The organism is Helicobacter pylori SA221C, assembly GCF_000476855.1.
GTDB classification, from domain to species: Bacteria; Campylobacterota; Campylobacteria; order Campylobacterales; family Helicobacteraceae; genus Helicobacter; species Helicobacter pylori_DK.
The window spans coordinates 1-52,519 of the sequence record NZ_CBPT010000011.1 but is presented as its reverse complement, the minus strand read 5'-3'; the positions used below and the strand labels follow the sequence as shown (position 1 = coordinate 52,519).

Sequence of the window (52,519 nt, the reverse complement as noted above, 5' to 3'; positions counted from 1 at the left end):
GGGTTTGTAAAATTGGGGGTAAATCAAACCCCTTGCGCTATCATCGCAGACGCCACTTTTCTAAAACCAGCGATATTAGCCCCTAAAACAAAATTAGTAGGGTCTTTAAACTCTTTAGCGGTTTGAGAAACATTCTTATAAATCTCTTTCATAATATGGTGTAATTTCGCATCCACCACTTCAAAACCCCAAGGGTGCATGCTCGCATTTTGCGCCATTTCCAAGCCGCTCACGCTCACCCCCCCAGCATTAGCCGCCTTGCCTATACCATAAGAAATCTTAGCCTGCAAAAACAATTCAACCGCTTCATTGCTTGAGGGCATGTTCGCCCCTTCAGCCACGCATTTGCACCCGTTAGAAAGGAGGGTTTTAGCGTCTAAAACGCTCAATTCATTCTCAGTCGCACTAGGAAAAGCCGCAAAACAAGGCACATGCCATATGGCATTCCCTCCTTTGGGGTAATTTTCTGTTGGGGTGTATTTCGCACTCTTTTTTTCTAAAGCGTATTCTTTGATCCTCCCACGACGCGCTTCTTTAATTTCTTTTAAAAGCTCTAAATCAATGCCGTCTTTATCATAAATCATGCCATTAGAATCGCTCGCCGTTACCGGTTTGGCTCCTATTTGAAGCAATTTTTCAATGGTATAAATAGCGACATTCCCGCTCCCAGAAACGCTACAAACCTTACCCTCTAAAGAGCTGTTCCTTTCTTGCAACATTTCTTCAGCAAAATACACGCACCCATAGCCGGTAGCTTCTTTTCTGCACAAGCTCCCCCCATAAGTGAGTCCTTTACCGGTCAATACGCCCTCAAAACGATTGACTAATTTTTTGTATTGCCCAAACAGATAGCCAATCTCTCTTTCGCCCACTCCAATATCCCCAGCTGGCACATCAGTTGTGGCTCCAATATGGCGGTATAATTCATTCATGAACGCCTGGCAAAAACGCATGATCTCATGCTCGCTCTTCCCTTTAGGGTCAAAATCGCTCCCCCCCTTAGCGCCCCCCATAGCCAAAGTGGTGAGCGAATTTTTCAACACTTGCTCAAAGCCTAAAAACTTGATCACGCTTTCATTCACGCTAGGGTGGAATCTCAAGCCCCCCTTATAAGGACCAATAGCCGAATTGAATTCAACCCTACACCCCCGATTGACTTGGATTTGATGGTTATCATCTAGCCAACACACCCTAAAAAAAATCTCCCTTTCAGGCTCAATCAAACGCTCTAAAATCGCATGCTTTTCATAGCTTTTATCGCTGTCTAAAAGGGGTTTTAAAGAAGTGATAGCCTCATAGACAGCTTGATGGAACTCTTTTTGATAAGGGTATTTTTTCTGTAAAGATTGGAGAATTTTTTCAACATACATGGGCGACATCCTTTATTGTTTTAAGTGTTTTTATTGTAACACTAAAAGGGTAATTAAGTTTTAACCTTATTTTAAAAAACTTTTTAAAACGCCCACAAACCCTCTATCAAAGCCGCTCAAATCCTTGTAAAACTCTGCATCATAACCGCAAAATTCCAAGCATTCTTTCAAACTTTTTAACTGGTCATACCCCATTTCGCAAACCAAAAAAGGGATTTTTAATCCAGCGGCTAAAAAAATGATTTCTTTTAAGATTTCATCGCCTTTAACCCCCCCAAAAAGGGCTTCGTGCGGTTCTTTGAGGACGGATTTTTCCAAAGGATAACCTCTAGCGATATAGGGCGGGTTAGAGACAAGCATTTCTATCGTTGGCATATGATCCCAAAGACGCGTTTGTTTTAAAAAAACACGCTCTTTTAAATTAAAGCGTTCAATGTTTTTTAACGCCACTTCTAAAGCTTTGGGTGAAATATCGCTCGCATAAATAGAGAGATTAGGGTTTTCTAAAGCCAAACTAATGGACACGCATCCGCTCCCTATGCCGATTTCGCCTATTTCTTTTAAATGGTATTGAGAAATAATATCAAGGGCTTTTTGGACCAAAATCTCGGTTTCAGGCCGTGGGATTAAAACATGCTCATTCACGAAAAAAGAGCGTCCGTAAAAATCACAGCTTTCTAATAAATACTCTATGGGGCAGTCATTCAAGCGTTTTTCTATCAATTCAAAAAAACGTGCCTCTTCTTCGTGGTTTAACTCTAAATAAGCATGCGTGTGCAAAAAAACCCTTTCTTTTTGCAAGACAAAGCCTAATAAAATTTCAGACTCTAAGCCCCCCCTAAAACCTTTTTGCGATAATTCTTTTTTGGCTTTGTTTAGGGCTTGTGAAAGGGTCATTCAATTTCATAATCTAAAGCTTTCAAGCGCTCTAATAGGGGCGGGTGCGTGAAATGCAAGAAAACATAAAAAGGGTGCGAATAAGGGAACGCTTTATTTTCACTCACAATAGACACTAACGCTTTGGCTAAAACCTCTTTAGAGCTTAAACTCGCCCCAAACTTGTCCGCATTGTATTCGTTCTTTCGGCTAAAAAACCCGATCAAAGGCATAGCGTAAAAAGAAAACACCGGCAAAAACAAGAGTAAAATCGCAATCAAACTCGCTGGCGTTTGCGAGACATTAAAGCCTTCAAAAACGATCGGTGGCAAATGAGCGATCAAAGCAAAAACAAGAGCGAGCAAGCCTCCCATAATCCCTAAACTTTTCAACAAATCCTTATTTTTAAAATGCCCTAATTCATGCCCTAAAATGGCTAAAAGCCCTTCTGTCCCAACTTTAGAGATCAAAGTGTCAAACAACACCACCCGCTTGTTTTTGCCCAAGCCTCCAAAATACGCGTTCAAACGCCCATCCCTCTTGCTAGCGTCCATCACAAAAATGCCTTCAGATTTAAAACCCACCTTATCCATCATGCCCTCAATTTGACTCTCCAAATCCCTATTGTTCAAGGGGGTGAATTGGTTGAAAAGCTGAGCGATTTTAGGGTAAAAAAGATTAGCCAAGATCATAAAAACAAACACGACAAAAAACGAGCTAATCTCCCAATGTTCCACATGTTCAATGATCATAATAAGAGTGTAAATCAACAACAACCCCACGCTTAAAGTGAGCGATAACCCTTTGAAAAAATCCTTAAAAAACAACGACAAGCTCACCTTAGAAAAGCCAAACTCCTTATCCAAATGCATGGTGGTGTAGTAGCTAATGGGTAAGGATAAAACGCTTTGAATCGCTAAAAACAACAAGGCAAACACCAAGTAGCCTAGCGTTTCAGGAAGGTTTAAATAATGCGTGAGATCTTCTAAATGCGTCAAACCAAAAAAGACCCAACCAGCAAAGATGATCCCGTCTAAAATTTGAGAAATAATGGATAATTGCATTTTCCTAATGGCATAATTTCCCGCTTCTTCATAATCCTTTTGTGGGAGTAAAACGGGCTTCTCGCAGAGCTTTTGGCGGATAAATTTCAATTGCAAAATATCGCCTACAATGTAAGGAGTCGTAAAAAAGAGCAAATAAAAAATACAAATTATCATATCTATCCATATGTCAAGCATATTCCAAACTCCTTTCTCCATTAAATTTACCAATAAAAGTGTAGGAATTATAACAATTTTTCAAAAATTTACCATAAAATTAAATAAATATGGTAGAAAAAAGAGGCTGTTTTTGAGCGTTTTTAATCCAATCATAAAAAAGCCGTGTTATCCAACCCGCTATCAATAAAAAGGTCCGTCATGCCCTATTCTTTTAAAAAGCGTTTTTTAATCGTTTATACCCTTTCTACCTTGCTTTTAGTGGGGGTTTTGTTAGCGTTATTTTTCTTTTATGCGAAAAATAACCTCTTAGAAAACACCCAAATACGCATGCAATACACCGCTGATGCGATCGCTAAAAGCCTTTTAGAATTAAATAATGCCTCTTCTTTAGAGCCTTTAAAAATCTTAGAAGAACGATTCAAAAACACCCCCTTTGTCTTATTAGATGAAGACAACAAAGTCAAGTTTTCTAATATCGGGGCGTTTGTGGCCTCTTTTAAAAATGACGCCTTAATTAAAACCCCTTATTTTGCGCTTAAAAAACAGGGCTTTTACCTCACAGACAGCGCCCCAACTAACCGCTTAGGGGTTTCTAAAATCATTATCGCAGAAGAAGAAATTCAAAAAAATTTTATCCCCCTTTATAAAATGATAAGCTATGCGTTTTTGGGCGCGAGTTTGTTTGTTGCTCTAATAGCTGGGTGGCTTTATAAGATCCAATCAAACTAAGTAAAAATTACTTTTCCACCAACACAGGCTTATTTTTAAAGCTTTTAGTTGCATTTTCAAGCTGTTTTAGAGCCTCTTCTTTCGTTTTATAAGGGCCAATCAAATAATGCGTGAGGGAGTCTTTTTTCTTTATTTGGTAGGGGAAAGTTTTGAGCGTTTGCAAAAAATCCTTACTGGGCGCGTTCAAAAAAGCCCCAATTTGCAAATAATACCCTTTAGGGATACTCGCATCTTTTAAGCTGGGTTTTACTAAGCTTTTTTTATTTTCATTTTTAGATGGCTCTTTTGTTAAAGGTTGGGATTGCTTAGTGGCAACCTCTTGCTTATGGGCTTTTTTGATTTTTCTTTTCACCTTTTTGCCCTCTATATAAAAATCATATAAATCATGGATTCTTTGTTTCACATAAGCTTCATAGCAATTCCTATAAATCGGGCTATTTTCAATAGAAGCTTTGGGGCTTATTAGCATAACCAACGCCACGCATTCTTCATGGGCGACTTTGAGCCATTCTTCTTCGCTTTGCTCTAGGATTTCTTTGATTTTAGGGAACTCATACTGCGTGCCTTTCCCCATATTTTCTAACATTTCTATAAGTTCTTCATGGACTTGATTGAGCCTTAATTGGATAGGGGGTAAATTTTTGGGCGTATTTTGAACGCTTTTAGGATCGGCTTTTTTATCCTCTAAACCAACAGCGTTTCTTAAAAAGAGGAAAACCAACAACAGAGTCATTTTTAATATACTTTTTTGCATTTACCACTCCCATGTCAAGCTTTCTGTCTTGTTGCTTTATGGTAATCAAAAATACCAAATACCGCCATAAGAATGGTTTAAAACATGGGGTTTTAGTTACTTTATTTTATAGTAAAAGCCATTACCTTAAGGGGATAGGGGTATTTTGCGATAATTTAATAGCTTTGATATAATAACTTTTAAAAACCATGAAAGGCTTACTATGCAATCTTTAAGTTTGTTAAACCAATTGGGCACTAAAATTGATGAATTGATTGAAAAAATCCAAAAACAAGAAGAAGAGTTGAACGCTTTACGCCAAGCAAACACCACCCTGAATGCGCAAAATGAAGAAAAAGACATTCAAATCGCTATTTTATACGATGAATTGAGCGCTAAAGATAAGGGTATTCAAGGTCTTTATGACAAAATCTCTGATTTATTGTCATAAACCATTAAAAACATGTCTTTAGAAAACGATAGCTTAGAAATCACTTATTTAGGCAAACGCTATAAAATCTCTCTCAATAACACCTTTAGCGATGAGATGAAACGCACCCTAAAGGAGCGTTTCCATAACCAAGAATTAAACGCTTTAGAGCTTTTAAAGGACTATTTGCATGAAAGTTGCCAGAACGAGTATTTGCATAATGAACTCAAAAAGCTTTTAGAAAAAATCTCATCATGTTCTATCACTTAATCGCTCCTTTAAAAAATAAAACCCCCCCTTTAACTTACTTTTCTAAAGAGCAACACCTTAAAGGGGCGTTAGTCAATATCCCTTTAAGGAATAAAACGCTTTTGGGCGTCGTTCTTGAAGAAGTTTCAAAACCCTCTTTTGAATGCCTAGAATCAGAAAAAACCCCTTATTTTTTACTCCCCTTTCAAATAGAACTCGCTCTATTTATAGCTCAATATTACTCGGCCAATCTTTCTTCAGTCTTAAGCCTTTTTGCCCCTTTTAAAGAATGCGATTTAGTGGGGTTAGAAAAAATTGAGCCTACTCTTAATGCGTTGAGCCAAACGCAAACCAACGCTTTAGAAGAATTGCAAAAACATCCAGCAAGCTTGCTCTTTGGCGATACGGGTAGCGGGAAAACCGAGATTTATATGCATGCAATCGCTCAAATATTAGAGCAAAAAAAAAGCGCTTTATTGTTAGTGCCAGAAATCGCCCTCACCCCTCAAATGCAACAACGCCTTAAAAGGGTCTTTAAAGAAAATTTAGGCTTGTGGCATAGCAAACTCTCTCAAAATCAAAAAAAGCAATTTTTAGAAAAGCTTTATTCGCAAGAAATCAAATTAGTGGTAGGCACACGAAGCGCGTTGTTTTTACCCCTTAAGGAGTTGGGTTTGATCATTGTAGATGAAGAGCATGATTTTTCTTATAAATCCCATCAAAGCCCTATGTATAACGCTAGGGATTTATGCTTGTATTTATCCCATAAATTCCCTATTCAAGTGATCTTAGGCTCTGCTACGCCAAGTTTGAATAGTTACAAACGCTTTAAAGATAAGGCTTTAGTGCGCTTAAAGGGGCGCTACACCCCTACGCAAAAAAACATTATTTTTGAAAAAACGGAGCGTTTTATCACGCCCAAACTCCTAGAAGCGCTGCAACAAGTGATAGACAAAAACGAGCAAGCCATTATTTTTGTGCCTACAAGGGCTAATTTCAAAACTTTGCTGTGCCAAAATTGCTACAAAAGCGTTCAATGCCCTTTTTGCAGCGTGAATATGAGTTTGCATTTAAAGACCAACAAACTCATGTGCCATTATTGCCATTTTTCAAGCCCTATCCCTAAAATTTGCAACGCGTGTCAAAGCGAAGTTTTAGTGGGTAAAAGGATAGGCACCATGCAAGTGTTGAACGAGTTGGAAGGCCTTTTGAAAGGCGCTAAAATAGCGATTTTAGATAAAGATCACACCAGCACGCCAAAAAAACTCCACAATATTTTAAACGATTTCAACGCTCAAAAAACGAATATCCTAATTGGCACTCAAATGATAAGCAAAGGGCATGATTACGCTAAAGTGAGTTTGGCGGTTGTTTTAGGCATAGACAATATCATTAAATCTAATAGTTACAGGGCTTTAGAAGAGGGCGTGTCGTTGCTTTATCAAATCGCTGGGAGGAGCGCTAGGCAAATTTCTGGCCAAGTGTTCATTCAAAGCACCGAAACCGATCTATTAGAAAATTTTTTAGAAGATTATGAAGATTTTTTACAATACGAATTGCAAGAAAGGTGCGAACTCTACCCGCCTTTTTCAAGGCTGTGTTTGTTGGAGTTTAAGCATAAAAACGAAGAAAAAGCCCAACAATTGAGCCTAAAAGCCTCCCAAACCCTTTCTTTGTGTTTAGAAAAGGGCGTAACGCTCTCTAATTTCAAAGCCCCCATTGAAAAAATCGCCTCTTCTTACCGCTACCTGATTTTGTTGCGTTCCAAAAACCCTTTAAGCCTAATCAAAAGCGTGCATGCGTTTTTAAAAACCGCCCCTAGTATCCCTTGCAGCGTGAACATGGACCCTATAGATATTTTTTAAAAGCTTAAGTTTTCTATATTCTTTAAAAAACTTAAGGTTTATATATTATTTTAAAAAACTTAAGTTTTTCTGGCGGCTAACAGCGTGAAATTCACCCATTTAAACACCGCTTCCACATGCTTAAACCCCACACTTTCTAAAAGCGCGATATTTTCTTTTAAACTATAAGGCACAAGCACATTTTCTAACGCTTCCCTTTTGAAAGCGATTTCATTGTGGCTGTAGCCTTGATTTTGTTTATAAAGGTAGTATAGCTCTATCATTTGCTTGTCTAATATCCGATCCTCGCTCATGGTCTTTTCGCCCACCAATAAAACCCCATTCAACGCAAGGCTGTTATAAATCTTTTTAAGCAACACCTCTCTTTGCATGGGGCGGACAAATTGCAACACAAAAAGCAATGAAAACGCGCTCGCTTCTTTAAACTCAATCTCTAAAAAATCCATGCATTCAAAACGGACATTGTTAAAATCTTTTAATTTTTCTTGCGCTTTTTTGAGCATGGGCATGGAATTGTCAATCCCTACAAGCTCAATATCTTGTTGGATTTGCCGGTTAAGTGCGATAAAAAAGTTCCCGGTAGAACAGCCTAAATCATAAATCAAGGGCTTAGGCAAGGACTTAGGATAGATATTTTCTTTTAAATTTTGAGCGATAAAATACGCTCCCAAATCCAACATTTCATGGTAATAAGGGATGGAGCGCTCCAGCATGTCATCAAAAACATGGGCAACTTTCTCATCAAAACAAAAGCGTTTGTTTAGGGATTGACTAAACAGAGTGTCTTTCATTCAAAAAAGAAGCGTGGTTTAAAAACCTTTAAACCACAATAGCCGTAACGCTTAAGCTTTTTTATGCACCAACTCATTGATGTAGTAATCCACTGATCCTAAGCCTTCTTTTTTCGCCCATTCATAGCATTGAGAAACAAAATGCCAATTGATATGCCCATAGAATTTTTCCAAATACACAGGGCGCGCGTTTTTATGGTCAATGTAATAAGCATGCTCCCACACATCCACCACTAAAAGCGGCACTTTTTTATCCGTAACTGGGGTTTGAGCGTTGCTCGTTTGAATGATTTCAATTTTTTGAGTGTCTAAATTATACGCTGCCCAATTCCAACCAGAGCCAAACAAAGTGGTCGCACTCTTAATGAAGTCTTCTTTAAATTTTTCCAATGAGCCGAAATCTTTTTCTAAAGCCCCTTTTAACTCATCGCTTAGGGCAGTCGCTTTGGGGCTTAGGCAATCCCAATAAAAATCGTGGTTGTAAATTTGAGCGGCGTTATTAAACACGCCTCCGCTAGATTTTGTCAAAATAGCAAACAAAGAACTTTTCTCAAACTCCGTGCCTTTGATGAGATTGTTCAAATTATTCACATAAGCTTGATGGTGTTTTCCATGGTGGAAATCAAACGCTACAGGGCTTAAAAAATCTCCCATGCTGTCTTTAGCAAAAGGCAACTCTCGTAATGTAAACATGTTTTCTCCTTGTGATCAGATAGCCGTATTGTAATCATTTTTTAATACTTTTTGGTAAATCTTTTCTTAAAAATTAAATCGTTATGCAAATTTTGTAGATTTTAAGGGGTTTTTTAAAATGAAAACGACTTTTTAAACAAATTCTTTTTAAATTTGTTAAAAGTTAATCTTAATGGGCTACTATTCTAACGCAATATAGCAATTCAATTAGAAAGGATTTAACAATGCAAAAAGTTACTTTTAAAGAAGAAACATACCAATTAGAAGGGAAAACCTTAAAAGTGGGCGATAAAGCTCCTGATGTGAAATTGGTGAATGGCGATTTGCAAGAAGTCAGTTTATTGAAGTCAGGCGTGCGTTTTCAAGTCGTTAGCGCGCTTCCTAGTTTAACCGGATCGGTTTGTTTGCTCCAAGCCAAACACTTCAATGAGCAAGCCGGTAAACTGCCTTCTGTGAGTTTTAGCGTTATTTCTATGGACTTACCTTTTTCTCAAGGGCAAATTTGCGGCGCTGAAGGCATTAAGGACCTAAGAATCTTAAGCGATTTTAGGTATAAGGCTTTTGGGGAAAATTACGGCGTGCTGTTGGGCAAAGGCTCTTTTCAAGGCTTACTCGCTCGATCGGTGTTTGTTCTTGATGATAAGGGAGTGGTTATCTATAAAGAAATCGTTCAAAACATTTTAGAAGAGCCTAATTATGAAGCGCTTTTAAAAGTGTTGAAATAGGAAATCCTTAAAAGGAGGGGGCTACAATCTAGCAAGTCTCGATGCAAAAGTCTCACTTGTTAAAAAGTGTTGGCAACAAAGACTAAAAAATAAGAAGTTCTTTTTAATCCGTTTAAAAAAGTTTCACGCTGTTTTTAAGAGAAAAGATTAAAAAAGACTCTGTTTCCAATCAAACATTACCGCTTGATTTTAATCAAGCTTTTAATGGAATAAATCTTTCACAAAACCCATAAGGGTTTGATAGAAAAGGTTTTTAGAAGTCTTTTTTTAAGATTTCTTCCACTCTTAAAATGGTTACGAGTCTGTCGTTTTGTTTCCCAATGCCATAAGTTAAATTATTGTTATCGCTCAAAGTTTCTGGCACCGGATCAATATCCGTTTGCTTGATGCGAATGGCTTCGGTTAAGCGATCTATGAAAAACCCAGCGATCTGATCGTTATGTCGCACCACCAAATAACGAGTGTCTTTGTTTTGCTTTTCAGCTTTCAAGCCAAACTTTAAACGCAAGCTAATCAACGGAAAGACATTACCCCTTAAATTGAACACGCCAAGCACATAGTTTGGGGTTTCAGGGACTCGCGTGTAACCAATGGGTTTGACGATTTCTAAAATATTCAAAATAGGAATGGCGTATTCTTCATCGCCAATAATAAAGCCGATGAATTGCAAAATTTCTTCATTGTCTTCTTGTTTGGAACCTGCATTAGCTTCTTTTTGTCTTTCAAATAAATCTTTTAATTGGTTGCTCACGATTCGCCTCCTTCTAATTTAATACTGCGCTTCACCACGGTAGTTAAATACTCGCCGCTATAAGGTTTGGTGATGTATTCAGTCATGCCGGATTCAACGCCACGCATCCTATCGGTTTTAGTTACCCGACTGGTTACTGCGATCAAAGGCAGGTTTTTGAATTTATTGTATTTACGCACCTCAGAAGCGAAAGTGTAGCCATCCATTTTAGGCATTTCAATATCCACTAAAATAGCGTCTGGGATTTTATCGCCATTTTTAAGCATTTCTAAGCCCTCCAACCCATTAGTGGCCTCTAAAAGCGTGATGCCTAATGGTTTTAAACATTTGCGGATAATCGCTCTGTCCGTGCTGCTGTCATCAATCGCTAAGACAATATAATCGCTAGGAGAATTTTTGCTCTTGGTGTTTTCGGATTCATTCATCAAGGTAGTGATATTGACTTTGATGCTTTTTGCCATATCCATCATCGCTCCCACATCTACAATGAGAGTGATTTTCCCATCGCCTCTCACCGTAGCGCCAGCAATGCCTCTAGTGTTTTTAAGGTAGTAACCTAAAGATTTAATGACCACTTCTTCTTGACCGATCAAATAATCCACGATCACGCCAATTTTTTGATCAGCTAAGCCAATGATGACCACATACACATCTGAGTTGGATTCCAAAATAGCATCCACTTTAAAAATATCAGAAAGGCGCACCAAAGAAAGCACCTCATCTCTCAAGCGCAACACGCTCTTGCCATCAACGGTGTAGATTTCATCTTGGCTGATGCGCACGGTTTCTAAAACTGAAGAAAGCGGGATAGCGTAGTATTCTTCTTGAACGCCCACGAGTAAAGCTTGAATGATAGCCAAAGTGAGAGGGATTTTAAGCTTTTGAGTCGTGCCTACCCCCACTTCTGAATCAATTTCAATGATCCCATTGAGCTTTTCAATATTGGTTTTCACCACATCCATGCCAACACCCCTGCCTGAAACATTGGAAACGACTTTTGCAGTAGAAAAGCCTGGCTTGAAAATGAGGTTAAACGCTTCCCTATCGCTCATGCCTTCAGCGTCTCTTTCGCTAATCACCCCTTTTTCAATCGCTTTTTCTTTAAGCATCACAGGGTCTAACCCTTTGCCATCATCAGAGATTTTAATCACAATGTGGTTACCCTCATTATACGCGCTCAATTGTACTTTACCGGTTTCAGGCTTGTTAAGCCTTCTCCTTTCTTCTAAAGGCTCAATCCCATGATCGCATGAGTTGCGGATAATGTGAATGAGCGGATCGCCAATCTCTTCTACAATGGATTTGTCTAATTCGGTTTCTTCGCCCTCAATGATCAATTCAATGCTCTTGCCTAATTCCCGACTCAAATCCCTTACCATGCGAGGGAATTTATTGAACACTTTGCCCACTGGTTGCATCCGGGTTTTCATCACCGCAAGTTGCAAGTCTGTCGTTACCGCTGAAATAGAAGAAACCACCTGATTTAATTCCTCTAAAAACTTTTCCCCATCATAGCGTTCTTCCACATCGCTATAAATCCTGATCAAGCGATTTTTTCCCAACACAAGCTCACCGATTAAATTCATCAAGTGATCCAAGCGGCGCACATCCACCCTAACGGTTTGCTCCACGCCAATAGAGGGGGCTTTATTTTCTTCAGTATCGGCTTTAGCCTTAGCTTTAGTTTCGGTTTTAGGGGCTTTGGGGGTTTCTGTTTTGGGGGGTTCTTTTGTTGGGGCAACTTCTTGTTTGGGTTTGGATTCCTGCTTTTTTTGAGCTCTTCGTTCTTTATCGGCTTCTTGGCGTTTGTTCAATAGCCGTTCAATCTCTGCTTCCACTTCTTCAGTGCTCATGTTAGCGTAATCCAAATCCGGCTCATCGGCTAGCGGGTTATCGCTTGCGGGGTTTTCTGCAGTAGGGGTTTTATTTGCTTTAATTTCTTCTTTCGCTTTTTCTTTAATTTCTTCTTTCGCTTTTTCTTTTTGGGTTTCTTTAATCCCTGAAGTTTCTTTAGCGCCCTCTAAATTTTGACTCGTAATGGCTTGAAGCTGTTTGACCGCTTCTTCAATCTCGTTTTCCTTGCCGTTATTGGTATCAGAGCCGGTATCTCTAATCGTTACGAGTAAGGTTTTCATCAAATCAATGGAACGCAACACGACATCCATAATATCAGGCGTGATTTTGATTTCGCCCTTTCTGGCACGATTCAAGACATCTTCCATGTTGTGCGTGAGGTGCGTGAGGATATTAAGATTCAAAAACGAGCTAGAGCCTTTAATGGTGTGAGCGACTCTAAAAATGCGATTGAGCAAGTCCAAATCCTCAGGGTTATGCTCCAATTCCACTAAATCCTGATCCAACTGCTCGTTCATTTCAAAGGCTTCAATCAAGAAGTCTTCCATTATTTCTTGCAAATCATCCATTTTAAAACCCCTTTTTAGCGTTTGAGATAAGAGTATTTTACAATTTTATAAAAAGAATTACGCATTCTTGTCTAAAATCTTAGAAATTTCTTCGGTGAATTTTTCTGCGTCAAACTTGACTAAATACGCCACAGCCCCCATTTCTTTAGCCCTTTCAGCACTATAATTATCGCAAATAGAAGAATTAAAAATCACAGGAATATAAGCAAACCTGGGGTCTTTTTGGAGCTTGAATAAGAAATGATAGCCATCCATTTTAGGCATTTCAACATCTGAAATAATGAATTTCAAATGCTTTCTCAAATCGTCCCCATATTTTTTGAATAACATTTCTAATTTGTTCAGCCCGTCTTCCCCATCCACAGCTTCCGTGATGCTAAAACCCAATTTACTCAAATGGTTTTTTAAGGTTTTTCTCGCCGTTCTGCTATCGTCTAAAAACAACACTTCGCCTTCAAAACGCTCTTTAGGGGTATCTTTAGCGCTTTTAGCGTCTTCATTAAGTTTTAAATCGTCTAAAATGCTTTCTAAATCCAAAATGAGTAGGGTTTTGTCGTTTTCAATGCGGGTCGTGCCGGTGATATTTTCTTTATTGATGCTATTAGATGCGCTAAAGGATGCAGGCTCCACATCTTTCCAGCTAATGCGCCTGATACGCCTAGCGGAATGGACTAAAAAGCCCATTTTAACATTGTTAAATTCAGTGATAATGACGATTTTTTCGTTTTCCTTGCTTTTATCCGGGACAATCCCTATCCATTTAGCCAAGTCTATAAGCGGAATGATTATGGAGCGCAAATCAAACACGCCAATAATGTAATCCAAATTCGTGGGGTATTCAAAAAGGGTGGGCATGGGGATGATTTCTTGAACTTTAGCCACATTGATGCCATAAATCCCCTCATAAGGGACGCCCTCTTGCATGCCATAAATACGAAAATCCACGAGTTCTATCTCACTTAGTTTTAAATCGTTAGCTGTTTTTTCTGCCATGATTTAGGCGTCCTTATTTTGAGATGGTTCTAAAATACTTGATGATACCTTAAAAAGGCTTTGTTCGTAATAAAAGGAGGGCAGTGGGCAATAAATAGGCGCATTCAAGGGGATTTTTGCACCGCTTTTGAGATGAAAATGCCCCTCTATAATGCCATCAATCCTACCAATGTTAAGATCTTTAATGTAGTTTTGATAGGCTTTTAGGCGCTTTTCAATAAAAGATTGCAATTCTTTTGGCTCTAATTCCCAAAGGCGGACGGGTTTTTGATAAATGAGTTTTTTAAAAAGAGGGTATAAGGTTTTAAAACTTAATAAATTTAAAAAAGTTAAAAAAAATCTAGCCCAAGTGGAAGTGAGCTGCGTGATGTAAAATTCATACGCTTTAGTAATGAATAAATCCCCATGAGCTAGTAAAAGGCGTTTGTTATCATATTGGAATAATACGGGCTGGTTTTGGCGCTCAAAAACCACCACTTTAAAATTGAATACAAAACGCATGGAAAAATCATGATTGCCTTCAAAATAAAAGACTTGTGAAATTTCGCTTAACGCATGGATTAGATCAATGATTTTTTGCTGCTCTTTATCTAGGGGCAAATAGCCCACAAGCGCATGGAAAATATCGCCCATGAAAAAGACTTGTGGGGGTTTGGCGCTTAAAAGTTCTTGAAGCGTATGGATTAAATGAGGGTTTTTGGGCAAAAAATGCGCATCAGAGATAAAAACAGCCCCATTTTTAAGCGCATAAGTTTCTAGCATCTTACTCTTTGAACAAAAAAGAGCCAATCCTTAAAAGATTCGCCCCGCAAGCAATCGCTAATTCAAAATCACAACTCATGCCCATTGAAAGAACGCTCGCATTTTTTATTTGGTCAAAAAGCTTTTTGGTGGTGATAAAGGATTTTTCAATTTTTGTTTCATCATCGGTGTGCGCCCCTATACACATCAGCCCCTTAAGCTTGAGGCGCTTGCAAGTTTCACTGATTTGAGAATAAATTTCTAGCGTTTCTTCAGGCACCACCCCGCTTTTACTTTCCTCATACGCGCTATTAACCTGTAAAAGAGCGTTTAAATTGACGCCCAATATTTCGCAACGCTTTTCTATTTTCAAAGCGAGTTTTAAGGAGTCTAAAGAATGCAAAAGGGCGGGTTTTAAACTCAAAAGCGCATTGATTTTATTTTCTTGTAAAGAGCCTATCATGTGCCATTCAAGGGGCAAATGCTCTAAAGAATGCATTTTAGTTTTTAAATCTTGAACTTTATTTTCTCCAAAAGCCCTTTGAGAGCAGTTGTAGTAATGTTGGATAGCTTCTGGGGAAGCGTTTTTTGAAACAGCCACGATTTTGACAATATGATGCCTTGAATAGGCGGTGCGAGCCTTTTCTATTTTGGTGATGAGGGTATCAATTTTTTGGCGGTAATCTAACATAATCCTTCTTTATGGCTATTCTTTATAGATCTTCTTTGTGCGTGCTGAAAGAATGCGTGAGGTGGAATTTTTGATTTAAAGTTTCAAAATCTTTTAAAAGCCCTTTCTTTTTCAAATTTTCTATAACTTCCATGGAGCAATTGGTTTCGGTGGGCCATTCTCTAAAATGTTTATCCATAATGCCCTTATTGGTAGCGTCTATAAAAAAACAATGTTTAGAGGTGAGGATATCACGCCTGGCGTCAATATTATTAACGATGCGCCATAACAGCATGTAAGGGTTGTTTAAATCGTTGCTGATATGCTCTACAAAGATGACAATACGTAAATGCTCTTCAAAACCGAGCAAGTTTTTAGCCAATTCAATGACGCTTTTGTCTTTCTTTTCCACGCTAATGACGCAAATGGGGTTACGGGTGTGCGGGTAGTATTGCTTCAAAAGAACGATATTTGGCATTTTATCTTGTAAAAGCGCTAGTAGGGCGTTATCGTTTAAAAGCGTGGGGTAGGGGGTATTGCTTTTAGAGGTCGCATCAATACCGAGTTTCCCTCCCATAGCGTATTCAGGGCTTGCATGATCTAAGGCGTCGCATATGCCTTGAGAGATGAGCGCGTTTTCTTTAGAAAAATTTTCCAGTATATACTCAATGATAGCGTTGGTGTCCCTTAGATTAGGAGCGTCTTCATTGACAAAAATCGCATGTTTGACAAAACTCATCTGCCCCACACCCCAAAAAGCATGCATGACTTGCTTGGCATGAGCGTTATAGCGCGTGTGTATTTTGGCTAAAATCAAATTATGAAACACCCCATTTTCTGGCATGTAATAATCTATGAGATTGGGAGCGTTCATTTGGAGCAAGGGCAAGAACAAGCGTTCAGTCAAATACCCCATGTATTTGTCTTCTAAAGGGGGTTTACCCACCACAGTGGCTAAGTAAATGGAATCTTTTTTATAGCTAATGGTTTTGACTTCTAAAACAGGGTAAGGCTCAATGGGGGTGTAATAGCCAGTGTGATCCCCAAAAGGCCCTTCAAGCTCTAATTTCTCGCAATCCACAAACCCTTCTATCACAATATCGCAATCGCTTGGCACGCTCAAAGGATTGCTCAAGCATGGCATCACGCGCGCTTTTTTTCCTCTCATAAACCCATAGAGCATGAGCTCATAAATCCCATAAGGTAAGGGGGCTGTCGCGCACCATGTGTAGAGCAAATCCCCACCAATAGCGATGCTAACAGGCATTTTGACTTTAGCCTTAGCGTATTCGTGGAAAAAGAGCTGGGAGTCTTTATGGATTTGCCAGTGCAAGCCTAAATGGTTTTTATCATAAACTTGCAAGCGGTACATGCCTAAATTCTTTTTTTTATGATCCAGGCTTTGGGTATAGACTTGCCCCATAGTGATGAAAGCCCCGCCATCTTTTTCCCAAGTTTTTAAAACGGGTAGATCCCACAAATTGACTTCTTTATCTTGCTTGATGATGAGATCTTTAGGGCGAGTGGCTTTTTTAGGGAAAATGTGTCTTAAATCCCATAAATCTTTTAAGACTTTCAAACCCTCAGTGAAATTTTTAGGAGCACTAAAGTGCAAGAACGCTTGCATGCGTTGTTGTAAATCCTCTATAGGGGTTTTTAATAAAAGATCTAAGCGTTTGAAAGAACCAAAAGCGTTCATTAAAACCGGCATGCCAAAGGTTTTGATTCGGTCATGCTCTTTTCTTATGGGTTGCGTGAATAAAAGGGCTTTGCCTCCATCAGGTTTTTTCGCTTCTACATACGCTAGATGAGCGATTTCTAAATCCACTTCAAGGGGGGTGTCAATGACTTCTAATTCATTATGCTTTTTTAAAAGCTTTAAAAAATCTCGCATCCAACTACCTTAAATAACCACATAATGAACGCTTAAGCATGCAGGAATGTTTTTAAGCTCTTCTAAAACTTCCAAAGAAACTTCTTCATCTACAATAATGAGTGCTAGGGCTTCTTTTTGCGTGTTGCGCCCCAAACGAAAATCAGCGATATTAATGCCATGCCTAGCGAACGCATTCCCCACACTCCCAATAACGCCTGGAATATCCGTATTCCTAAATAAAAGCATTTTACCTTTTGGCTCTATATCAATATGAAACCCATCAATCTCAGTGAGTTTTAAAATATCTTCTTCAAACACCGTGCCGCTCACGCTGATTGCACCATTAGCCGCATTGAGAGTTAAAGAGAGCATGTTTTTATAGGGCGAAGCACTTTCTTTAAGGCTAACTTTAATCTCAATGCCTCTTTCTTTGGCCACAAAAGGGGCGTTAATGTAATTGATTTTATCCCCTACAACGGGTTTTAACACCCCTACTAGTGTAAAAGCGACAAGGGCGTCTTTGAATTGGTTGATCTCCCCACAAAGACTGAGTTCAATTTTTTGGCACACGCCCTTATGGATTTGACTGGAAAAATAACCCAGTTTTTGCGCTAAATTCAAGTAGGCTTTAACGCTTGCATCAAAAGCTTGCATGGGTAAATTTAGAGCATGCGGGTGGCTTGAACCTCTTAAAGATTCCATAACCCCTTGAGCGGCTTGTTTGGAAATTTCTTCTTGGGATTCTAAAGTGTTCGCGCCAATATGGGGTGTCGCATAAACATTGGGCAAGTCTAAAAGCTTGTTGTGAATGCCAGGCTCTTTAGAAAAGACATCAATGCCAAGCCAACGCACTTTTTTGGTTTCTAAAGCTTCATAAAGAGCGTCTTCATTATAAAGCCCACCCCTAGCGCAATTGATCAAAATAACCCCTTTTTTCATGCGCTCAATCTCTTTAGCGCCTATCATGTTAATGGTTTCTTTATTTTTGGGGGTGTGGATAGTGATCACATCGCATTGCAAAATGTCTTCAAAATTTTTCGTATAAATGACCCCTAAATCAGTGGCTTTTGAAGAAGGGATATAAGGATCATAGGCTAGAACTTCCATTTCAAAAGCTTTTGCTCTAATGCCCACCCTAGAGCCAATATTCCCAAAACCAATGATGCCCAGCTTTTTATTTTTCAATTCCGTGCCATACCAATCTTCTCTTTTCCATAACCTTTGGTGTTTGATTTGATCGTTCGCGCAAGGGAATGAGCGCACCGCATTGATCAAATGCGCCATGGTTAATTCCACAGCGGCAATCGTGTTAGCGGTAGGGATATTCATCACTACAATCCCTTTTTGAGAGCAGCTTTCTAAATCAATATTATCCACTCCCACGCCCGCTCTCACAATGGATTTTAAGTGGGTTAAGGGCTTTAAAAAATCGCTAGTGATAGGGGTCATGCTGCGCGTGATGAGCGCATCCATGGAGGTGAGTTTTCCTAAAAGCTCATTTTTGGGGCATTTGGAATAATCATGCAAGACAATGTCTTTTTGGGCTTCTAAAATTTGAATGCCTTTAGCATGGATGGGGTCGCAAATGGCTACTTGATACATTTTTATCCTTTGAATTTAAAAAACAGCATGATAGCGTATTTTATAATAGTCTAAATCAGCTAAAAAGCGTTCTTTTTTGTTTTTATCTAAATAGATGATGAGATTAGGTTGGTTTTTGGTGCTATCGTAAGCGTAATCAATTTGTTCTTTTTTAAGGATTTCTTTTAAGCACCACCATTGATAGTCCTTTAAATCCTTGATGATAAGCTTTGAATATTCCCTTTTTTTTTCTTCAAAAGGGATTTCAAAATGATGCTCTATAACAGGGTAATTGATAGATTCTTGCACATCAAGGTTTTGAGAAAGGGCGTTATTGCGATTTTCTTCGTTATGGGAGGCTTTTTCATCGTTAGGGGTATTAGGATTATTGGGGCTTTCTTCTAGGTTGATTTCATGGCTTTTTGCATCTGTTTGAGAGAGGCCTTCATTGGTTTGAGAGATCGCATGTGTTTGAGAGATCGCATGTGTTTGAGAGATCGCATGAGAAGTAGCGAGCGTTTCTTTTTTAACGCTTAAAAACAAATAGGCTAAAACGCCAAGAGCGACAGCTAGGGAAATAAAAGCAACAACACCCTTAAATCTCATGCCATTCTCATGCTTTTAAAATCACTCTTTAGAGTTTTTCTTTAAGAATATCCCCTAAAGTCATTTTATCATCGCTCGTGTTAAAAGCTTGCAATTCTTCTTTTTCTTTTTTGCGCTCTAACCTATGCACAGAAGCGCGTACCTTGTTGTTAGATTTTTCAATCGCAACAACCACGCATGTGATTTCTTGGCCTATTTTGATTTCATCTTTTTTCAAGGGGTTCAAATCTTCATTTTTGATCAGCACATCAATGCCATCAGCATTAATGAAAACGCCAAAATCCTTAATGCTCACCACTTTGCCTTGAATCACGCTATCTGTTTTATGCTTTTGAGCGAATTCTTCTGTAGGGGAAGTAACCAAGTGCTTCGCGCTCAAAGAAATCTTTTTATCTTTTTTGTTGATTTTAAGGATTTTCACTTTGATCACATCACCAATTTTATAGTGGTCTTTGCATTTTTTATCTTTATCCCAAAAAGCATCGTGATTGTGGAGCAAACCATCCACCCCACCCAGATTCAAAAACGCCCCAAAATCCGTTAAAGTCGCCACTTTGCCCTCTACAATATCCCCCACTTGGTGTTTGGATTCAAAAACATCAAAAGGCCTGTTAGTGAGTTGCTTTAAAGAAACCCTTAAGCGGCGGTTTTTAGGATCAATGTCAATGATCTTCACATCAATCTCTTGCCCCACGCTCAAGTAATGGCTAGGGTGGCTGACATTTTTATCCCAAGAGATTTCAGAAACATGCAAAAAGCCTTCAATATCATTACCAATATCCACAAACACCCCGTAATGTTCAATATTGCTCACCACCACCTTAATGGCGTATCCGGGTTTTAGCTTGTCTTGGATCTCTTCCCATGGGTCTTCTATAGTCGCTTTTATGGAGAGTGAAAGGCGTCTTTTTTCTGCATCATAAGCGATAGCTTTGACATAGACTTCATCGCCCTCTTTGTAGTATTTCTCAGGGTTTACTGGCCCTTTATGGCTGATTTCAGAATAATGAACCAAGCCCTCAATCCCTTTAGCTTCTACAAAAACACCAAAAGGGGTGATCTGGCGCACAACCCCTAACACCGGCTCTGTGGCTTCTAACAATTCTTTAGAAACCTCAAGCTGTCGTTTGTCATTGACTTCAAAGAATCGTTTGCGAGAAATATTGATAGAATGGTTTTCCTTATCCACACGAATGATGCATGCTTTAATGCGTTTGCCGATATGGTTTGCGTCATTCTTTAAAGAAGAGTGCGAGCGGGAGAGGAAATACTCCACGCCTTGAGACTCCACGATATAGCCCCCTTTATTCTTGCCTACAATCTTGCCTTCAATAATGGCGTTTTCATAGTTTTCGCCTAATTCTTCAATTTTAGCCTGAATCTTTTGTTGGGAAATGGCCTTTTTGTAGGAAACGCTAGGGTGTTCACCCTTTTCGGACACATGCACGACAATGGGGTCATTTTTTTGATACAGCAACTGCCCCTTTTCATCGGTGATCTCGCTCAAAGCCAAACGGCCTTCTGTCTTACCGCCCACGCTCACCATGGCATAACCATCATTCTCATTGATGGAAACGATTAGCCCTTCTTTAATAGTGCCTTTTTCTAGGGTTTCTTCTTTTTCTAATTCTTTTTTAAAGAGTTTTGCGAAGTTTTCCTCCTCGTCATTAAAGTTCTGATCATCTGCTATCTTGCTCATTGACTGCCTTACTATAAAATAAATATAAAATCCTTAGGGGCATTGTATCCTTTTTTGGCTTACAAAATCGTTTAAAAACTAACAATTAGCGGTTTTTTTAAAGAAAATTTTCAAAATGTGTTAAATCGTGCTGATTTTTTGCTTGACATTTTCTATAATCCAATCCGGCGTGGAAGCCCCAGCGGTAATCCCACACAATTTCTTATCCTTAAACCACGCTAACTCTAATTCGTTTTCATCTTCTACCAAGTAGCTGTCCTCACAATGCTGTTTGGCGATGCTTAAAAGCTGTTTGGTGTTTGAAGAAGTTTTACCGCCCACGACTATCATAATATCCACTTCCTTACTCAAATCCAAAGCGGCTTTTTGGTTGTAGGAAGTAGCGTTACAAATCGTGTTAAAAATACGCACTTCAGTGCATCTTTCTACTAAATAAGAAGCGATTTGCAAGAGTTTTGGGGTTTGTTTGGTGGTTTGAGAAACTAAAGCCACTTTTCGTTGGAGCTTTTTTTCTTGCAATTCTTCTAAAGAATTGACGACTAGAGCTTGGTTAGTGGCATAGCTTATCACGCCCTTGACTTCAGGGTGGTTAATATCCCCAAAAAGTACGATTTGATACCCTTCTTTGCTCATGGATTCCACAATTTGCTGAGGTTTGATCACATACGGGCAAGTCGCATCAGTGATTTTGACCCCCTTATTTTTCAAGTATTCTAAATCCTGCTTAGGAATGCCATGGGTTCTTATGATCACGCTCTTATTTTTAGGGATTTTTTTAGGGTCTTCTTCAATTTTCACATTGAAGTTTTTTTCCAAACGATTGATTTCTTTAGCGTTATGAATGAGCGAGCCAAAAATCAAGCTGTTTTGATTTTTTTCAGCGATTTGTATCGCTCTTTTGACGCCAAAACAAAAACCATAGTCTTTAGCCATTTTAATTTCCATTAAGACTCCCTTTTTTGAATTGATTGAGTAAGCGTTTGAATTGTGGGAAAGAAATGTTTGCGCATTCTAAATTATCAATTTCTAAAGGCAACGCTAAAGTTAAAACAGCAAAACTCATCGCAATCCTGTGATCATTGAAGCTTTGGATAAGGGGGGGTTTTTTTTGAGAAAGGTGCTGTTTTAATGGGCTTATATCTTCTAATCCCTCTATGTAAAACCCATCTTCAAACTCTTCGCACTCAATCCCTAAAGCTTTGAAATTAGAAATAACCGCTTTAATCCTATCGCTTTCTTTAGCTCGTAAATCTTTAGCGTTTTTGACCATGCTTTTGCCTTTTGCAAAAAGCATAGCGATACTTAAAGCAGGGATTTCATCAATAAGACTGGCGATATTTTGATTAATAGCGATCGCTTTTAAAGGGGCATGCTCTATATAAATATCGCCAATGATTTCTAAATCTTTGGATTGAATCGCATACTCTATGGAAGCGCCCATTTTTTTCAATACTTCAAAAGCTTCTATGCGAGTGGGGTTGAGCAAGACATTTTTTAAAAGAAGGCGGCTTTTTGGCGTAATCGCACAAGCGAGGGCGAAAAAAAACGCGCTAGACGGATCATTAGCTATCGTAAAATCAAAAGCTTCTAGGGGTTTTTCTAGGGGTGAAATTTTTAAAACGCCGTCTTGATTGTGAATGTTAGCTCCCAAACTTTTAAGCATGATTTCTGTGTGGTTACGGCTAAGCTCGCTTTCTTTATAAACGCTTATGCCTTGAGCTTGTAAGGCGCTTAAAATAAAAGCGCTTTTGACTTGAGCTGAAGCGATAGGGCTTTCATAATTACAAGCTTTTAAAGGACTCCCTACAATCACTAAGGGGGCGAAATGGTTATCCTCTCTCCCTAAAATCCTTGCCCCAAAAGCTTTCAAAGGCTCAATGATTCTTTTCATGGGGCGTGCGTTTAAGGAATTGTCCCCGCTTAAAACAAAAAGCCCTTTTTGAGCGCTTAAAAGCCCGCTGTATAAACGCATGCTAGTGCCAGAATTGTTGCAATTTAAAATCTTGTTAGGCTCTTTTATAGCCGTTGGGGGCGTGATTTTAAAAGAATTTTTTGCGGTATTTTCCACTTTAGCCCCTAAATTTTGAGCGATTTCTAAAGAGCTTAAACAATCTTCTCCCATTAAAAGATTCCGCACGAAACAAGGCTTTTGAGCGAGCAAGCTAAAAATAACGGCTCTGTGTGAGAGCGATTTATCGCTAGCGTTAATGTCAAGCTCTATCACAATTATCCTTTATATTATCCCTTAAGGCGGGCGTTAAATTCTTTTTCTAAAATTTCAAGCGCTTTTTGCACGGCTGAATTGACCTCTTCATCATTCAGGGTTTTTTCTAAAGAATGGATCACGCAACGCACGCTTAAGGCTATGGAATTATGACTTTCTTTAAAAATATCAAGGGGTAGAATCTCGCTTAAATTAGGGATTTGAGCGTCTTTTAGAGCTTTTTTAATCTTGCTAAAAGCGGTATTTTCATCAATGATGAGAGTCAAATCCCTCACACTGCTAGGGTAAATGCTAAAGGGTTTTAACAGCATGGTAGGGCGTTTGAGTTTAGAAGCGTCTATCTCAGCGTAATAGCTTTCAAACAAATCTAATTCCTGGATCACTTTGGGGTGGATTTTAGCGATTACGCCTATGATTTCATTGTTTTGAATGATTTTAGCGCTCTGGTAGGGGTGGTTAATAGGGATCTGAGTGGTTAGCTTTTCCAAGCTGAAATCCCCTATAACTTTTGAAACGCATTCAGCGAAAGAGTAAAAATCCCACGCCTTGCCTTTAGCGTCAGGGTAGCTTTCTTTTTTTTGTAAGCCGCTCGCTAAAAAGCCTAGTTTTTGGATCTCTTCTCTTTTAGCGTTATACACGCTCCCTTTTTCATAAAGGGCGATGCTTTTAAACCCTAAATTTTTATTCCTTAAGCTGGCGTCTAAAAGTCCACAAACAAGACTCGTTCTTAGGGTGTTTAACTCCGTTGTGATAGGGTTTTGCAATTCTAGGGGATCTTCTAAAACTTCAAAGCCTAGTTTTTGCTGTTTTTCTTTAGAATAAAACACATAATGAATGACTTCTTTAAAACCGCAAGCGAGAGCCTTGTGTTTAAGGTTTTCAAAAAAGCGGTGCGTGTCGTAATGGGGGTTTGATTTTTTGTTACTGACGCTATCAAGGGGTTTTGAAATCAAATGATCAATCCCTACAAAGCGCAAAATTTCTTCAGCAATATCTTGGATCGTTTTAATGTCATGCCTGAAATTTGGTGCAATAACCTCTAAAATTTGGGGTTTTGAATTTGGATCTTTTACGCTAACTTTAAAGCCTAAATTTTTTAAAATGCTTTGAATTTTTTCTTTCTCTACAGCAAGCCCCAAAATTTCAGTAATGTCTTCAAGCTGGAATGTAAGGGTGCGATCTTTTAAAGAATGCTCAGTTTGTTTGCTTTCTAAAATCGTGGCTTTCAAATGAGCGCTTAAAAAATTCAAGCCGTCTGATAAATTAGGGTTGCTCCCCCTAGCGCTTCTATAAACAAGGGCATTGTCTTTTTGAAGCGTTTTGTCTTTTAGGGCGTGTAATTTTAAAGACAGGCTTACAGGATTAATATAGCTCGCTTCTAAAAGCAAATGCCCACTCAAATTTTTTTGATCTTGATGCTTTATAGCGATAGTGGAGCGTTTTTGATGGTTAATATAAACGCTTTCAAGGTTGTTCTCATCGTTTTTCACGCTCAAATCAATAGGGGTCGCGTTCAGGCTATAAGCGTTCATTATTACCCCACTAAAATGCGCACTAAATTCTATGAAATTGTTTAGATCGTTCTCGCTTAAGGCATTATTATGAGCGAGCGAAAGTTTGATATTTAAAGGGGTTTTTAAAGAATGGTTGCAAACCAAATAATAAGCCAGATGCGATTCAATATTTTTGTCCGCACTAAGCGTGATCAAATCGCTTTTTGGCGTAAAATTTAAAGCCTTAATGGGCTTTAGGGGCGTGTGATAAAAGGCACTAATCTCTCTAGCAACGCCTAAAACGCTCAAGCAATCCCCACGATTGGGAGTCAATGAAATTTCTAAAACATGCGTGTTGAAGGGGGCGTATTCGTTTAATTCTTTCCCCAAAACCAACTCCCCAACGCTCTCATCTAATTCCAAGATGCCATCATTGATTTTAGGGAAGCCTAATTCAATGCTAGAGCAAATCATGCCACAGCTTTCAACCCCCCTAAGCTCCGTTTTAGCGATGGTGGTTGAGCCTATGATCGCTCCTTTGAGAGCGACTGGCACGAATTGGTTTGGCGCGACATTTTTAGCCCCACACACGATTTGTAACACTTCTTTACCCACATCCACTTGACACACGCTGAGTTTTTCAGCGTTTTTATGGGGGGCTTTTTCTAAAACCTTACCCACAACCACATTTTTAGGAGCGATACAAGGGATACAGCTTTCCACTTCTAAGCCTAAGCGGCTCAAATCCTCACAGAGTTTGGCTATATCTTTAGGTGCATCTACAAAAACGCTCAAATCATTGACACTCAGTTTCATTAAAAGCTCTCCAACACCCTCAAATCAGTTTCAAAAAAACTGCGCAAATCATTGATCTGGCAAGTCAGCATGGCTAATCTTTCAATCCCCATGCCAAAAGCAAATCCGCTCACATTCTCATACCCTATGGCTTCAAACACCGCATTATTGACCATGCCGCAACCCAACACTTCTAGCCAGCCTGTGTGCGAGCAAACCCTACAGCCTTCTTGCTTGCAAAACACGCAACTAATATCCACTTCAGCGCTTGGCTCTGTGAAAGGGAAAAAGCTAGAGCGCCACCTTAATTTCACGCCACCAAAGAAATAATGCAAAAAGTCTTCGATCACGCCCTTTAAGTGCGTGAAACGGATATTCCCTTTTTGATCCACGACAAGCCCTTCAATTTGGTGGAACATGGGCGTGTGGGTCAAGTCATAATCGCGCCTAAAGGTTTCGCCTAAACAAATCATCTTAATGGGTGGGGTTTGTTCTTGCATGGTGTGGATTTGAACGGGCGAAGTGTGGGTCCTTAAAAGCTTGTGATCTTTAAAATAAAAAGTGTCTTGCATGTCTCTTGCAGGATGGTAAGGGGGCAAGTTTAAAGCGCTGAAATTGTGGAAATCATCTTCCACTAAAGAGCCGATTTCAAGCTTGTATCCTAATGGGGTAAAAAATTCAATGATTTTATTTTTAGTATAATTCAAAGGGTGAGAAGAGCTTGTTTTGATAGCGTTAAACAAGCTCACATCAATTTTTTCTTTTTTCAAGCGTTCTTCTAATTCAAGCTCCAAAATCGCCTTTTTTTTCCATTCAAAGGCCTTTTCAAACGCTTGTTTATAATGGTGGATTTCTTTAGCAAAGGCGTTTTTTTCTTCGCCGTTCAGATGTTTGAGCTGGTTGAATTTATCCGCAAAAACCCCCTTTTTACCCAAAGCATTCAAGCGCGCTTCTTCTAACTCTTTGCTATTAGTAACCTTTTCTAATCGCTCTATTAAGGTGTGCAATAACGATCCTTATATTTTATTTTTAAAAAGCTATAATACAACTTTAATAAAAGAAAAACCTTAAAAGGGAGCAAAAAAGCATGAATGTGTTTGAAAAAATAATCCAAGGCGAAATCCCTTGTTCTAAGATTTTAGAAAACGAGCGTTTTTTATCCTTTTATGACATTAACCCTAAAGCTAAAGTGCATGCATTAGTGATCCCCAAACAAAGCATTCAGGATTTTAATGGCATCACCCCAGAGCTTATGGCTCAAATGACAAGTTTTATTTTTGAAGTGGTGGAAAAATTAGGCATCAAAGAAAAGGGTTACAAGCTTTTAACCAATGTGGGTAAAAACGCCGGGCAAGAGGTGATGCATTTGCATTTTCATATTTTGAGTGGGGATAAACATTAAAAGCGTTGGTGGTATTTTGTGCAAGCGTTTTTAAATAGGAGTTTTGCTCCCTTACTCAATCCTAATGAGAGTCCTTTAGAGCAGGTTAAATCCAGTATTATTTTAAAAAAAGGGGTGTCTTATTTTGACTGGGGGGCTTCAGGTTTAGCGAGCGCTTTAGTGGAAAAGCGCGTGAAATCCTTACTGCCTTATTATGCGAACGCTCATTCCATCGCTTCTAAACATGCGATTTTAATGGGCATGCTTTTAAAAGAGTGCCAAGAAAAGTTGAAGCGTTCTTTAAATTTGAGCGATAATCATTGCGTCTTGAGCGCAGGGTATGGAGCGAGTTCAGCGATTAAGAAATTTCAAGAAATTTTAGGGGTGTGCATCCCTTCAAAAACGAAGAAAAATTTAGAGCCGTATTTGAAAGATATGGCTTTAAAGCGTGTGATTGTAGGGCCTTATGAGCATCATTCTAATGAAATCAGCTGGCGTGAAGGCTTGTGTGAAGTGGTGCGTATCCCTTTGAATGAACATGGTTTATTGGATTTAGAAATTTTAGAGCAAACTTTAAAAAAATCCCCTAACAGCCTGGTTTCTATGAGCGCGGCTTCTAATGTAACAGGACTGCTTACGCCTTTAAAAGAGGTTTCATTATTGTGTAAGAAATATCAGGCTACTTTAGCTTTGGATTTAGCGAATTTTAGCGCGCATGCTAACCCTAAAGATTGCGAATACCAAACCGGTTTTTATGCGCCTCATAAGCTTTTAGGGGGTATTGGAGGGTGCGGTCTTTTAGGCATTTCTAAAGATTTGATTGACACGCAAATCGCCCCGAGTTTTAGTGCAGGGGGCGTGATTAAATACGCTAATCGCACACGGCATGAATTTATTGATGAATTGCCTTTGAGGGAAGAGTTTGGCACGCCAGGATTGTTGCAATTTTACAGGAGTGCTTTAGCGTATCAATTGAGAGATGAATGCGGTTTGGATTTTATCCACAAGAAAGAAAACAACCTTTTAAGAGTGCTCATGCATGGCTTAAAAGACTTGCCCGCTATTAATATTTATGGGAATTTAACAGCGAGTCGTGTGGGGGTAGTGGCTTTTAATATTGGGGGGATTTCGCCCTATGATTTAGCGAGGGTTTTAAGCTATGAACATGCTATTGAGACCCGGGCAGGTTGCTCTTGCGCAGGGCCTTATGGGCATGATTTGTTGAATCTTAACGCTCAAAAGTCAAGCGATTTTAACGCTAAACCCGGATGGCTTAGGGTGAGCTTACACTTCACGCATTCCATAAACGATATTGATTATTTGCTAGACAGCTTGAAAAAAGCGGTTAAAAAATTGCGTTAAGCTAAAACTATTTTTAAGGAAAAATTTGGATATTTTAGATTTGAACAAAGCGCAAGCGGTACAACAAAATGAACAAGAGGTAGAGGATAAAGAACAAGAGTCTAAAGAGCCGGTGGTTTTAGAAGATTTGAGCGCTTTAGCATGGCTTGAATTAGAAGAATTTAGCCGCCTTTCAGGGCTTCCTAAAGAAAGGATCTTGGAATTAGTCAATATCGGTAAAATTAAAAGCAAAATAAGCCACAACAAGCTTTTAATTGATGCGAGCAGCGGGACAAACGCTCTAATCAAAAAGGTAGAAAACAATTTGATTTCTATGGATATGAACGGGTGTTCCTTAGAGCCTGTGTTTGTGGAAAAGACCATTAACACGATTTTAAATTTGCATGATAAAGTCATTAGCGCTAAAGATGAAACGATTTCAGCCTTTAAAAATGAAAACATGTTTTTAAAAGACGCTTTAATTTCTATGCAAGAAGTCTATGAAGAAGATAAAAAAACCATTGATCTTTTACGCGATGAACTCAATCAAGCCAGAGAAGAAATTGAATTCATGAAGAGGAAATACCGCTTGATGTGGGGGAAAGTCGCTGACATGAGCAGCGTGAATAAAAAGTAGTTTCAAATTAATGCCCATGATGAGAGCTTATTAGCGGTAATTTTATGTGAATACATGTTAGAATTTGGGGTGTTTTAACAGAATGCAAGCTTGAAGGAGAACCATGTCCATTTCACGCAGAAGTATCCTAACAAAAATCCCAATCGCGCTCGCTAGCGCTAATGTTTTGAAAGCTGTTGGTGTTTTTGAAAAAGTAGAATCCATTCCGCATGCAACGCATTTTGGCCCCTTTATCGCAAAGGTTCAAAATGGAGTGATTAAAGATATTGTCTCTCAAAAGAGCGATTATAACCCTACTATGATGTTAAAAGCGATGGCAGATAGGGTGTATTCAGATAGTAGGGTGAAGTATCCTTGCGTGCGTAAGAGCTTTTTAGAAAACAAAAAAAACCACAAAGAATTGCGCGGGAGAGAAGAGTTTGTGCGCGTGAGTTGGGATGTAGCGTTGGATTTAGCGGCTAAAAAGCTTAAAGAAATCCCTAAAGAAAACATTTATAATGCCAGTTATGGTGGTTGGGGGCATGCGGGCAGCTTGCATCGTTGCCATCATTTAGCATGGCGTTTTTTTAATACGACTTTAGGGGGGGCTATTGGCACTGATGGGGAATATAGTAATGGCGCGGCTGCAAGAATAAACCCTATGATTGTAGGGGATATGGAAGTTTATTCGCAACAAACCACGCATGAAGAGATGATTAAAAATTGTAAGGTGTATGTCATGTGGGGGGCGGATTTACTCAAGTGCAACCGCATTGATTATTTTGTGCCAAACCATGTCAATGACAGCTACTACCCTAAGTATAAAAGAGCTGGTATTAAATTCATTAGTATTGATCCCATTTATACCGAAACCGCTCAAGCCTTTAATGCTGAATGGATACCCATTCGCCCTAACACTGATGTAGCGTTAATGCTAGGCATGATGCATTATCTTTATACAAGCAATCAATACGATAAAGCGTTTATCGCTAAATACACTGATGGTTTTGATAAATTTTTACCCTATTTGCTAGGAGAGAGCGATAATGCACCTAAGACTTTAGAATGGGCGTCTCAAATCACTGGAGTGAGTGCAGAAAAAATCAAAGAATTAGCGGATTTATTTGTCTCTAAGCGCACTTTTTTAGCGGGCAATTGGGCCATGCAAAGAGCTCAGCATGGCGAGCAACCGGATTGGGCGTTAATTGTTTTAGCCAGCATGATTGGTCAAGTGGGCTTATCGGGTGGGGGCTTTGGCTTTTCTATGCATTATGGAGGGAACGCTCAAGCAAGCTCAGGGGCAAGAATTGTTCCTATGATTCCACAAGGGCATAATTCTGTAAAAAGCGTTATTCCAGCATCTAGAATTTCTGAAGCGATTTTGAATCCGGATAAAGAAATTGATTTTATGGGTAAAAAACTCAAATTGCCTAAAATCAAAATGATCTACAATTGCGGGACGGATTTGTTGGGGCATGAAGCTGATACAAACGAACTGATTCGCGCTTTAAGGACCTTAGATTGCGTGATCGTGCATGAGCCTTGGTGGACGCCTACGGCGAAATTCGCTGATATTGTCTTTGCTTCCACTAGCACTATGGAAAGAGATGATATTACTTTTGGAGGGAGTTATTCTAAGAATGTGGTTTATGCCATGCGTAAGGTGGTAGAGCCTGTTTATGAATCTAAAGACGATTATGAGATTTTCAGACAGCTTGCTTTACGCATTGGGGGCAATGAAACAGAGCAGAAATTCACTGAATCTAAGAGTTACATGGAATGGATTAAGGGCCTTTATGAAAAAAGCGATGGCCCTACCTTGAAATCGTTTGATCAATTTTGGAGGGATGGCTTTGTGGAGTTTGAAATCCCTGAAAATGCGAGAAAGTTTGTGCGTCATGCGAAATTCAGGCAAGATCCTATTAACAATAAGCTGGATACAGAGAGTGGGAAAATTCAAATTTTTTCTCAAAAATGCGCGGATCTTAAACTGGCTGATTTTAAAGGGCATCCCACTTGGTTTGAGCCAGCTGAGTGGCTAGGCTCTAAAATGGCTGAGACTTATCCGTTCCATTTAATCTCTCCGCACCCCAAATACCGTGTCAATTCACAGCTTGATAACACTTGGGTTAGGAATGTGTATAAAATTCAAGGCAGAGAGCCTGTAATGATCAACGAACTAGATGCTAATAAATTAGGCATTAGGCATGGTGAAATCGTGGAAGTGTTTAACGCTAGGGGGAGGTTGTTAGCAGGGGCGTTTGTAACTAAGAATATCCGTCAAGGGGTTTTGAGTATCCAAAAAGGGGCGTGGTATGACCCAGAAGATGCGAGGGTTAGAAACCCACGATGCAATGGAGGGAGTGTGAATACGCTCACTTCTTTACGCCCCACAAGCAGCATGACACAAGCCATTTCAGCCAATACCGCTTTAGTCAATATCAGAAGACTTAGAAGGTATGAATTAGTCAAGCCCTATCATTCTATTTCAACACCAAGCATCATTGGGGCTTAAAAGGAGTGAAAATACTAGCATGAGAGTGTTTTTACCCAATAAAGACTTAATAACTAAAGACTTGAGCGCTAGCCAAGCTAAAGCGTAATTCTCAATTTTTATATTATAATACTTTGCGTCATGCAGCCTGTAGTTATGCAACCGATGATAAGTCAAGGATTATAAAAGATGAGCGTTTTTCAAACGAGTTTGAAATGTTGCGTGGGGTTGGTTTTGTCTATGGGGGTCTTATTAGGGGATTTTAAAGCTTTTAAAGTTAGGGTGGATAAAAGTTTAGCTCTGCCCTTTTTGAATGTGCTTTCATTAGCTTTTAAACAAGACATGAGAAAAGAGATCGTTTTTGTTTTCACCAAAAGCAACAAGTTGAGTAAAAAAGTGCTTTGTGATTTTGACGCTTTTTTATTGCCTGAATCTCTGATGAGCGGCATGCCTAAAAAAGCGCTATTCCATAAGGAATTTTTATTCCAATCTAAAGAAAGTAAGACGCTCTATGCGTTTTCGCTGATTGATTCTCAATATTGCTCAAAAGGTGGGAATTACAGATACGAACTAGAAAAATTAGAACGCTGGTTTGTGCAAAAAGCTCCTGAGTTAGCTGAGAGCCACAGAGTGGATTATAAGAGCCAGTATGATAAAACACAAACAAAAAAACAAAAATAAAGAATGAGCGATGATTTTAGTATTAGATTTTGGGAGCCAATACACACAGCTGATTGCTAGAAGATTGAGGGAGAGTGGGATTTATGCAGAAATAGTCCCTTTTTTTGAAAGCATAGAAAACATTCAAAAAAAAGCCCCTAAAGGTTTGATTTTGAGTGGGGGGCCAGCGAGCGTGTACGCTAAAGACGCTTACAAGCCTAACGGGAAAATCTTTGATTTGAATGTGCCGATTTTAGGGATTTGCTACGGCATGCAGTATTTGGTGGATTTTTTTGGGGGCGTGGTGGTTGGTGCGAATGAGCAAGAATTTGGTAAGGCTGTTTTAGAAATCGCTCAAAATTCTGTGATTTTTGAAGGCGTAAAAACCAAAAGCCTTGTGTGGATGAGCCATATGGATAAAGTCATAGAATTGCCTAAAGGCTTCACTACCCTTGCAAAAAGCCCTAATTCCCCCTATTGCGCGATTGAAAACGGCAAGATTTTTGGCTTGCAATTCCACCCAGAAGTCATTCAAAGCGAAGAGGGGGGTAAGATTTTAGAAAATTTTGCCCTTTTGGTTTGTGGCTGTGAAAAAACTTGGGGGATGCAGCATTTCGCTCAAAGAGAAATAACGCGATTGAAAGAAAAAATTGCTAACGCTAAGGTTTTGTGTGCGGTGAGTGGGGGCGTGGATTCTACGGTTGTCGCTACGCTATTATACAGAGCCATTAAGGATAATTTGATCGCTGTTTTTGTGGATCATGGCTTGTTGCGTAAAAATGAAAAAGAAAGGGTGCAAGCGATGTTTAAAGACTTGCAAATCCCTTTAAACACGATAGACGCTAAAGAAATCTTTTTGTCTAAATTAAAGGGCGTGAGTGAGCCTGAATTGAAGCGAAAAATCATCGGCGAAACCTTTATTGAAGTGTTTGAAAAAGAAGCCAAGAAGCACCATTTAAAAGGCAAAATTGAGTTTTTAGCCCAAGGCACTTTATACCCTGATGTGATTGAATCTGTGAGCGTTAAAGGGCCTTCAAAAGTGATCAAAACCCACCATAATGTGGGCGGACTGCCTGAATGGATGGATTTTAAACTCATAGAGCCTTTAAGGGAATTGTTTAAAGATGAGGTGCGCTTATTGGGTAAAGAATTGGGCGTTAGCCAGGATTTTTTAATGCGCCACCCTTTTCCAGGGCCTGGGCTTGCTGTAAGGATTTTAGGCGAAATCAGTGAGAGTAAGATCAAACGCTTGCAAGAAGCGGATTTTATTTTTATAGAGGAGCTTAAAAAAGCCCATTTGTATGACAAGGTTTGGCAAGCTTTTTGCGTGCTGTTGAATGTCAATTCTGTGGGGGTGATGGGGGATAACCGCACTTATGAAAACGCTATTTGTTTGAGAGCGGTAAACGCGAGCGATGGCATGACGGCGAGCTTTTCATTTTTAGAGCATTCTTTTTTAGAAAAGGTTTCTAATCGTATCACTAATGAAGTGAGCGGTATCAATAGGGTGGTGTATGATATTACCTCTAAACCACCAGGAACGATTGAATGGGAATGATTATCTTAAAAATAGCGCTAAAAGTGGGATTTTTTGGGTAAGATTAGGAATTGATTTTAAAGAAAAAGAAAGAAAGGAATTTAATGAAAAAAGGTAGTTTAGCAATCGTTTTAGGATCGTTATTAGCGAGTGGGGCGTTTTATACGGCTCTAGCTGATGGAATGCCTGCAAAGCAGCAGCACAATAATATGGGCGAGTCCGTGGATTTGCATTTCCACTATCCTATTAAAGGCAAGCAAGAGCCTAAAAACGGCCATTTAGTTGTCTTAATCGATCCTAAGATAGAGGCTAATAAAGTTATCCCTGAAAATTATCAAAAAGAGTTTGAGAAATCTTTGTTTCTCCAGTTGAGTAGTTTTTTAGAGAGAAAAGGCTATAGCGTTTCGCAATTTAAAGACGTTAGTGAAATCCCTCAAGACATCAAAGAAAAAGCGTTGCTCGTTTTACGCATGGATGGGGATGTGGCTATCTTAGAAGATATTGTAGAAGAGAGCGATGCACTTAGCGAAGAAAGAGTGATAGACATGTCTTCAGGGTATTTGAACTTGAATTTTGTTGAGCCAAAAAGTGAAGATATTATCCATAGTTTTGGTATTGATGTTTCAAAGATTAAGGCTGTGATTGAAAGAGTGGAATTGCGGCGCACCAATTCTGGAGGTTTTGTCCCCAAAACTTTTGTGCATAGGATTAAGGAAACCGACCATGATCGAGCCATTAGAAAAATCATGAATCAAGCCTATCACAAAGTGATGGTGCATATTACCAAAGAGTTAAGCAAAAAACACATGGAACATTATGAAAAAGTTTCTAGTGAAATGAAAAAACGAAAGTAGTTTTTAAGAAACGAAAAGCTTAAAAATCCTTTAGAGCTGTTTTTTAAAAAAATAGCTTTTTAAAAGTGAGGGAGTTGGATTAGGGTATTTTTTGAGCGTCAATTTTGATTTTTAGCGGTATTTTTGAAAAGTTACGCTCAAAAATTAGAAAATTCAGCTATAATAACGCTTCATGTGAAAATTTCGGGGCGTAGCGCAGTCTGGTTAGCGCACTTGGTTTGGGACCAAGGGGTCGAAGGTTCGAATCCTTTCGCCCCGACCACTTTTTGCATAATTTATTGTTCTGTTTAAAATTCTTTGGTAGAATGTCGCTTCCTTTCATTGAATGGTGGGAGTAGCTCAGTCGGTTAGAGCATCAGATTGTGGTCCTGAGGGTCGTGGGTTCGATTCCCATCTTCCACCCCATCTCATTAAATAAGCGTTTTACCAAGTTTTTATGTTAGTCATTCCTTTATTTGAATTGTAAGCGTTCGTAGCTCAATTGGATAGAGCACCAGACTTCGGATCTGGGGGTTAGGGGTTCGACTCCCTTCGGGCGCACCACCTAACGCCAAGTATCATGCGCTTGTAGCTCAGCTGGATAGAGCAACAGCCTTCTAAGCCGTAGGTCGCAGGTTCGAGTCCTGCCAAGCGCACCACTTTTGACATTCTTTAAAGAGGAGTTATGGATTCTTTAGAGTGGGGATTACTCATTTTCTTAATTCTTGTTTTTCTAGTAGGCATAGGATACTACATTTTTATGGTTCTTTCTTCTAAAGATTGATCATCAAAATAGCCTAATTACAAGTGGTAGGGTTGGAAATCTCTTAAAACACAAATCTTACATGAAAAAATTCAATAAAAGCGGTTATAAAAACCTAAAAAGTGAAACATGTAAGAATAAAAGACATGCACATTATCCGTGACTTTATCGCACCGAACAGGGAAAGCTTTTTGACTACGGCCTGTGCGAAATCCTACTATAAAAATATCAAATAAAGCAAGATTTGTTAGAAATTAAGGCTTTGTTTTAATTGTAAAATGTAAAAATACTCAAAGCATCGCATCAAGCAATATAGCGATCTGAAAAGAGGCTCACAATTGAGCTAAAGCCCGCTTTTTAGGGATAAATAAAAAGCGTTTTCAAATTGCATGGGTAACTTTATGGGGCGAAGCGTTTCTAATTTTTGGTATAATCGCTAGAAATTATGAGAAAGATTTTATCTTGTTTGAGTGGGGTTTTGCATGCGTTTATTATTGTGGTGGGTATTGGTATTATCGCTCTTTTTAAATCCTTTGAGAGCGGTTGAAGAGCATGAAACAGATGCGGTGGATTTGTTTTTGATTTTCAATCAAATCAACCAGCTCAATCAAGTCATTGAAACTTACAAAAAAAACCCTGAAAGAAGCGCTGAAGTCTCTCTGTATAACACCCAAAAGAATGATTTGATTAAAAGTTTGACTTCTAAAGTGTTGAATGAAAGGGATAAGATCGGGATTGATATCAATCAAAATTTAAAAGAGCAAGAGAAAATCAAAAAGCGTTTGTCTAGAAGCATTAAGGGCGATAATTTCTACACTTTCATGAAAGATAGATTGTCTTTAGATATTTTGTTGATAGATGAAATTTTGTATCGTTTTATAGATAAAATCAGGAGCAGTATTGATATTTTTAGCGAACAAAAAGATGTAGAAAGCATCAGCGATGCTTTCCTTTTGCGTTTAGGGCAATTCAAACTCTACACTTTCCCTAAAAATTTAGACAATGTCAAAATGCATGAATTAGAGCAGATGTTTAGCGATTATGAATTGCGTTTGAACACTTACACTGAAGTCTTGCGTTACATTAAAAACCACCCTAAAGAAGTGCTTCCTAAAAACTTGATCATGGAAGTGAATATGGATTTTGTGTTAAACAAAATCAGCAAGGTTTTGCCTTTCACAACCCATAGCTTGCAAGTGAGTAAAATCGTGCTGGCTTTGACGATTTTAGCCTTATTGCTGGGTTTAAGGAAGTTGATCACTTGGCTTTTAGCCTTATTGTTAGATCGTATTTTTGAAATCATGCAGCGCAATAAAAAAATGCATGTCAATGTGCAAAGCAGCATTGTTTCGCCGGTTTCTGTCTTTTTAGCCCTATTTAGTTGCGATGTGGCTTTAGATATTTTCTACTACCCTAACGCATCGCCTCCTAAAGTTTCTATGTGGGTGGGTGCGGTGTATATCATGCTTTTAGCATGGTTAGTGATAGCGCTTTTTAAAGGCTATGGGGAAGCGTTAGTTACGAATATGGCTACCAAAAGCACGCACAATTTTAGAAAAGAAGTGATCAACTTGATTTTAAAAGTCGTGTATTTTTTGATCTTCATTGTCGCACTTTTAGGGGTTTTGAAACAACTAGGGTTTAATGTTTCAGCCATCATCGCTTCTTTAGGGATTGGGGGGTTAGCGGTGGCTTTGGCGGTTAAAGATGTGTTGGCGAATTTTTTTGCTTCGGTCATTTTATTGTTAGACAATTCGTTTTCTCAAGGGGATTGGATCGTGTGCGGTGAAGTGGAGGGCACGGTGGTGGAAATGGGGTTAAGGCGCACCACGATCAGAGCCTTTGACAACGCTCTTTTGTCCGTGCCTAATTCAGAATTAGCCGGAAAACCCATCAGGAATTGGAGCCGTCGTAAAGTGGGAAGGCGTATTAAAATGGAAATAGGCTTAACTTATAGCTCCAGTCAAAGCGCTTTACAGCTTTGCGTGAAAGACATTAAAGAAATGTTAGAAAACCACCCTAAAATCGCTAATGGAGCCGATAGCGCTTTGCAAAATGCGAGCGATTACCGCTACATGTTTAAAAAAGATATTGTTTCTATTGATGATTTTTTAGGGTATAAAAACAATTTGTTTGTCTTTTTAGATCAGTTTGCAGACAGCTCTATTAATATTTTAGTGTATTGCTTTTCTAAAACAGTGGTTTGGGAAGAGTGGCTAGAAGTCAAAGAAGACGTGATGCTAAAAATCATGGGGATTGTGGAAAAGCACCATTTGAGTTTTGCTTTCCCATCACAGAGTTTGTATGTGGAGAGCTTGCCAGAAGTTAGCCTGAAAGAAGGGGCTAAAATCTGAAATTATTGGTAGATGTATTCTTTGGTTAAGGGGAAAGTGTTATCCACGCTGTTGGTTAAAAGCAATTGGAATAAATCCGCGCTCCCCACCCTAAAGGCGGACGCGCAAGTCCTTAAATACAGATCCCACATGCGGATAAAGCGTTCGTCATAGCCGAGTCTTTTCACTTGATCTAGGTTGTGGTTGAAGTTGTCTCGCCAAATGTCTAAAGTCTTAGCGTAATGGATGCGTAAGCTTTCAGCCATGAGCAAGTGGAAGTCGCATTCGCTCATCACGCTCATCACTTCTCTTAAAGAGGGCAAGTAGCCGCCTGGAAAAATGTATTTATCCACCCATGCGTTAGTCTTGCCTTCAAAACAGCATAAAATGGAGTGGAGCAAAAACATCCCGCCTCTCTTTAACACTTCTTTAACTTTTTTGAAATAAAAGGGCAAATTATCCTTACCCACATGCTCAAACATGCCCACGCTCACCACCTTATCAAAGCGGTATAAGCGCCCATCTAAATCCTGGTAATTCAATAATTTGATCGTTACTTTATCCTCTAACCCTAGCTCTTGGACTCGTTTGTTAGCCTGTTTATATTGCTCGCTAGAAATGGTGATCCCCATCACTTCCGCTCCGTATTCTTGCGCAGCTTTTACAGAGAGATAGCCCCAACCACAGCCTATATCCAGCAGTTTTTCGCCAGGCTTTAGGTGGAGTTTTTTTAAAGTGTGATCTAATTTTTGGAGTTGGGCGGCATGGAGGGTGTCATCGTCTTTTTTGAAATACGCGCATGAATAGCTTAAGGTTTCATCCAGCCAGATAGAATAAAAGTCATTCCCTAAATCGTAATGTTTAGAAATGTTGGAGCTTTCTTTGATGGGCTTTTGGATAGCTTTAGCGTTATCATGTTTGTGCAAATGCTCATAATTGGTTTGCAAATATAAAGAGTGCATCACCTCATCCATAGAGCCTTCAATATCAATCACGCCGTCCATATAAGCCTCAGCGATCGTCAAAGACATGTCTTTTTTAATATCGCTAAATTTTAGGGGGCGATGGATTTTAAGGGTGAATTTAGGCGAATGTTCGCCATTCCTATAAACGCTATTATCCCAAAAAACGACCTGATAATCGCCGTTTTTCCACTGCTTGAACATGCTTTTGAGCAAAAATTTTGAAATCATCTGTCTATTCCTTGAACTCTTTTTCAATTTTTTGAGCGTTAATTATAATGAATTTTAAGCTAAAAACACCCCACAAATAAGCATAAATTCAACCTCTATTCTCTAAATTTTTAAAAGCATGTTAAAATTAAGAGATTTAAACAAATTTAAGGTAACACGATTATAAAGATGCAAAAATCACTGATCACAACCCCCATTTATTATGTGAATGACATCCCTCATATTGGCCATGCTTATACGACTTTGATTGCGGACACTTTAAAGAAGTATTACACGCTTCAAGGCGAAGAAGTCTTTTTTTTAACCGGCACCGATGAGCATGGGCAAAAGATCGAACAAAGCGCGAGATTGAGAAATCAAAGCCCTAAAGCTTACGCCGATAGCATTAGCGCGATTTTTAAAGACCAGTGGGATTTTTTCAATTTAGATTATGATAGTTTTATCCGCACCACAGACAGCGAGCATCAAAAATGCGTGCAAAACGCCTTTGAAATCATGTTTGAAAAAGGGGATATTTATAAAGGCGCTTATAGCGGATATTATTGCGTGAGCTGTGAGAGTTATTGCGCGATTTCTAAAACGGACAACACGAACGATAAAGTCCTATGCCCTGATTGCTTGAGGGAGACCACGCTTTTAGAAGAAGAGAGTTATTTTTTCAAATTGAGCGCGTATGAAAAGCCTTTATTGGAGTTTTACGCCAAAAACCCTGAAGCGATTTTGCCTATTTATCGTAAAAATGAAGTAACTTCTTTTATTGAGCAGGGTTTATTGGATCTGTCTATCACGCGCACGAGCTTTGAATGGGGCATTCCTTTGCCTAAAAAAATGAACGATCCTAAACATGTGGTGTATGTTTGGTTGGACGCTTTATTGAATTATGCGAGCGCGTTAGGGTATTTGAATGATTTAGACAATAAAATGGTGCATTTTGAATGCGCTAGGCATATTGTGGGTAAGGATATTTTGCGCTTCCATGCCATTTATTGGCCGGCTTTTTTGATGAGTTTGAATTTGCCCTTATTCAAACAGCTTTGCGTGCATGGGTGGTGGACGATAGAGGGCGTGAAAATGAGTAAGAGCTTGGGTAATGTTTTAGACGCTCAAAAAATCGCTATGGAGTATGGGATTGAAGAATTACGCTATTTTTTATTGCGTGAGGTGCCTTTTGGGCAAGATGGGGATTTTTCTAAAAAAGCGTTAATAGAAAGGATCAACGCGAATTTGAATAACGATTTGGGGAATTTGCTGAACCGCTTGCTAGGCATGGCTAAAAAATATTTCAATTATTCTCTAAAAAGCGCCAAAATCACCGCTTATTATCCTAAAGAGCTAGAAAAAGTGCATCAAATTTTAGATAACGCTAATTCTTTTGTGCCTAAAATGCAATTGCATAAAGCTTTAGAGGAATTGTTTAACGTTTATGATTTTTTAAACAAACTCATCGCTAAAGAAGAGCCGTGGGTTTTGCACAAAAACAACGAATCAGAAAAACTAGAAGCCTTGTTGAGTTTGATCGCAAACGCGCTGTTACAATCAAGCTTTTTGCTCTATGCGTTCATGCCAAAGAGCGCTATGAAATTAGCGAGCACTTTTCATGCAGAAATCACGCCCAATAATTACGAACGCTTTTTTAAGGCTAAAAAATTACAAGATATGATTTTACAAGACACCGAGCCTTTATTTTCCAAAATGGAGAAAATTGAAAAGGCTGAAAAAGGGGGAGAAGCCCTACTAAAAGAAAATCAAGAAAAAGAAAAAAAAGATAGAAAAGAAAAAGCCCCACCAAAACAAGAAAACTATATCAGCATTGAAGATTTTAAGAAAGTAGAAATTAAAGTGGGGCTTATCAAAGAAGCTCAAAGGATTGAAAAATCCAATAAATTACTGCGCTTGAAAGTGGATTTAGGCGAAGGTCGTTTGAGGCAGATTATTTCAGGGATCGCTTTGGATTATGAGCCTGAAAGCTTGGTGGGTCAAATGGTGTGCGTGGTGGCTAATTTAAAACCCGCAAAGCTTATGGGTGAAATGAGTGAGGGCATGATTTTAACGGTGCAAGATAGCGATAATTTGGCTTTAATTAGCCCTACCAAAGAAAAAATTGCAGGAAGTTTGATCAGCTAAATGCGATTAGGGGTGAATGAAGCCGTAGAATTGAGTTTGGGCGAATTGCAAAACACGCCCTCAATCAGCTATTTCAATTCCATTGTCTTGTCTTTAAACAAAGTCCAAAAAGGCTCTTTATTTGTCGCTAAGGATCACACGCTCATTCCTAAAGCTTTAGAGTTAGGGGCTTATGGGATTTTATACACAGGAGAATATCCTTTAAGCGATAAGGATGTGGCATGGATCAAGCTTAAAGATATAGAGCATTCTTTGAATCATTTGTTTAAATTTTGCTTGTTGAATGAGCGCGTGGTCGGGGTGTTATTAAGCCCCATAGAATTAGAGATCGCTTCTAAAATCATGGTGAGCGAATTTGTGTGGTGCTTGAAAGAGAGTCTTGAAGATTTGTTCATTATAGAGGGGTGTAAAATAGCCTTTTTTGATAAATTGGAGTGGCTCCATTTGTTTTATAAGCAAGAGCGCTTGAAAGAAGATTTAAAAGAAAGCCGTTTAATGATTCTCAACCAATCGTTTTTTTGCAGCACTTTAGTCTATGAAAAACAAGAGTATGAGTTAAAAATGCCATGCATCTTTTTAGAGCCTTTAAAAAGGGTCATTCAATTGTGCGAGAAATTACAAATTGAGTTTGATTTGAATCTTTTGGGCAAAAAAGAATACCCTTTAGATCATTGCAAACCCTTTTTTGTGAATAAGAATCTAGAAATAGCCCCTTATGGCGCAACGGCGAGGGTGGTTGTCGCTGAGGCTTCAAAAGAATTGTTTGAAATGTTGCTTCAAAAAGCCCTTGAGACTTTATCGTGGGGGAAAATTGTCGTGTTTTGTCGTAAAAACAGCGCGGCTTTCTTTGAAAAAAATAACCCTTATTGTTACACCACCCAAAACAACTTAAAAGAGCAATTAAAAAATTTAGCGTTTAATTTCGCTTTTATTTATGGGATTAGCTCCCATCATTTAGAATCCCTTTTAAACCCCCCTCTTTTTAAAAAAACCCCCACGCTATGGTAAGTCATGCTCACTTGTAACGATAAAATTAATCCAAAAACCCTTTTAGAAGAAATCATGGCGTTAAGGCCATGGCGTAAAGGCCCTTTTGAAATTTCTCAAATTAAGATTGATAGCGAATGGGATAGCTCTATTAAATGGGATCTAGTCAAAAACGCCACTCCTTTAAAAGATAAGGTTGTGGCTGATGTGGGTTGCAATAACGGCTATTACTTGTTTAAAATGCTAGAACATGGACCTAAAAGTTTGGTAGGGTTTGATCCGGGCGTTTTAGTCAAAAAACAATTTGAATTTTTAGCCCCCTTTTTTGATAAAGAAAAAAAAATCATTTATGAGTCTTTAGGGGTAGAGGATTTGCATGAAAAATACCCTAACGCTTTTGATGTCATTTTTTGCTTAGGGGTGCTATACCACAGAAAAAGCCCGCTAGAGGCTTTAAAAGCCTTGTATCATGCTTTAAAGATAAAAGGGGAGTTGGTGCTAGACACTTTAATCATTGATTCGCCCTTAGACATCGCCCTTTGCCCTAAAAAAACTTACGCTAAAATGAAAAATGTTTATTTTATCCCCAGTGTTAGCGCTTTAAAAGGGTGGTGCGAAAGGGTAGGGTTTGAAAATTTTGAGATTCTTAGCATTTTAAAGACCACGCTTAAAGAACAGCGTAAAACGGATTTTATTTTGGGGCAGAGTTTGGAAGATTTTTTGGATAAAACGGATCCCTCTAAAACTTTAGAGGGGTATGACGCTCCTTTAAGGGGGTATTTTAAGATGCTTAAACCAAGCAAGCTTTCAATAAAGGATTAAATAGTGCAAGAATCAGTCGTTCGTGTGGATTATGACTCTTTAGAGACTTGTAAGAATTTCAAACCAAGCGTTGGCACTGAACTGGTCGTTTTAGAAAAAGATATAGCCCATGCGCGTTTCAAGGGCAATGAAAGCATGGTGTATGAAGAAAATTTTGTGCATGCCGGGTTTGTGCTTATTGCATGCAATTATGCGGCCTTGTGCGCACTGAATAAAAGACACAGCGTGGTGGTTTCTAATAACATCAATTTTTATGCCCCCCTAGAATTGAATCAAGAAGCGCTCATTAAAGCGCAAGTGGTTCAAGATGGCGTGAAAAAAGCTGAAATCAAAATAGAGGCGTTTGTGTTAGACATTCAGGTTTTAGAGGGAATGATAGAAATCGTGGTGTTTGATAAAAAGCCTTTTAAATTCAATTTTAAAGAAGAGTAGTTAAATGGTTATTGTTTTAGTCGTGGATAGCTTTAAAGACACCAGTAATGGCACTTCTATGACAGCGTTTCGTTTCTTTGAAGCGCTGAAAAAAAGAGGGCATGTGATGAGGGTGGTTGCCCCTTATGTGGATAATTTAGGGAGTGAAGAAGAGGGGTATTACAACCTTAAAGAGCGCTATATCCCCCTAGTTACAGAAATCTCACACAAACAACACATCCTTTTTGCTAAACCCGATGAAAAAATCTTAAGGAAGGCTTTTAAGGGAGCGGATATGATCCATACTTATTTGCCTTTTTTGCTAGAAAAAACAGCCGTAAAAATCGCGCGAGAAATGCGAGTGCCTTACATTGGCTCTTTCCATTTACAGCCAGAGCATATTTCTTATAACATGAAATTGGGGCAATTTTCTTGGTTCAACATGATGCTTTTTTCGTGGTTTAAATCTTCGCATTACCGCTATATCCACCATATCCATTGCCCGTCAAAATTCATTGTAGAAGAATTAGAAAAATACAACTATGGAGGGAAAAAATACGCTATTTCTAACGGCTTTGATCCCATGTTTAAATTTGAACACCCGCAAAAAAGCCTTTTTGACACCACACCCTTTAAAATCGCTATGGTAGGGCGCTATTCTAATGAAAAAAATCAAAGCGTTCTCATTAAGGCGATTGCTTTAAGCCGATACAAACAAGACATTGTATTATTACTCAAAGGCAAAGGGCCTGATGAGAAAAAAATCAAACTTCTAGCCCAAAAACTAGGCGTAAAAACGGAGTTTGGGTTTGTCAATTCTAATGAATTGTTAGAGATTTTAAAAACCTGCACCCTTTATGCGCACACGGCCAATGTGGAGAGCGAAGCGATTGCGTGTTTAGAGGCTATTAGCGTGGGGATTGTGCCTGTTATCGCTAATAGCCCATTAAGCGCGACCAGGCAATTTGCGCTAGATGAACGATCGCTATTTGAGCCCAATAACGCTAAAGATTTGAGCGCTAAAATAGATTGGTGGTTAGAAAACAAGCTTGAAAGAGAAAGGATGCAAAATAAATACGCTAAAAGCGCTTTAAATTACACTTTAGAAAATTCAGTCATTCAAATTGAAAAAGTTTATGAAGAAGCGATCAGAGATTTTAAAAATAACCCCCATCTCTTTAAAACCTTATCGTAACAAAAGGATAAAAAATGCAAGAAGTCCATGATTATGGGATTAATTTTTGGAGCAATAACGAATTTAAGATAGAAAAAGGCTTGGTTAAAGTCTGTCATGGTAAAAACCCCTCGCTTTTAGAAATCGTTCAAAGCGTGCGCGATAAGGGCTATAGAGGGCCTTTGCTGGTGCGATTCCCCCATTTGGTGCAAAAACAAATCAAAAGCCTGTTTGATGCGTTTTCTTCAGCGATTAAAGAGTATCAATACAGCGGGGCTTTTAAGGCGGTTTTTCCTTTAAAGGTCAATCAAATGCCCTCGTTTGTTTTCCCTTTAGTTCAGGGGGCTAAGGGCTTGGATTATGGTTTAGAAGCCGGGAGCAAGTCTGAGCTCATCATCGCAATGAGTTACACTAACCCTAAAGCCCCTATCACCGTGAATGGCTTTAAAGACAAAGAAATGATTGAGCTTGGCTTTATCGCTAAAAGCATGCAGCATGAGATCACTTTAACGATTGAGGGTTTGAATGAATTAAAAACCATTATCGCTGTGGCTAAACAAAACGATTTTGTAGCATGCCCTAAAATTGGCATTCGTATCCGTTTGCACAGCACTGGCACTGGCGTTTGGGCAAAGAGTGGGGGGATCAATTCTAAATTTGGTCTTAGCAGCACTGAAGTTTTAGAAGCGATGCGCCTTTTAGAAGAAAACGACTTACTAGAGCATTTCCACATGATACATTTCCACATAGGCTCTCAAATCAGCGATATTTCGCCCTTAAAAAAGGCTTTAAGAGAAGCGGGCAACTTGTATGCAGAATTGCGTAAAATGGGCGCTAAAAATCTCAATAGCGTGAATATTGGAGGGGGGTTAGCCGTAGAATACACCCAACACAAGCACCACCAAGATAAAAACTACACTTTAGAGGAATTCAGCGCTGATGTGGTGTTTTTATTGAGGGAAATTGTGAAAAACAAGCAGGAAATAGAGCCGGACATTTTCATTGAATCAGGCCGTTATATTTCCGCTAACCATGCCGTTTTAGTGGCCCCGGTGTTAGAATTGTTTTCGCATGAATACAATGAAAAATCCCTAAAAATTAAAGAAAATAATAACCCCCCCTTGATTGATGAAATGCTAGACTTGCTCGCTAATATCAATGAAAAAAACGCCATTGAATACTTGCATGATAGTTTTGATCACACCGAGTCGTTATTCACGCTTTTTGATCTGGGCTATATTGATTTGATTGACAGGAGCAACACTGAAGTTTTAGCCCATTTGATCGTCAAAAAAGCGGTGCAATTGCTTTATGTTAAGGATCATAACGATATTTTACGCATTCAAGAGCAGGTCCAAGAGCGCTATTTGTTGAATTGCTCGTTTTTCCAAAGCTTGCCGGATTATTGGGGCTTGAGACAGAATTTCCCGGTCATGCCTTTGAATAAATTAGACGAAAAGCCCACCAGGAGCGCGAGTTTGTGGGATATTACTTGCGATAGCGATGGGGAAATCGCTTTTGATTCCACGAAGCCCTTGTTTTTGCATGATATAGATATAGATGAAGAAGAATACTTTTTAGCGTTCTTTTTAGTGGGAGCGTATCAAGAAGTTTTAGGCATGAAACACAATTTATTCACGCACCCTACGGAATTTAGCGTGGTTTTTGATGAAAAAGGCGATTATGAAGTGGAAGATATTTGTGAAGCCCAAACGATTTTAGATGTGCTAGACGATTTGGACTATGACACTAAAGAGATCGAGCGCCTTTTAAAACAAAAAATTGAAGACAACAACCAACTGGACATGGAAGAAAAGAAAGAAATCATGGGGCGCTTGTATGTCATGCTGAGCGAAAACGGGTATCTGCGTACGATTTCTTAAGAGAATGCTTATAAATGGATTTAAACGCTTTTTTAACTTTAATCAAAAAACATTGACTAATCAATAAAAGAGCGTTAAAACTAAAATAAGCAAGCAAATTGAAAAATAAAGATACAAGAAAAAAAGAGAGATTAAAAAAAGAGACCCCACAAGGGGGGTTTTATTCTACATTACCCTCCGCATTATTTAACTCCTCGCCAGTGATAATGTCCCTCTCCCTAATCACATTCCCCTCCTCATCATAATCCTCATCTCTAAAACCATAAGACCAAAGATTATCAGCTAAAACTCCAGGAGTTAAGCCTGCGCATGTTAAATCGTATTTATTGATACCACCATCGCATAAGAGTTGCGCCACAAATTTTGCCTCTTCTTTATTTCTAGGTAAGAATTTCGCCCACTCTTCCAAAGTAACACCATAGCTCTTACCATCGGGTCTTTTTAAGTTTTTAGCGTAAGTTTCTATCACTTTACAGAATAGAGTAACATCACCCATGAGCATATCATCAAAAGTATCAAAGAAACACTCGTCAGTATTTCTGTTTTCAATCATAGCATTCCACTCCGCATCGCTATGGTGTTTTAAATCCGCCATAAAAGAAAGGGCGTGAATAACGATTAAACTAAATTGAAACCCTCGCCCCTCATAACTCATAGGTGAAAACAACAATCCAAGTCTTTTATTCCTTTTTTCATTAGAATATAGCTCCGCCATTAAAAGAAAAGTTCCCTCATTTTCATCAGCAAAATCAAAGTCCAATTTGAAACGACTTTCTTTCTCTTTAGGAGTTGAAGTCCTTTCCTTGACACTCGGTCCGCTCGTAACGATTTTAACGCCTTTTAACAAATCATCTCCGCTTTTTTCAGCGTGATTATGAGAAACTTCATTCAAAGGCACTTCCTTAAACCATTTTAAGAATTTTTCGCTATTGAAAGCGTATGCGGCTTCGTTGCCTTTTTGGCTCCTTAAGGTTACACGATTAAACCCAATACTAATGACTTTAGCCTCCACCACTTTGTTATTGATTGTGGCTTTGACTGACGCCCCTACTTTTAATTTATTTTCATTTTGAAAACCCATAAAATACTCCTTGATAAAATTTGTTTTAAAATCCGCTATAATCGGTCGTTCAATGTTTTTTAATGTTTTTATCTTTTCAGCATGGCTTGTTCCTCCTTGTTGGGGTTTGAATTTTATTTAAAATTTCCATGTCTATTGCCCTTAAGATCGTTTTGAAGGCGGTAAGCACCATTAAAAATACAGCCAGTCAATATTTCTTCAATTTGCGATAATTCCGCATTTTTTAGCGCTTCTCTAGGCGTTTCAATGATTAGTTTAGTTTGCGATAATCGCACCCACTCTAACGCTCGCTCTCTAGATTCAAAACTCCCCAATTTCCCAATATGGTTGAGGAACTGCTCGCTCATAGGCCTATCCATGTCAATCACAAGATTAAAGGTAACATAAAGCGACTGAACGCTCAAAGAATCCCCAATAATAAAGGTAAAATTAAGCGTGTCATCAAGCGTGTTGTGTTGGATATTGTCTATTAACGCGTAGTTAAGCTCTAATTTTTCTACTTGCTTTATCGCTATTACGATGTCTTTAGAAAGAGAAGTGCTGATTTTTTCTAATTGCTTTAACAAATCTTTAGGCGGGATAGAACCACGCTCTATATCAGCGTCTATCACGCTTAAAATCGTTCTTTTATCCACTATCTTATCATGCTTTAAATCGTTAGCGATTTTGTTGGTTTGAAGGTTTTGTTTATAGCTTTGTTTTGATGCTCTATTTTTTTCTCGCCATTCAATGACTTCCCTCTCTTCTTGTTCTATGTCTGCAATATCAAAAATTTTAGGAAAACCATAACGATTTTTTTTCGCTCTGATAAAACTTTTAATACTCTCTTCAAGATGCTTGCGAAAATCATCAAAACCATCGCTAGATTGCGGCATATAAAGCGCTTCTATTTGAGTTTTAGCTATTTCATTAAACTCCATGCCGTTATGTTTATCAGGGTGTTTTGAAAAGAATGCGCTCAGCTTGTTTTTAAGAGTGTTGAGGGATTGTTCTAATTGATTGGGCGTTGAGAATTTGATGTCTGAAAAGCTATCTTGTGTCTTGTTAAAGTCCTTACCCGGTGAAGCGTTGATCAATTCTATAGGGCATTTGCTTTCACAATAACAGATCGCTTGTTGGTTAAAGATTTGCGCTAACACCAATAAATAGTCCCTTAAATTAAATACGATAGTAGGCTCATTTGCGAACACCAAAAAGCTTATTTCTTCATTGGGTAAAAAAGGATCTTGCGGGTTGTCTTTTAAAGAGTTAAGCGCTTGAACAAACCCTATAAAATCGCGCTTATTCTCTAAATACGATTGCAGCTTTTTCGCTCTTTCTGTATTTTGCTTGGGGGTGTATCGGTATTTAGCGACAAACTCCTTACTAGACATAAAGTCTTTCACGCTCGCCTTAGCGTTATTCTTTAAAAATCTGTCCATAAAATGCTTCCCCAATAAAAAACACAACCTCCTATAAAGGTAATTATTGCCTTTAAAGAAGTCCTTGATTAAAATGGGTTTATCCCAATCCACTTTAACAGATTTGTCCTGCCAGTAGATTAAGCGCGTTTTTAACTGAGCCAGTTTGTCAGCGCTAGATTGAATGCAGCCGCTTTTAGCCGCCCCTATCAGTAATTTTTGCTCATTATGATTGAAATCTCTGTAAAAAGCGTCTTTAAAGGGTTTAAAGGCTGAGATGATCCCAAAGGGTAGCCCGCTTTTGATTTTCTCACACGTCTTTTTAAGATCGCTGCTTCCAATCGTTTCGTTCTTAATAGCAGAAGCTTTCGTGCTAGAAACTTCAATGGCACTGTTTTTAGTTTTAGAGGCTTTCTCTCTCCCAATGATCTCCTTAACGAATCGCTTCGCTCCATTTTGAGCCACTTTACTAGCCACAAAATCCTTTTCAAAATCTTGTAACAAATAGTAGTATCTGGTTGGATTCCCGCTCTCATCATTCAATAACAATAAAAAATCATAGTCCAATAACATGTCAAGTCCTTTTTTTAAAATTCATCCTTAGCGTTATTTGACTTTATAAGGCTTGTAAGCTTTTGATCACTTTTTTAAAATCCTCTTTTTCAAAGCTCAACCCAAAAGCTTCCTCATGCCCGCCAGCTTGTATTAAAGGAATGGTTTTAATCTGGCTTAAAAAATTCCCACCACCTCTAGCGCTACCGCTATACCCGTCTTTATTGTCTCTATAGATACAAAGGGAGCGATTGGAAGGGTATTTTTTTAAAAAGTTATTAGCCACTAAACCGCTAACACCTACTTTAATAGAACAGCTTTCATCTAAAAGAGCCACTAATATTTTGTTACAAGAAAAAATTTGAGCGTTTTCTTCGCTTTCTTTCACCATTTTCTTTTTAATGTCGTTGTATCTTTTGAATTCCTTAACATTAAAGGCGCTTAAGCATGGATCGTTTAGGGGATTGAAATGCTTTAAAACCAGATAATGCAAATAGCTATCATAACAACCCTTAAACTCTCTAGCCCCACTCAAACGGCTTAAAGCGTTGATATAATTGATGCAATTAAAGCCGTATAATTTAGAAATTCCATCCAAATCGTCTTGGGCTAAAGAAAGATCTTTATCTTTGAAAAAGCATTGAATGCGCTCATGTTTAACTGACGCTAAATTCAAAACCATATCCAAATTATCCCCATGATCCAAATCAATGCGATCGTTTAAAAGCGTGATAGCGATCAATTCTTCTTCTAAAGGAGTGGTTTGTATTTGAAAGATTTGACTAAACACTAAAGCGCTTGTGAAAGCCCCGCTATAATAGTTAGCGTCTTTTTCATCATTCAGGTTAATGTAGGCGATTTTATTTCCATCAATCCAATCAACTTCAAAACTCTTATGGTGGTCTGTGATGATGCATTGTTCAAAACGCTCTAATAAGATTTCTTGCAATTCGGTATTAGCGGCCAAATCCGCCCCCAAATCAGCACTAAACAATAAGGGGTCTTTTTGAAATTGGTTTTTAATGTGATCTAGGCGGACTAATTGGTTGGTTTTAGGGTTAAAGATGCAAGGTTTAGACAATAAATCATTTATGGCTAAATCAGTGAAACCATAGCCATGCGCATTCCTTAAGGGGCTAAAGAAAAAGAAATCCTTAATACCCAATCTGTAACACATAGACATTAAAACGCTGCCAGCCAACATGCCATCACAATCATTATCTGTATAGAAAACAATGGGGCGGTGTTGTTTGGCTTCTTTTAAGAAGTCTTTAAAAATCCTTTTCTTTGACATCTTTAATAGCTCTTTTTTAGGCATTGATCACTCCTTTGTTGTTTTGATGCTTAGCAATCTTTAATCATTCTAGATCAATTTCTTCTTCAATTTCCTCTTCAAATTCTTCTTTTTGCCCTTCTATGTGTAAAATGGGCGTGATAATTTCATACAAAAAGTCGTGTCGCTCTTGGAGGGACTTCTCATTCCACTTTCTATAATTGCTATACAATTCTTTAGTGATGTCATAACAGCTAATCACTTTGCTTGGGTCTTTGCCGCCATAAATTTTTCTTTTTTCATCAAAATCCCCATTTAAGGCTTTCGCGTTCTTTTTACGCTTTAAAAGGGTTAAATTCGCGATCCTATTCACCCATTCTTCTCTTTTTTCTTTGTTAAAATCCGCGTTCCATTGACTGCCTCTTTTGGGCATTTGGGGCAAAATATGCTCCACTTGGGTTTCGGCATCCATAGCGATAAAATGGGGCTTCTCTTCATCTGTCATAAAATAATTAGCTAGGGCTAAGACAGGGCGTAACCATTTGCTAGGATAAACCGAAGAGCTATCCCATAAGTTATAGTGGTATTGGTTAAAGGTGTTATAAGAGTCGATGTTATTCAATACAAGCTCTTTGATGGTTTCAACGCTCTTATTGCTTTTAACATTTTTGATAATGTTGATACTCGTTGGCTTGATGCGCGTGATCGTGCCTCCTGCAATCCAATTTTGGTAATAATAAGACACCAAAAGCTTTTTCAAAGCGTCAAAATCAGGGTATTTGACATGAAGGGCGGTCGTTAGAATGCTGGCCCAATACCTAGAGGGAAGGTATCTTAATAAGTAGATGTGTTGGTCTTATTTTTTTAGCAATGCGGTATAGGCCTTCATGAACTCGCTGACCTCATAGATGAACCCGCAAGCGTCTTTTTTGCTGTCTTTGAACACCTTTTTTAATCCCTTATCGGCTCTCTTTTTAGAAACGCTAGGATCAGCGTATTCCAAATACATGTTAAAAAAGTCTTCCAAATCAATATCCACGCCCTCAACGCTCTTGCAAGCTTCAACCAATTTGTCCCAAGTGGTTATAAAATCCTTACGTTTTTCACTATCTTGTTTGATTTCTTGCATCAAACTGGATTTTAAAATATCAATAGGGCTTAAGGGTTGGCCTCTGTCGTTTAACACTTGAAAGATTTGCATCGCGCTGTCTTGTTCAAAACAAATGATCCTAGTCAAAACAATGTGTTCATAAAACCACTTGACAAAATCATCAATACCGATTATTGAACCATTTTCCATGCTTTCATTCAATAGCTCTCTAAAATAATAAGCGTTACGCAAATAAGTGTTTTCTTCAAATTTCTTATTCAATTCGCTCTTTTTAATATTGTCTTCAAACTCTAAATTGTTTAACACCGTGTTTTCAAAAATACTATTGTAATTTTGAGCGGTTAAGAACTTCAGACGCTCTTTTTCTTTATCGTATTTATCATAAATACTCCCTTCAATAAAATCTTTAGATTTTTGCCCTAACCTGTGTTTATAAAGCCTTAAAATCGTGCAAGCCAAGATAATAAAACTTGTTAGCCTCTGTTGGCCATCCACAACATCCCATCTTTTATCTTTTGGATTTTCAGCAATCACAATAGAGCCGCAAAAATATTCGTCTTCTCTGTTGTTGGTATAGCTGCCCACTAAATCATCAATCAAAGCCCCTAAATGATCTTTATCCCACACATAAGGGCGTTGGTAATCGGGAACTTGATAAAAATATTCAGCATCCACTAAAATTTGATAGAGTTTTTTTAACTCTACTTCTACTTTTGCCATCATTTCTCCTTTGAATTTAACTCTGTAAGCCCCACTGGTTTAAAAATGGGGCTTATGGAATCAAATGGTTTAAAAATGTTGTGGCACGGATTAATGAGAGAGGGAATAAAAGGGTTAATGCAAGGGTTAATGAAAGGGGGAATAATAGAGAGAATAATAAAAAGTAAGGGATTTTTAAGCGATCTTTTGTAAAAGTGATAAAAATAGTTATAAAAACATGATAGCGTTGCTTGGTTGGATGATTGCTTGGTTGCTTGGTTGCTTGGTTGAATGATTGCTTGATTGAATGATTGA

Annotated in this window: 42 protein-coding genes, 4 tRNA genes and 2 pseudogenes; 23 read left to right on the top strand and 25 right to left on the bottom strand. The window is 38.7% G+C overall.

Annotated features, from left to right (window positions below; all coding sequences use genetic code 11):
- Window positions 1-23: 23 nt before the first annotated feature.
- The 3 genes from gdhA to QU01_RS06015 all read right to left on the bottom strand — a co-directional run bounded on the left by gdhA (window position 24) and on the right by QU01_RS06015 (window position 3,487).
- Window positions 24-1,370: an NADP-specific glutamate dehydrogenase gene (gdhA, locus tag QU01_RS06025; RefSeq protein WP_033762814.1), complete on the bottom strand. Its 1,347-nt coding sequence runs from the start codon at window positions 1,368-1,370 to the stop codon at window positions 24-26.
- Window positions 1,371-1,436: 66 nt separating this feature from the next.
- Window positions 1,437-2,267, bottom strand: coding sequence for a peptide chain release factor N(5)-glutamine methyltransferase (gene prmC, locus QU01_RS06020; RefSeq protein ID WP_033762816.1), 831 nt, complete (start codon window positions 2,265-2,267; stop codon window positions 1,437-1,439).
- On the bottom strand, window positions 2,264-3,487 hold the full coding sequence (locus QU01_RS06015; protein WP_033762818.1) for a M48 family metallopeptidase: 1,224 nt from the start codon (window positions 3,485-3,487) through the stop codon (window positions 2,264-2,266). The genes prmC and QU01_RS06015 overlap by 4 nt, the downstream gene beginning before the upstream one ends.
- A 180-nt stretch (window positions 3,488-3,667) precedes the next feature.
- Between QU01_RS06015 and QU01_RS06010 the strand changes: the two genes are divergently transcribed.
- Complete coding sequence (locus QU01_RS06010) at window positions 3,668-4,198, top strand: hypothetical protein (protein WP_033762820.1); 531 nt, start codon at window positions 3,668-3,670, stop codon at window positions 4,196-4,198.
- Window positions 4,199-4,205: 7 nt separating this feature from the next.
- Here QU01_RS06010 and QU01_RS06005 read toward each other — a convergent pair whose 3' ends face one another.
- Window positions 4,206-4,952 carry an SPOR domain-containing protein gene (locus QU01_RS06005; RefSeq protein WP_033762822.1) on the bottom strand — a complete coding sequence of 249 codons (747 nt, stop codon included), beginning with the start codon at window positions 4,950-4,952 and terminating at the stop codon, window positions 4,206-4,208.
- A 202-nt stretch (window positions 4,953-5,154) separates the two neighbouring features.
- Between QU01_RS06005 and zapB the strand changes: the two genes are divergently transcribed.
- Genes zapB through QU01_RS05990 form a run of 3 tightly spaced genes read left to right on the top strand, consistent with a single transcriptional unit; the run spans window position 5,155 to window position 7,475 of the window.
- Window positions 5,155-5,382, top strand: coding sequence for a cell division protein ZapB (gene zapB / locus QU01_RS06000; protein WP_001191199.1), 228 nt, complete (start codon window positions 5,155-5,157; stop codon window positions 5,380-5,382).
- A gap of 12 nt (window positions 5,383-5,394) precedes the next feature.
- Window positions 5,395-5,631: a hypothetical protein gene (locus QU01_RS05995; protein WP_000051171.1), complete on the top strand. Its 237-nt coding sequence runs from the start codon at window positions 5,395-5,397 to the stop codon at window positions 5,629-5,631.
- Window positions 5,616-7,475, top strand: coding sequence for a primosomal protein N' (locus QU01_RS05990; RefSeq protein WP_033762825.1), 1,860 nt, complete (start codon window positions 5,616-5,618; stop codon window positions 7,473-7,475). Before QU01_RS05995 ends, QU01_RS05990 begins: the two co-directional genes overlap by 16 nt.
- Window positions 7,476-7,534: 59 nt before the next feature.
- Here QU01_RS05990 and cmoA read toward each other — a convergent pair whose 3' ends face one another.
- Together cmoA and sodB are read right to left on the bottom strand one after the other, a co-directional pair.
- A complete protein-coding gene (gene cmoA / locus QU01_RS05985) occupies window positions 7,535-8,266 on the bottom strand; it encodes a carboxy-S-adenosyl-L-methionine synthase CmoA (protein WP_033762827.1) in 732 nt (243 codons plus the stop codon).
- 51 nt (window positions 8,267-8,317) lie between these two features.
- Entirely contained in the window at window positions 8,318-8,959 is a 642-nt protein-coding gene (sodB, locus tag QU01_RS05980) for a superoxide dismutase [Fe] (protein ID WP_033762828.1), read from the bottom strand.
- A gap of 224 nt (window positions 8,960-9,183) precedes the next feature.
- Here sodB and tpx point away from each other — a divergent pair, with 224 nt between their 5' ends.
- Window positions 9,184-9,684 carry a thiol peroxidase gene (gene tpx, locus QU01_RS05975; RefSeq protein WP_033762829.1) on the top strand — a complete coding sequence of 167 codons (501 nt, stop codon included), beginning with the start codon at window positions 9,184-9,186 and terminating at the stop codon, window positions 9,682-9,684.
- Window positions 9,685-9,937: 253 nt separating this feature from the next.
- On the opposite strand, the gene cheW is transcribed toward tpx, so the two are convergent.
- From cheW to pheS, 13 genes are all read right to left on the bottom strand, one after another.
- Window positions 9,938-10,435 (bottom strand): chemotaxis protein CheW, encoded by a 498-nt coding sequence (cheW, locus tag QU01_RS05970; protein WP_000070759.1) that lies wholly within the window; start codon window positions 10,433-10,435, stop codon window positions 9,938-9,940.
- Window positions 10,432-12,858 (bottom strand): chemotaxis histidine kinase/response regulator CheAY2, encoded by a 2,427-nt coding sequence (gene cheAY2, locus QU01_RS05965; protein ID WP_033762830.1) that lies wholly within the window; start codon window positions 12,856-12,858, stop codon window positions 10,432-10,434. The genes cheW and cheAY2 overlap by 4 nt, the downstream gene beginning before the upstream one ends.
- Before the next feature lie 57 nt (window positions 12,859-12,915).
- A complete protein-coding gene (cheV3, locus tag QU01_RS05960) occupies window positions 12,916-13,851 on the bottom strand; it encodes a chemotaxis protein CheV3 (RefSeq protein WP_033762832.1) in 936 nt (311 codons plus the stop codon).
- A gap of 3 nt (window positions 13,852-13,854) precedes the next feature.
- Window positions 13,855-14,613, bottom strand: a complete 759-nt coding sequence (locus tag QU01_RS05955; RefSeq protein ID WP_033762833.1) for a UDP-2,3-diacylglucosamine diphosphatase — start codon at window positions 14,611-14,613, stop codon at window positions 13,855-13,857.
- Window position 14,614: 1 nt separating this feature from the next.
- Window positions 14,615-15,283 carry a YggS family pyridoxal phosphate-dependent enzyme gene (locus QU01_RS05950; protein WP_033762835.1) on the bottom strand — a complete coding sequence of 223 codons (669 nt, stop codon included), beginning with the start codon at window positions 15,281-15,283 and terminating at the stop codon, window positions 14,615-14,617.
- A gap of 22 nt (window positions 15,284-15,305) precedes the next feature.
- Entirely contained in the window at window positions 15,306-17,156 is a 1,851-nt protein-coding gene (locus QU01_RS05945; protein WP_033762836.1) for a menaquinone biosynthesis decarboxylase, read from the bottom strand.
- A gap of 9 nt (window positions 17,157-17,165) precedes the next feature.
- Window positions 17,166-18,740, bottom strand: a complete 1,575-nt coding sequence (gene serA, locus QU01_RS05940; RefSeq protein ID WP_033762837.1) for a phosphoglycerate dehydrogenase — start codon at window positions 18,738-18,740, stop codon at window positions 17,166-17,168.
- Window positions 18,741-18,755: 15 nt separating this feature from the next.
- Window positions 18,756-19,325: a hypothetical protein gene (locus QU01_RS05935; RefSeq protein ID WP_033762838.1), complete on the bottom strand. Its 570-nt coding sequence runs from the start codon at window positions 19,323-19,325 to the stop codon at window positions 18,756-18,758.
- 28 nt (window positions 19,326-19,353) lie between these two features.
- Entirely contained in the window at window positions 19,354-21,024 is a 1,671-nt protein-coding gene (locus QU01_RS05930) for a 30S ribosomal protein S1 (protein ID WP_033762839.1), read from the bottom strand.
- 120 nt (window positions 21,025-21,144) lie between these two features.
- Entirely contained in the window at window positions 21,145-21,969 is an 825-nt protein-coding gene (locus QU01_RS05925; protein WP_000403570.1) for a 4-hydroxy-3-methylbut-2-enyl diphosphate reductase, read from the bottom strand.
- Window positions 21,959-23,248, bottom strand: coding sequence for a 3-phosphoshikimate 1-carboxyvinyltransferase (aroA, locus tag QU01_RS05920; RefSeq protein ID WP_033762840.1), 1,290 nt, complete (start codon window positions 23,246-23,248; stop codon window positions 21,959-21,961). The genes QU01_RS05925 and aroA overlap by 11 nt, the downstream gene beginning before the upstream one ends.
- Window positions 23,249-23,262: 14 nt before the next feature.
- The gene (gene pheT / locus QU01_RS05915) at window positions 23,263-25,557 is read right to left on the bottom strand and encodes a phenylalanine--tRNA ligase subunit beta (protein ID WP_033762841.1); all 2,295 of its coding nucleotides are present in this window, start codon (window positions 25,555-25,557) and stop codon (window positions 23,263-23,265) included.
- Complete coding sequence (pheS, locus tag QU01_RS05910) at window positions 25,557-26,543, bottom strand: phenylalanine--tRNA ligase subunit alpha (RefSeq protein ID WP_000557024.1); 987 nt, start codon at window positions 26,541-26,543, stop codon at window positions 25,557-25,559. Before pheS ends, pheT begins: the two co-directional genes overlap by 1 nt.
- Window positions 26,544-26,623: 80 nt before the next feature.
- Between pheS and QU01_RS05905 the strand changes: the two genes are divergently transcribed.
- From QU01_RS05905 to QU01_RS05845, 12 genes are all read left to right on the top strand, one after another.
- The gene (locus QU01_RS05905) at window positions 26,624-26,938 is read left to right on the top strand and encodes a histidine triad nucleotide-binding protein (RefSeq protein WP_001100349.1); all 315 of its coding nucleotides are present in this window, start codon (window positions 26,624-26,626) and stop codon (window positions 26,936-26,938) included.
- 18 nt (window positions 26,939-26,956) lie between these two features.
- Window positions 26,957-28,279: an aminotransferase class V-fold PLP-dependent enzyme gene (locus QU01_RS05900; protein WP_033762843.1), complete on the top strand. Its 1,323-nt coding sequence runs from the start codon at window positions 26,957-26,959 to the stop codon at window positions 28,277-28,279.
- Between the two features lie 25 nt (window positions 28,280-28,304).
- Complete coding sequence (locus QU01_RS05895; RefSeq protein WP_033762844.1) at window positions 28,305-28,895, top strand: DUF3972 domain-containing protein; 591 nt, start codon at window positions 28,305-28,307, stop codon at window positions 28,893-28,895.
- Window positions 28,896-28,998: 103 nt separating this feature from the next.
- Complete coding sequence (locus tag QU01_RS05890; RefSeq protein WP_033762845.1) at window positions 28,999-31,389, top strand: molybdopterin guanine dinucleotide-containing S/N-oxide reductase; 2,391 nt, start codon at window positions 28,999-29,001, stop codon at window positions 31,387-31,389.
- A gap of 168 nt (window positions 31,390-31,557) precedes the next feature.
- Window positions 31,558-32,049 (top strand): hypothetical protein, encoded by a 492-nt coding sequence (locus QU01_RS05885; protein ID WP_033762846.1) that lies wholly within the window; start codon window positions 31,558-31,560, stop codon window positions 32,047-32,049.
- 10 nt (window positions 32,050-32,059) lie between these two features.
- Window positions 32,060-33,586 (top strand): glutamine-hydrolyzing GMP synthase, encoded by a 1,527-nt coding sequence (gene guaA / locus QU01_RS05880; RefSeq protein ID WP_033762847.1) that lies wholly within the window; start codon window positions 32,060-32,062, stop codon window positions 33,584-33,586.
- Between the two features lie 83 nt (window positions 33,587-33,669).
- Complete coding sequence (gene hpaA2, locus QU01_RS05875; protein ID WP_033762848.1) at window positions 33,670-34,419, top strand: HpaA2 protein; 750 nt, start codon at window positions 33,670-33,672, stop codon at window positions 34,417-34,419.
- Window positions 34,420-34,603: 184 nt separating this feature from the next.
- Window positions 34,604-34,681: transfer RNA gene (locus QU01_RS05870), tRNA-Pro, on the top strand.
- 66 nt (window positions 34,682-34,747) lie between these two features.
- Window positions 34,748-34,824, top strand: a tRNA-His gene (locus QU01_RS05865).
- A gap of 61 nt (window positions 34,825-34,885) precedes the next feature.
- Window positions 34,886-34,962 (top strand) — tRNA-Arg (locus QU01_RS05860).
- Window positions 34,963-34,980: 18 nt separating this feature from the next.
- Window positions 34,981-35,057: transfer RNA gene (locus tag QU01_RS05855), tRNA-Arg, on the top strand.
- A 586-nt stretch (window positions 35,058-35,643) separates the two neighbouring features.
- Window positions 35,644-37,515, top strand: a complete 1,872-nt coding sequence (locus QU01_RS05845) for a mechanosensitive ion channel family protein (protein WP_001238135.1) — start codon at window positions 35,644-35,646, stop codon at window positions 37,513-37,515.
- Between the two features lie 2 nt (window positions 37,516-37,517).
- On the opposite strand, the gene cfaS is transcribed toward QU01_RS05845, so the two are convergent.
- Entirely contained in the window at window positions 37,518-38,687 is a 1,170-nt protein-coding gene (gene cfaS / locus QU01_RS05840) for a cyclopropane fatty acid synthase (RefSeq protein ID WP_000623797.1), read from the bottom strand.
- 168 nt (window positions 38,688-38,855) lie between these two features.
- Between cfaS and metG the strand changes: the two genes are divergently transcribed.
- From metG to speA, 6 genes are read left to right on the top strand one after another with little or no spacing between them, the layout of a single operon-like run.
- Window positions 38,856-40,811 carry a methionine--tRNA ligase gene (gene metG, locus QU01_RS05835; RefSeq protein WP_033762850.1) on the top strand — a complete coding sequence of 652 codons (1,956 nt, stop codon included), beginning with the start codon at window positions 38,856-38,858 and terminating at the stop codon, window positions 40,809-40,811.
- Window positions 40,812-41,819 carry a hypothetical protein gene (locus QU01_RS05830; RefSeq protein WP_033762852.1) on the top strand — a complete coding sequence of 336 codons (1,008 nt, stop codon included), beginning with the start codon at window positions 40,812-40,814 and terminating at the stop codon, window positions 41,817-41,819.
- A gap of 3 nt (window positions 41,820-41,822) precedes the next feature.
- A complete protein-coding gene (gene cmoB / locus QU01_RS05825) occupies window positions 41,823-42,620 on the top strand; it encodes a tRNA 5-methoxyuridine(34)/uridine 5-oxyacetic acid(34) synthase CmoB (protein WP_033762853.1) in 798 nt (265 codons plus the stop codon).
- A 3-nt stretch (window positions 42,621-42,623) separates the two neighbouring features.
- Complete coding sequence (locus tag QU01_RS05820) at window positions 42,624-43,052, top strand: hotdog domain-containing protein (RefSeq protein WP_001158320.1); 429 nt, start codon at window positions 42,624-42,626, stop codon at window positions 43,050-43,052.
- Window positions 43,053-43,056: 4 nt separating this feature from the next.
- Window positions 43,057-44,226 (top strand): glycosyltransferase family 4 protein, encoded by a 1,170-nt coding sequence (locus QU01_RS05815; protein ID WP_033762854.1) that lies wholly within the window; start codon window positions 43,057-43,059, stop codon window positions 44,224-44,226.
- A 14-nt stretch (window positions 44,227-44,240) separates the two neighbouring features.
- The gene (gene speA / locus QU01_RS05810) at window positions 44,241-46,088 is read left to right on the top strand and encodes an arginine decarboxylase (protein WP_001158590.1); all 1,848 of its coding nucleotides are present in this window, start codon (window positions 44,241-44,243) and stop codon (window positions 46,086-46,088) included.
- A 160-nt stretch (window positions 46,089-46,248) separates the two neighbouring features.
- Here speA and QU01_RS05805 read toward each other — a convergent pair whose 3' ends face one another.
- The 5 genes and pseudogenes from QU01_RS05805 to QU01_RS08400 all read right to left on the bottom strand — a co-directional run.
- Window positions 46,249-47,169 (bottom strand): hypothetical protein, encoded by a 921-nt coding sequence (locus QU01_RS05805; protein WP_033762855.1) that lies wholly within the window; start codon window positions 47,167-47,169, stop codon window positions 46,249-46,251.
- A 113-nt stretch (window positions 47,170-47,282) separates the two neighbouring features.
- Window positions 47,283-49,142: a hypothetical protein gene (locus QU01_RS05800; RefSeq protein WP_033762856.1), complete on the bottom strand. Its 1,860-nt coding sequence runs from the start codon at window positions 49,140-49,142 to the stop codon at window positions 47,283-47,285.
- 43 nt (window positions 49,143-49,185) lie between these two features.
- Window positions 49,186-50,439 carry a single-stranded-DNA-specific exonuclease RecJ family protein gene (locus tag QU01_RS05795; RefSeq protein WP_033762857.1) on the bottom strand — a complete coding sequence of 418 codons (1,254 nt, stop codon included), beginning with the start codon at window positions 50,437-50,439 and terminating at the stop codon, window positions 49,186-49,188.
- Between the two features lie 40 nt (window positions 50,440-50,479).
- Window positions 50,480-52,225, bottom strand: a pseudogene (locus tag QU01_RS05790) (DUF262 domain-containing protein).
- A 52-nt stretch (window positions 52,226-52,277) separates the two neighbouring features.
- Window positions 52,278-52,519 (bottom strand): annotated as a pseudogene (locus QU01_RS08400) (hypothetical protein); the annotation flags it as partial.

What these genes read in the sequence shown, in the direction of transcription:
- gdhA (WP_033762814.1), bottom strand. Translation starts at nt 1,370, where the DNA reads ATGTATGTTGAAAAAATTCTCCAATCTTTACAGAAAAAATACCCTTAT.
- prmC (WP_033762816.1), bottom strand. Translation starts at nt 2,267, where the DNA reads ATGACCCTTTCACAAGCCCTAAACAAAGCCAAAAAAGAATTATCGCAA.
- QU01_RS06015 (WP_033762818.1), bottom strand. Translation starts at nt 3,487, where the DNA reads ATGCTTGACATATGGATAGATATGATAATTTGTATTTTTTATTTGCTC.
- QU01_RS06010 (WP_033762820.1), top strand. Translation starts at nt 3,668, where the DNA reads ATGCCCTATTCTTTTAAAAAGCGTTTTTTAATCGTTTATACCCTTTCT.
- QU01_RS06005 (WP_033762822.1), bottom strand. Translation starts at nt 4,952, where the DNA reads ATGCAAAAAAGTATATTAAAAATGACTCTGTTGTTGGTTTTCCTCTTT.
- zapB (WP_001191199.1), top strand. Translation starts at nt 5,155, where the DNA reads ATGCAATCTTTAAGTTTGTTAAACCAATTGGGCACTAAAATTGATGAA.
- QU01_RS05995 (WP_000051171.1), top strand. Translation starts at nt 5,395, where the DNA reads ATGTCTTTAGAAAACGATAGCTTAGAAATCACTTATTTAGGCAAACGC.
- QU01_RS05990 (WP_033762825.1), top strand. Translation starts at nt 5,616, where the DNA reads ATGTTCTATCACTTAATCGCTCCTTTAAAAAATAAAACCCCCCCTTTA.
- cmoA (WP_033762827.1), bottom strand. Translation starts at nt 8,266, where the DNA reads ATGAAAGACACTCTGTTTAGTCAATCCCTAAACAAACGCTTTTGTTTT.
- sodB (WP_033762828.1), bottom strand. Translation starts at nt 8,959, where the DNA reads ATGTTTACATTACGAGAGTTGCCTTTTGCTAAAGACAGCATGGGAGAT.
- tpx (WP_033762829.1), top strand. Translation starts at nt 9,184, where the DNA reads ATGCAAAAAGTTACTTTTAAAGAAGAAACATACCAATTAGAAGGGAAA.
- cheAY2 (WP_033762830.1), bottom strand. Translation starts at nt 12,858, where the DNA reads ATGGATGATTTGCAAGAAATAATGGAAGACTTCTTGATTGAAGCCTTT.
- cheV3 (WP_033762832.1), bottom strand. Translation starts at nt 13,851, where the DNA reads ATGGCAGAAAAAACAGCTAACGATTTAAAACTAAGTGAGATAGAACTC.
- QU01_RS05955 (WP_033762833.1), bottom strand. Translation starts at nt 14,613, where the DNA reads ATGCTAGAAACTTATGCGCTTAAAAATGGGGCTGTTTTTATCTCTGAT.
- QU01_RS05950 (WP_033762835.1), bottom strand. Translation starts at nt 15,283, where the DNA reads ATGTTAGATTACCGCCAAAAAATTGATACCCTCATCACCAAAATAGAA.
- QU01_RS05945 (WP_033762836.1), bottom strand. Translation starts at nt 17,156, where the DNA reads ATGCGAGATTTTTTAAAGCTTTTAAAAAAGCATAATGAATTAGAAGTC.
- serA (WP_033762837.1), bottom strand. Translation starts at nt 18,740, where the DNA reads ATGTATCAAGTAGCCATTTGCGACCCCATCCATGCTAAAGGCATTCAA.
- QU01_RS05935 (WP_033762838.1), bottom strand. Translation starts at nt 19,325, where the DNA reads ATGAGATTTAAGGGTGTTGTTGCTTTTATTTCCCTAGCTGTCGCTCTT.
- QU01_RS05930 (WP_033762839.1), bottom strand. Translation starts at nt 21,024, where the DNA reads ATGAGCAAGATAGCAGATGATCAGAACTTTAATGACGAGGAGGAAAAC.
- QU01_RS05925 (WP_000403570.1), bottom strand. Translation starts at nt 21,969, where the DNA reads ATGGAAATTAAAATGGCTAAAGACTATGGTTTTTGTTTTGGCGTCAAA.
- pheT (WP_033762841.1), bottom strand. Translation starts at nt 25,557, where the DNA reads ATGAAACTGAGTGTCAATGATTTGAGCGTTTTTGTAGATGCACCTAAA.
- QU01_RS05905 (WP_001100349.1), top strand. Translation starts at nt 26,624, where the DNA reads ATGAATGTGTTTGAAAAAATAATCCAAGGCGAAATCCCTTGTTCTAAG.
- QU01_RS05890 (WP_033762845.1), top strand. Translation starts at nt 28,999, where the DNA reads ATGTCCATTTCACGCAGAAGTATCCTAACAAAAATCCCAATCGCGCTC.
- QU01_RS05885 (WP_033762846.1), top strand. Translation starts at nt 31,558, where the DNA reads ATGAGCGTTTTTCAAACGAGTTTGAAATGTTGCGTGGGGTTGGTTTTG.
- guaA (WP_033762847.1), top strand. Translation starts at nt 32,060, where the DNA reads ATGATTTTAGTATTAGATTTTGGGAGCCAATACACACAGCTGATTGCT.
- hpaA2 (WP_033762848.1), top strand. Translation starts at nt 33,670, where the DNA reads ATGAAAAAAGGTAGTTTAGCAATCGTTTTAGGATCGTTATTAGCGAGT.
- QU01_RS05845 (WP_001238135.1), top strand. Translation starts at nt 35,644, where the DNA reads ATGCGTTTATTATTGTGGTGGGTATTGGTATTATCGCTCTTTTTAAAT.
- cfaS (WP_000623797.1), bottom strand. Translation starts at nt 38,687, where the DNA reads ATGATTTCAAAATTTTTGCTCAAAAGCATGTTCAAGCAGTGGAAAAAC.
- metG (WP_033762850.1), top strand. Translation starts at nt 38,856, where the DNA reads ATGCAAAAATCACTGATCACAACCCCCATTTATTATGTGAATGACATC.
- QU01_RS05830 (WP_033762852.1), top strand. Translation starts at nt 40,812, where the DNA reads ATGCGATTAGGGGTGAATGAAGCCGTAGAATTGAGTTTGGGCGAATTG.
- cmoB (WP_033762853.1), top strand. Translation starts at nt 41,823, where the DNA reads ATGCTCACTTGTAACGATAAAATTAATCCAAAAACCCTTTTAGAAGAA.
- QU01_RS05815 (WP_033762854.1), top strand. Translation starts at nt 43,057, where the DNA reads ATGGTTATTGTTTTAGTCGTGGATAGCTTTAAAGACACCAGTAATGGC.
- speA (WP_001158590.1), top strand. Translation starts at nt 44,241, where the DNA reads ATGCAAGAAGTCCATGATTATGGGATTAATTTTTGGAGCAATAACGAA.
- QU01_RS05805 (WP_033762855.1), bottom strand. Translation starts at nt 47,169, where the DNA reads ATGGGTTTTCAAAATGAAAATAAATTAAAAGTAGGGGCGTCAGTCAAA.
- QU01_RS05800 (WP_033762856.1), bottom strand. Translation starts at nt 49,142, where the DNA reads ATGTTATTGGACTATGATTTTTTATTGTTATTGAATGATGAGAGCGGG.
- QU01_RS05795 (WP_033762857.1), bottom strand. Translation starts at nt 50,439, where the DNA reads ATGCCTAAAAAAGAGCTATTAAAGATGTCAAAGAAAAGGATTTTTAAA.